This window comes from Streptomyces sp. NPDC048696, from assembly GCF_043198895.1.
Lineage (GTDB): Bacteria > Actinomycetota > Actinomycetes > Streptomycetales > Streptomycetaceae > Streptomyces.
Genome location: NZ_JBICVJ010000001.1, coordinates 169,282 through 226,952, shown reverse-complemented (window position 1 = coordinate 226,952; position 57,671 = coordinate 169,282). Strand labels below are relative to the sequence as shown.

Sequence of the window (57,671 nt, the reverse complement as noted above, 5' to 3'; positions counted from 1 at the left end):
TCGTCACGGCCGTGGTGGAACGGATGGCCGTCAAGTACCGGCACCCGCGGGCATACCGGGTGATGCTCATGAACGCGGGGCACTTCGGGCAGACCTTCGCCCTTACGGCCACGGCGCTGGGGCTCGGACCGTTCCAGACCGCCGCGTTCAACGACAGCGGCGTCGAGCAGATGCTCGGCGTCGACGGCATGGCGGAGGTCGCGCTGTACGCCCTGGCGGCAGGATGGCCGACAGGACCGGGTCCCGCCCGTTCTCCCGCAGGCCTTGAGTCCTTCGGCCGTACGGTGCTGTGCACCGAGTCGACGGTGCCCCGCGACTAGCCGATGCGTGGTGCCCTGCTGCCCGCGGCACTGGGACCGCGTGGCGCGCGGAAGCTGGTGGCCGGCACCGTCGCCGGGGACCTCGCGGGAGGGCTCATCCTGGGCACGCTGCCCCTGGCCGTCCTCGCACACGGGGGTGGTCCGCTGCTGATCGGCCTGGTCAGCGCAGCGGTGACCGGTTGGTGGATCCTGGCCATCCCCCTGGGTGCCTTCGTCGACCGCCGAGGGTGTGGCCCGGTCCTGACAGCGGCGACAGCGCTCCGATGCGCCGCGGCGGTGCTGCTCGCCGCCGGTGCTCTGCGGCCCGGTGTCGGTGCCGAACTGCTGCTCGGGGCGGGGGCGTTGGCCTACGGTCTGGCCAGTACCGGCACGGACATCGCGGCGGCCGTGGCGCCCGTGCGCCTGCTGGATCCGGCCGCGTGCGACGAGGTATACGCATTGCTGTACGTCTCAAGCCGGGTCGCCGGCTTGGCCGCGGGCCCCGCTGCCGGGGCCGCACTGTTCGCGGTCTCCCCGACACTGCCCTTCGCGGCGGGCAGTGCATGTCTGGCGCTGTCGTGCTTCACCTTCGTACGACTGCGCCGTCCGCTCGCCGATGTCGAGGGACCGCCGCGGGCCGCGGAACGCCGCAGGGTATGGGCCGGGGTCGCGGTGATCCGTAACGATGCCTTCCTGCGCCCGGTGGCCATCACGCTGATCGGCGTCGCGATGGCGGAGGAGACCGTCGCCACCGTCGTTGCCCCCTACTTTCGCGCAGGCCACGCGGCAGGCCCGTGGATCCCGCTGCTGGGCGCGCTGCGGGGCGTTTCCGGGGCGGTCTCGATCGGTGCCGCGCTGGCAGCCGGCCGCCTTGCCCGGCGATTCCGGCTGCATCGCGTACTCATCGCCGTGGCCACACTCGGCGCCTTCTGTCCCGCGCTCATGGCCATCGGCCCCGGCCTTCTCACGGTGGGCGGCGCGCTGGTCCTGTCCGCTTGCACCGAAGCGATCTGGGTGCCGCTGGTCCAGAGCGAGACGGCCCGCCGCACCCCCGCCCATCTGGTGGCACGCACGCGCGCCACCATCACCTTCATCGTCTGGGGGAGCCTGCCCCTCACCAGCACCGCCGCCGGCGCGCTGGCCCAGCTCATCGGAATCCCGGTCACGCTGACTCTCGCGTCCGTACTCGCCTTCACATCCTGCCTGTTCGGTGTGTGGTGGCCTGTGATCACCGGGACAGGCGTCGGCCAGAGGCACCACTGACACCTTCGCCATGCCCGACGCGAGCAGGCGGCAGACCGCTTCCACCACCAGCGCCCTTGCCCGGCTCGACGCGCTCCCGAACCCGGGCTGATCAGCAGCATCCCGCCCCTGCGCACGGCGCCACCCCGAGGCCGTGGAACCCGGCGCCCACCCGACGCGACAGTTGGGCAACGGCGAGACCGGTCATGCGGGCCCGGGGCGAGGCGGCGCGGCCGTCATGGCGAGGCAGACGAGGTTCACTGTCCTCGCCGGCGGAGGTCCCCTTTTTGGCGGCTCCGGCAGCTGTGCCCGAGCGAGGGAAGTCAGTGGGCGGGGACCGGCTCGGACGGCGGTTGCCACTCCCGCCTGAGCAGGCCGTAGACCCACGAGTCCGAGACGTCGCCGTTGACGACGCAGTCCTGTGGCAACGTCCCTTCACGTACGAAGCCGAGCTTCTCCAGCACGCGGGCAGAAGCGACGTTGCGCGTGTCGGTCTCGGCCTGGACGCGATTGAGGTCCAGCGTGTCGAATGCCCACCGCAGCAGAGCGCGCGCGGCCTCGGTCGCGTAGCCGTGGCCCCATGCCGCATCGCCGAAGCAGTAGCCGAGTGACGCGCTGCGGTAGTCCGGATTCCACCTGTTCAGGCTGCACCAGCCGATGAACGCCCCGTCCGAGACACGATCCACGGCCAGCCGCGCCCCGGTGCCCTCCTGTGCCATCTGTCGGCACGCCGTGATGAACTTCTCGGCGCGCACGCGGTCGCTCCACGGTGGCGCGTCCCAGTAGCGCAGCACATAGGCGTCGCTGTGCAGCGCGAAGAGGTCGTTGGCATCCGCGTCTTCGAAGGCACGCAGCCGAAGGCGAGCGGTGTGCAACGAGGGTGCGGGCAGCGACGTCCTCATGTTCCCTCCGTTGATCGGTGGCCGATCCATCACACATCCGACGAGGGTCACCCGCAACGGGTTTCTCGGCGGCCCGGCAGAGCGACATATCCGCTCATCGACGTTGACCTCGGCGTTCTCGTGGCGCGATGCCGCTTGGCGATCCGCCAGGTGTCCGCTGTCGGTGACCGCCGTGCCTGGTAAGTCCTTCACGACTGCTGCCAGTTCCGCGCGGATGACCTCCCGCTTGCCGTCGTTGTCGCCGGGGTGAAGGCCCTGGCTGTCGGCCACCACGTTGCTGGTGGAGGCGATCACCCAGTCCGCTGTGACGCCGTTCCTTGTCCGGGCCTCGGCTGCGCCGCCCACAGTGCTTTGGACGAAGATGATGGTGGACGCCATGCCCGACCAGCAGGGTGAGTGGGGTGATGACGGCGGCCGCCTCTTGGCGTTCGCGCGGGCGTTGTTGGCTGCGAGATGGCCCGTGACGCTGAACAGCCGCAGCGGAGCGCCCAGGACAGCAAGCGCTCCCTTGGCGGTGAGCGGAACGAGCAGCGCGAGCCCGATCGAGATCACGAGGACCACGAGGTAGGTCACCGGCATCGAGGCTGGTTCGGTGTGCGGTGTGGCCCGCGCCACGGCCCGACACACTGGCTGCGAATCGCTCAACAGCGGTGGCCTGCCCCGCAATCGGGTCCCTGCGATCTCGTCGTCGATCGTCACGTACAGTGCGGTCGAGAGCGTGTTCAGATCGGTCGTCACAAACTGATCGTGGATACCTTCGTCCCTTTGGCAGCGCGGAACTTCGGATTTATTCGAGATCGGTCCCGGTTGCGACCGGGGCAATACGAGGGGGAGAGCCAATCATGGGGGAACTGGACGGCAGGACCGCACTGGTCACGGGCGGCTCGCGCGGAATCGGTCGCGCGGTTGCCCTGCGGCTCGCCGCCGAGGGGGCGCTGGTCGCGGTCCACTACGGCGGCAACGACGAGGCCGCCGCGGAGACCACGGCGCTGATCGCCGAGGCCGGCGGCCGGGCGTTCGCGGTGCGGTCCAGGTTCGGCGAGAGCGGTGCGGTGGACCGGCTGTTCGAGGGGCTCGCCGCCGGGCTGGTGGACCACAGCGCGGACGGTTTGGACATCCTGGTCAACAACGCGGGCATCCACTCGGTCAGTTCGATCGGGCAGCTCACGGAGAAGGAATTCGAACAGCTTCTGGCGGTCAACGTGAGCACGCCGGTCTTCGTGGTCCAGCGGGCGCTGCCGCTGCTGCGGGACGGCGGACGGATCATCAACATGGGCTCGGCGGCCACCCGGATCGCGAACCCCATGCAGATCGGGTACACCGTCACCAAGGCGGCGCTGGCTGCCCTCAGCCCGTCGCTCGCCAACGAGCTCGGCCGGCGCGGGATCACCGTGAACACGGTCGAACCCGGGGTGGTGTTGACCGACATGACCGCCGGGTGGACCGGCGTGCCCGAGGCAATGGCCGGACTTGAGTCGATCACCGCGCTCGGACGGATTGGCGAGCCGGGGGACGTCGCAGATGTGGTGGGCTTCCTGGCGGGTCCGCAGGGCCGCTGGGTGACCGGCCAGATCATCGACGTCTCAGGCGGCACCTACCTCGGCCCGATCACGGGCAGGTGATCCGCCATCCGGAGCAGGTGCCGGTCCATGCCGTCGCGTGCGGAATCAATCGCCTCAAGCGCCATCGGGCCGTCGCCACGAGGTACCACAAGCTCGCCGTCCGCTACGAGGCGACAGTGCTGGTCGCAGTCCTCAATGAACGGCCGTGACCAGCACTTTCCCAACAGCCCCTAATCGACACGTCCGGGCGAGTGCCCCGGCCGCCGCTCCGCGCCCTGGATCAGGCACTCGATCAGGTAGTCGCCCGTGTCCTCGTCGATGGTCACGCCGTGGGTCTCGCTGCGGAAGCCGGGGAAGCGGCGGTCGAAGGACTCCAGGGCGGTGAGATAGCGCAACAGCGGGCCGTCGGGTGCGCCGGTGGACTCGCCCGGCATCAGGACCGGGATGCCGGGCGGGGTGACCGTGACCATGGCCGCCGCCACCCGGCTCGCCGCCTCCGAGATCCGGACCCGCTCGGTGTCACCCCGCACCAGCCGCTGGTAGCAGTGCTGAGGTGGCGCCACGGGCTGCGGGAGCTGCTGGAAGGCCGTGTCCAGAAGCTCCACCAGGCGTACCGAGCGCAGTTGCTCGTGCATCTCCCGGCACAGCCCGCGCAGAGTCAGGCCCGTGTACCGGCGGGGATGCGCGGCGACGGCCTCCGGCAGGACGCGCTCCAGTGGGGCGTCGGCGTCGTAGAGGGCCTTGAAATCCGTCAGGGCGTCCAGCAGGGTGCCCCACTTGCCCTTGGTGATGCCCATGGAGAACAGGATCAGTGTGGTGTAACTGTCGGTCTTCTCCACCACGATCTTCCGGGTGGCCAGATAGGCGGTGAGCACCCGGGCCGGGATGCCCTCCTCGGCCATCTCGCCGGTGGCGCTGATGCCCGGGCAGGTCAGCGTGACCTTGACGGGGTCCAACATGCAGTGGCCCTCGGTCAGCCCGGGGAAACCGTGCCAGTCGGCGCCGGGCTCCAGCAGCCAGCAGGACTGCTCGGTGCGCAGCAGCTCCGACGGGGCTTCCTCGAAGGGCAGCCGTTCGCCGGTCGGCGGGTCGGTGACCGTGTCCGGCTGCCACACCCCGAAGAACCACGGCGGCCGGTCCCCGGCACTCTCGATCCGCCGTCGCAGGTGCACCATCTCCTGACGGAAGCGGATCGCCTCGGTCACCGCCTCGTCGATCAGCCACTCGCCCTGCGGGCCGTCCATCATCGCCGTCGCCACGTCGAGCGAGGCGATCATCGGGTAGAGGGGCGAGGTGGTGCCGTGCATCATCAGCGCCTCGTTGAACCGGTCATGTTCCACCGGTGCCCGCGCTGCGGGTCGCAGGTGCACCATCGCGCTCTGGGACAGCGCCGCCAGCAGCTTGTGCGTGGACTGGGTGGCGAACACGGTCGGGCGGTCCGGGCCGGGGAAGGCCTCCTCGTCCACCGACATGCCGTAACGGCCGGCGTAGAGAGGGTGGAAGCGGGCGTACGCGAACCACGCCTCGTCGAAGTGCAACCGGGGCGTGCTGGCGGCGAACGCGCGAGCGGTGGCTACCGCGTCGTAACTGAGGCCGTCATAAGTGGAGTTGGTGAACACCGCGTACTGCGGGTGCGGGGACACCGCGCCCTCGGCGAGCGGGTTCGCGGCGATCCGGGCCGCCACCGCGTCCGCGGCGATCTCGGCCGGGGGCAGCGGCCCCGCCAGGCCGTAGCCGTTGCGGGTGGGGACCAGGTAGACCGGCCGGGCGCCCGAGACGACCAGGCCGTGCAGCACGGACTTGTGGCAGTTGCGGTCCACCAGCGCGATCTCGTCGCGGGTGACGCTGAAATGGCCGACCAGGCGGTTGCAGGTGGAGTCGCCGTGCAGCACGAAGTAGGTGAGGTCGGAGCCGAACACACGGGCCGCGTTGCGCTCCGCCTCGCCGATCGGGCCGGTGTGCTCGAACAGCGAGCCCAGTTCCTCGACCGAGATCGACAGGTCGCTGCGCAGCAGCCGCTCCCCGAAGTAGTCGTGGAAGGCGCGTCCCGCCGGCGACTTGAGGAAGGCGACACCGCCGGAGTGGGCCGGGGTGTGCCAGGAGTATTCGTGGGCGTCGTCGAAGCGGCGCAGTGCCCGGAAGAACGGCGGCAGCACGGATTCCCGGTAGGCGCGGGCAGCGGCGGTGATGCGGCCCGCGATGAAGCCCGGGGTGTCCTCCAGCGGCCAGACGTAGCCCACGACCGACTCGGACACCCACAGCGGCAGGTCCCGTACGCCCTCGTCGGCCATCACCAAGAAGATCGGCAGGTCCCGGAAACGGCGGCCGATCCGGTGCAGCACCGCGCCGCCGCCCGGGGTCCCGTCGAGGGTGCTGCCCGGCGCGGCGAGTGCGGCGCCGGCCCCGTCACCGGCGGCCCTGGGAAGGTTCCAGGCCACCAGCGCCGCCGCCAGACCGGCCTCGGTGCGCAGTACCGCGTCCGCGTCCTTTGCCGTGACCTCCCACCGGACTTCGAAGCCGCCCGCCTCGATCGCGTCCCGGATCTTCCGTAACTGCTGGGGCCCGGCGCCCTCGCCCCGAGGGTGTTCCGGTACCGCGACCAGGATCCTGCTGTCGGCCATGCGCTCTCCCGCCCTCCCGGCGGCGCCCCCGCCGCCCCGGCCAGTGTCCTGGCGGCGCACCGGGCACAACGGCGGCCGGGACGGCAAACCACCGTTATGGCGGAAGCCGCCGTCCCGACGTTGACTCTCGCAACAGGCAGGGCCTAGGGGAGAGCTCCTGGCAAACCCCTACGGGCAGGCGTCGTGCGTGCCCGTCTTCGGGCTGATGCCGGGTCAGGGGGCCAGGGCCACATTGGACGCCATGAGACGAACTCATCGCATCGCCGCGTCCGGCACTCTCGCGATCGTGCTGTCCCTTCCGCTGGTCCTGCCGGCCGCCTCGGCGCAGGCGGCCACCCCGGCCCCGGCCGTCACCACCGCCGCCAGGGACGTCCAGCTGACACTGCCCCGCCCCACCGGCCCGCACGCCGTCGGCCGCAGCACGCTGGACCTGGTGGACACCCACCGCCCGGACCCATGGGTGCCCGCCGCCGGCCCGCGCCGGCTGATGGTGTCGGTGTTCTACCCCGCACGGCCCCACACCGGCGCACCCGCCACCTACATGAGCACCGAAGAGGCCGCGCTGTTGCTGCAGCGGCGGGCGCCGGGAGCCGGTATCCCGCCCGCCACGCTCAGCGGCACCCGCTCCTGGGCCCGCACCGGCGCCCGCCCGGCCCCGGGCCGCTTCCCGCTGGTCGTGCTCTCACCCGGCTTCACCCTGCCGCGCACCACGCTCACCGGCCTCGCCGAGGACCTGGCCAGCCGCGGTTACGTGGTCGCACTCGTCAACCACACCTATGAGGACTCCGGAACCACGTTCCCCGACGGCTCAACGCTCACCTGCGCCATCTGCGGCGGCAACCTTCCCCCGGGTGGCTGGGTCGCCGTGAACGAGAGCCGGGCGACGGACGTCTCGTTCGTCATCGACCAGCTGACCAGCCGTCATTCCCCGTGGCCGTACCACCGCACGATCGACCGGAACCGTATCGGCATGGCCGGCCACTCCGTCGGCGGCAGCGCAGCTGCCTCGGCCATGGCCGTCGACCGGCGGGTGCGCGCCGGTGTGGACATGGACGGCACTTTCGACGTCGTTCCCCCGGCCGCGGGCGTGGGAGAGCGGCCCTTCCTGCTGCTGGGCACCGAGTCCGCGCACGCCCCGGGCAAGGACACCTCGTGGGACCAGGCGTGGGCGGACCTCGGCGGCTGGAAACGCTGGCTGACCGTCGCGGGAGCCGACCACTTCAACTTCAACGATCTCCCCGCTCTCGCCTCCCAGTTGGGCCTCCCCCTCCCGGGCGAGACCATCGCCCCCGAGCGCGCGGCGGCGATCACCCGCGCCTACGTCGGCGCCTTCTTCGACCTCCAGCTGAAGGGAATTCCGCAGCCCCTCCTCGACAACCCCTCGCGGGCCTACCCGGAGGTCACGTTCCAGCACCCCTAGGTGGTGACGGGCGGGCAGGGGAGGGGGAGGCCGGGTTACCTGCGCCGTGCGGTGTCGGAGGGCAGTTCGGTGAAGCGGTCGCGGTACTCGCCGGCGAAGCGGCCGAGGTGGGAGACACCCCACCGGTAGGCGATCGTGCCGACGGGATCGGTGGAGGCGAGGATGTCCTGACGAATCCGGTCGAGCCGCAGGTTGCGGACGTACGCCATGGGTGACAGGCCGAGCCGGGCGCGGAATGCGGAGCTGAGGGTCCGCGGGCTGCAGCCCGCGGCACCGGCGATGGCGCCGAGGCTGATGTGCTCCGGGAGGTTCGCTTCGATGAATGCGAGGGCTGCCCGTAAGGAGCGCGGGTAACTGGGTTGTGGACCGTCGTGCAGCTCGCCGGTGTGCGAGTGCGGCTGGGCGAGGAGCAGGGCGGTGACGAGGCAACGCAGCTGGCTGCGCTGCAGCTCCGGGCGCTGGAACAGGGGGTCTTGCGAGTCCAGCTGTTCGAGGAGGGAGCGGACCAGCAGTCGCACCGCCCGGCCTTTGGGCTTGGCCAGGTCGAGGGCGAAGTCGAAGCGCACGGTGGACACCGGGGCATGCCCGGTCAGCGTGGCGAATTCCTGGTCGACCAGGGCGGCGTCGATCCGCAGGCCCAGGAACCGCGTCCTGCGGCCGCGCAGGGGCCGCAGTTCCTGGGTGTCTCCGGGGTTGGCGACTCCCGCCGTCGCCTCGTCGAGCGTCGCCCGGCGGCCGCCGCAGGTTGCCGAGATGGCGCCGGAGACACCGATGTTGACGAAGTAGGAGCCGCGGTTACGGCCTTGGGTCGAGGCGACGCGTACATCGAGTGGCGAGACGAAGTAGCCCACCGCGAAGCCGTGTGCGGCGACGCCGCGCAGTTCGTGATCGCCGCCGCACGGCTCGTCCAGGGGCGTTGCGGCGATCGAGCCGCCGAAAAGGCGGGCGGCGGCGTGGAGCACGTCGGCGGGGTTCTGGGATCTGGTGATGAGGTGGTTGCGCAGCGGCGTCGGCACGATGGTGGGCTCACCTCCCTGAGAACCTGCGGCGAACGGGGCAGGACGAGCGTCGCTGACGAGGGCTGGCCACACGCTGGACGGCCAAGTTCCTGGCCGGGTAGGGCTGTTGGCTACCCGGGTCGGCCGTGGGCATGGCCCTTACCTGGTGGTGTGCGTGGGGTAGACCTGAACGTCGGTGTACGCCCCCTTGATCTTCCCCGCGCCCGCGGGCCAGTTCAGGGTCACGGTGTGGGTCTCGTTCGGGGGCGTCACCAGGATGTTGGTCGGGTGCGCGAGGCTGCCGCCGGTTTTGTCGATGTCGTAGGCGAGGTCGAAGACGGCGGCGTCGCCGGGCTTCAGGATGGTGATACGCGGCTGGGCGTGGCCGCGCTCGATGGGGCTTGAGGTGTGGTCGGCGTCCTTGATGTCGACGCCCGCGAAGCCCGTTGCCGAGCAGGTGGTCGAACCCCGGTTGATCATCGTGATGTTGATCCTGCCGGAGTCCTTGTCGGGTGCGGCGTCGCCGGCGTCGATGGCCAGGTCCCGCGTCTTGCAGAACTTGACCTTGCCGTCGGTGTTCGTCGTGCCGTTCGCGGCCCCGGCGCCGGCCGAGGTGTCCGCACCGGAGCCCGACTTCGCGTTCCCGGCCTCCGAGCCGCCCTTCGACTTCGAGCCACCGTCCGAGGACGAAGAAGAGGATGAAGGGGCGGAGGACGAGGAGCCCTTGGCGGACGAGTCCTTCCCGGAGTCGTCGCCGCCACAGGCGGTGAGCGAGAGGGTGGCGACGACGCCTATGGCGGCGAGAGCGGCGATGCGGGTGTGCTTCACGATGTTCCCCCGGGAGTAGCGCGGTGCATGTGGTCGGAAGTATTTGTACCTCGCACCGAGTTACAGGTGGTCCTCCGTGACGTCTTCGTTCTGTCACAGACGTATCGAGTTGCACGCCACGGCCTTGACCCGCCAACTCCCGCTGTGGGGAGAGGAGTTGGTGAAGCTTGCGCCCGGTCGGTCACCATCAGGTGGTCGCTCATCGCGTCAGATGGCTTACGCGGGCTCGGCCATGAGCCGGTGGCAGGAATCGGCCAGCGGATACGCCTCGTGGTGGCGCTGCGCCTGCTCCAGGGCGGCGATCGCCACCGAGGTCTCCACGAGCGTTCGGCACCGCTGTGAGCGTCGGCCGACGAAGGCTTGAAGCCCCGCGCCGACGGACTCGTGCCGCCTGATTTCCCTGGCCAGTACGAGCCCGTCCTCGATGGCCAGGGCGGCGCCACTGGCCATCTGAGGTGCGGGCGCATGCGCGGCGTCCCCGATGACCACGCTGTTGCCCCGGCTCCAAGTGCCCTCCAGGAGCCCTGTCAGCACTGGGCGGCGCACCACCGATTCCGACACGGATATCAGGGAGCGCATCTCCTGCACCCGACCCGGGAATGCCTCAAGGAGCTGCCGCAGACGCGGGGCGAGTTCGGCATCCGGCAGGACGCTCTGCTCCACTCCGTTCTCCGTCAGGAACACGTATGCCTGGCTGTCCGAGAGGGGCACGAGTCCGGCCGTGTCGGTCTTCCCGGCGAACTGGTGGATCCCGGTGGCCCACAGCGGGCGGGGCACCAGGGCGCGCCAGACCATCTGCCCGTGAAAGTCGAGCGAGGCCTCAAGACCCAGCAGGCCCCGAGTCGACGAGCGGATCCCGTCCGCGCCCACCAGCAGCGCGACTTGCCGGACCGTCCCGTCCGACAACCGCACGCGGACCAGTTCCCTGTCCTGATCCACCGCGGCAACGGTCACTCCGTGACGTATCACTGCGCCGCACTTCTCGGCTTCCGCGTAGAGGATGCGGTGCAGCACGGGACGCGCGATCCCGACCATCGCCGGTCGTCGCGCGCCCATCAGGCGCGGTAACCGGACCTCGTCCGCGGGCTCGCCGTTCACATCCACGTGGGTGATCGTGCTCATGCCGTAGCCCTCGGCCAGGCACGCGTCCGCAAGGCCGAGCTCGTCGAGCGCGCGCAGTGACGGACCGGTCAGGCACAACCCCCATCCAGAAGGTGCCTCCGGCGGGCCGACCTCGGCGATTTCCACCCGCCATCCGCCGCGTGCCAGGGCGGTGGCCGCTGTCAGACCAGCCACGCCCGCGCCCACGATCACGGCCGTCCGAGCACCGCGGCAGCTGTCCATGTACGCCTCCAGAGCGCTGATTTCGTCGAAACCTTCAGGGTTCCTCGAAACCGTAGGACCCGTCGGCGCTCCGCCTTGTCCGAATCGGGCAGCGGCCATCCGCTGCTGGCAAGCGGTCATCACAGAGGAGCGGCCCACGACCAACACAGGCACCCAGAACAGCGTCACTGGGCCGGGATCGGCTGGGTCAGGTTCACGGGGTTGCCGTCGGGGTCCTGGATGTGGGCGACGCGTTGTCCCCACGGCATGTCGTTGGGGCCGCCGTGGAGCGAGCCGCCCAGCGCCGTCACCCGGCCGAGCGTCTCATCGACGTCGTCGACACCGATGCTGAGCACGATCCGCGGTGCCACTTCGGGCCCCAGATCCGTCCTGGCCACCAGCCCGAGGTCGGTGTCGCCGATGCGCAAGCCGACGTAGAAGGTCGGCCCTTCCGCCGGTACCCGGAAGGTCTCCTCGGCGCCGAACAATCTCGTATAGAAGCCGAGCAGGACGTCATGGTTGGCAGTCAAGATCACTGGCTGGATGGTGGACATGGCACTCCTTCGAGGACGGTCGTGTCGCTGGGCAGACCCTTCGAGGACGGTGAACTCATCGGCAGACCGCCCTGCCGGACGAGCGCGCGGTGTCCCGCATCGCCTGCCGTGGTGCGCGCCGCGGCCAACTTGCGCAGGAGCGGCGGACTCTCGCGCCGGTCAGTGAATTCCGGAAGGCCGTGCGAAACCCCCTTGCGCAATGGTCAAGAATCGTTGACCATTGCTCTCATGCCTGCCGATGATCTTCCCGAGACGTTTCACGTCACCACTGACGAGCAGCTACGCGCCGTCTCCAATCTCACGCGTCACCGCATCATGGCCGTGCTCCGCTTCGAGCCCGCGACGATCACGCAGATCGCCGAGCGAGTGGGCCTGGCGAAGGGGAGTTCCAGCTACCACGTACGGCTGCTGGAGCGGGCCGGCCTGGTGAAGGTGGTACGGACGCGGAAGGTGCGGGGGGTCACCGAGCGGTACTACGCGATGGCCGCACGCTCGATCGTGCTGCCGGATCCGGGCGAGGGAGGGCCGGATGTGCTGATGCGACATGCGGTGGCGGACCTGGAGGCGGCGCCGGCGGACGGCGAGCGGCATGTACGGATGGCGCATCTGCGGCTCACCGACGAACAGTTCGCGGAGCTGGGGGAGCGGCTGCAGGCACTGGCGGACGAATACCGGGAGCTGTCCGACCCGTCGCTGCCGGACGCGTCACTCGTCTTCGCGCTGTTCCACCCGGCACCGCGCCGGCAGACCGAAGGGGACGCCAAGTGACCACAGATGTCCGGAAGTTGCCGACCGGGTTCGGACGGCTGTGGACCGCGCAGACGGTGTCCTCGCTCGGTGACGGGGTGTCACATGCCGCGCTGCCACTGCTCGCGTTGACGTTGACGCGGGATCCGATGGCGCTCGCCGTCGTCACGGCCTCCGGAACGCTGCCGTGGCTGCTCTTCGGGGTACTCGGCGGCGCGCTGGTGGACCGCTGGGACCGACGGCGCACGATGTGGGTCACGGACGCGGCGCGTGCGGTGCTGCTCGCGATACCGGCGGCAGCGGCCGCGCTCGACGTGCTGAGCATTGCGCTGCTCGCGGCCGTCGCCTTCCTGCTCGGCCTCGGCGGACTCTTCTTCGACACGGCCGCCACGGCGTATCTGCCGGATCTGCTCGGCCGCGACCCCACGCTACTTGAGCGCGCCAACTCCCGCCTGCGCGGCGCCCAGACCGCCGCGTCCGGTTTCGCGGGGCCGCCCGCGGGCAGTGCCCTGCTCGCGCTCGGGCGGGCGTTTCCGCTGCTCGCCGACGCGGTGTCGTTCGCGCTCTCCGCAACTCTCGTACGGTCGCTGCCTGCCGCGCCCCGGCCCGTACCGCAGGCCCGTGAGTCGCTGCTGCGGCAGGCGCGGGCGGGTGCCTCGTACGTGTTCCGGGATCGGTTGCTGCTCGGGCTCGCGCTGCGTCCCGCGGTCGGGAACATCGCCTTCATCGCCGTGGAGACCGTGCTCGCCCTCTTCGCGCACGATCGTCTCGGCATCGACACCTTCGGCTTCGGCCTGCTCCTCACGGCGGAGGCCACCGGCGGTCTGCTCGGCGCGGGCATCGCCTCCTTCCTGGGTCGACGACTCGGCACCGGTACCGCGCTGACCTGCACGGCCGCGGTCGAGGGGTTGGCCATCCTGGGGCTTGCCGCTGCCCCGAACCCGTACGTGGCCGGGCTCGCGCTCGCCGTCTGCGGGGCGGGCATGGGCGCCACGATGGTGCTCGGGCCCTCCCTCCGGCAGGCGATCGTCCCCGCCCACCTGATGGGCCGGGTCGCCTCCACCTCCCGCATGCTCGCCATGTGCGCCGCCCCGTTCGGCGCCTTCCTCGGCGGCTGGCTGGCCACCACCTACGACGTACGCACCCCGCTCTACACCGCCGCCGGCCTCCTCCTCACCATGACGGCCATCACGGCGACCATGACCAGCAACCGCCGGGTCGAGGCGGCGTTGCGTGACGCTGCCTCGGCCGGCGGTCCAGGTCACCCGGAATCCGAGGAACCCGTTCGGGAGGGTGTACGCGTATCGCAATAGCGCACCGAGGGTTTCGGAGCGCTGGCGGTTTTCACTGCGCTCGACCGCCGAATCCTCGGATGCCACTATCTCCGGTTCGGTTTCCCGTAGTTGGTGGGCGTGACGCTGCTCCGAACCGCGTCAGGGCTTCGTCAGCCGTCCTCAGCCGTCCTCGATGTCCGAGATGAGCTTGGTGCTCAGGTCGCTCTGCACCGCCAGCCGGGTGTGCCCGGCGTCCGGTCCGGTGCCCCAGGTGAGGGTGACCGTGGTGAACAGGTGTCCGGCGCCGGAGTCGTGGTAGCGGACCTCCCAGCCGGTGGGCACGTCCTGGGCGCGCAGGACGCCGTCGGCGTGGTTGGCCTCCTCCCAGGCGGCCAGCCGCTGCCGGAGATCCTCCGTGAGGTAGTGGCCGCGAAGCTCCGAGCCCAGGTCGTCGACGCCGTCGAAGACGGCGTCGACGTAGGCGCCGTAGAAGTCGGCCACCCTGTCGACCGCCGAGTCCGGGCTCCCTGAGCGCACCGGGCTGCCCGCCTGATCGTCCGGCATGAACTCCTCCTTTGGAACACTGTTGTTGAGCCCACTCCATTGATGGCAAGCTGCCCCGGTTCCTCTGGAAACAGTCACTTCAGGCGATATATAGCTGAACGTGATGGTCTGGCCGTTGCCCGATGAGCGGGTCAGTCGTTGAATGCCTTGGCCACGGCGTCTGCGAGCTGGTTCAAGACGTCACGTGAGAGCTGCACCGACCCGGTGAACGAGAAGAAGGCGTGGGTGGCGCCCTTGATCGGGAGGTGGGTGACCGGCACGTCGGCGGCGGCGAGCTTGCGCGCGTACCGGTCACCCTGGTCCCGCAGCGGATCGTGTTCGGCGGTGACGATGACGGCGGGAGGAAGCCCGGCCAGTTCGTCGGAGCGCACCGGCGAGACGCGCAGGTCGGCGCCTTCGTCGGGCGTGTTGAGGTAAAGGCCCCAGAACCATTCGAGCCAACTGCGGCTCAGTAGCGGTCCGGCCATGTTCTCGTACATGGAGGGGCTGTCGTCGAACCGGTCGACGGCCGGGTACGCCAGTACCTGGAGCGCGATGTGAGGTCCCCCGCGCCGCTGCGCTTCCTGCACGAGGGCCGCGGCGAGGTTGCCGCCGGCGCTCTCGCCGAGCACCGCAATGCTTTGTCCGTCGCCGCCGAAACTTGCGGCGTTGGCCGAGACCCATGTCAGGGCGGCGTAGGCGTCTTCGATCCCCGCCGGGAAGCGGTGTTCGGGCGCGAGCCGGTAGTCGACGGAGACCACGATCGTGCCGGAGCGGTTGGCCACGATGCGGGCTATGTGGTCCTGGCTGTCCAGGTCTCCGAGGACCCATCCGCCGCCGTGGAGGAAGACCGTCACGGGGCGCGGCCCGGAGCGCGGGACGGTGGCGGGGGTGTAGATGCGGACGGGGACTTCGATGCCTTCGGCGGTGGCCACTGCGTCGTGCACGCGGGCGACGGGCTCGATGTCACCCGCGAGGGTGGAGAGGCTGCGCGCGAGGTCGCGGTTCTCCGCGACCGTTCGGCTCTCCGGTGCCGGTTCGCCTCCTTCGGCCAACTTCTTGAGCAAGGCATCGATCTGGGGGTCGAGGGACATGGTGAGGCGACCTTCCTGGAGCTGGCGAAACGACACGGTAGGGGTGGGTCAGCGGGCGATCGAGATCGCGAAGGGTGTGAATCCGGTGGACCGGATGACGTGCGGGACGAAGAGGATCGCGGCCTCCGTGGCGCGGGCGGTCTGGATCCGGCCGAGGTCGGTGATCCATTCCTTTTGCCAGCCGAGGTCGGTGAGCAGTTCGCGGACGGTCTGCTTGGCCTGCGGGTCGTCGCCGGAGAGGAACGCGGTCGGTGACTGGGTGAGCGTTGCCGGTGCGGTCATCACCGGGAAGAGCATGGTGTTGAGTGTCTTGACGACGTGCGTTTCGGGGAGCGCTTCCTGGAGTTGTTCGGCGAGGCTTGAGCCGGGGTGGATCAGGTCCGCGGGCAGGCCGTCCGGTCCGTCGGTGGTGGCGTTGGAGACATCGACGAGGATCTTGCCGCGCAGTTCCTCGCGCAGGGCGGCGAGCCGCTCCAGCGAGCCGGCTCCCGGGGTGGCGTTGATGACGATCCGGGCGGTCCGGGCGGCGTCGGCGGCGGCGCCCGGCGCGCGGTCCGCCACGGTCACCTCATGCCCTGCCCGGGTGAGGGCCGCGGCCAGGTTTCCGCCGACGCGGCCGTTTCCGAGAACTGCGATCGTGGTCACGATGATGTGGTCCTTTTCGTGGGTGCGGGTTGTGGTGCGCGGTCAGCGTGAGAGCGTGGCGACGGCCTCGGCGTGGACGCCGGGCGCGGCGGCCAGGAAGCTTTCGCTCTGCGGGGTCCAGGGGCGGCCCTGGGCGTCGGAGATCCGGCCGCCGGCCTCGGTGACGAGCAGCGCGCCGGGGAGCAGGTCCGCGCGGGCGCCGGCGAACTGCCAGAAGGCGTCGATCCGGCCGGCGGCCACGTTGGTCAGGTGCAGGGTCGCGGGCACGGCGGTGCGCACGACGAGGGCGTCGAAGAGCATCGCGGTGATCGAGGAGCCGACGCGCCGCACGACCTTCTCGTCCTCGTCCGGCCGGGCCTGGCTGGTGGCCACGATGCTCAGGCCGAGGTCCGCAGTGGAGGAGACGTGCAGCGGTCGGCCGTCGAGGTGGGCGCCCGCGCCGGTGAGCGCGGTGTAGGTCTCGCCGGTCAACGGCAGGTGGACCGCGGTGAGTACCGGCTGGTTGTCCCGCACGAGGGTGGCGGTCACCGCCCACTCCGGCAGGGCGTGCAGGTGGTTGACGTTGCCTTCGGCCGGATCCACGACCCACCATTCGCCGGGCGGTAGCGCCCCGCCGTCCAGTTCGTCCTCGACCCAGCCGGCGTCCGGACGCAGGCTCGTGAGGCGGGGGCGCAGGATGCCGAGCGCCGTGTCGTCGTTGACGGCGAGCGCGCGCATCAGCTCTTGGCGGGTCTGGTAGCGGACCACGTCGCCGAAGCGCTCGCGCAGCAAGGAGCCGGCCGCGCGCACGGCGATCGCGGTCTGGGCGAGCAGGTCGGCGTCGGAGGCGGCGACGTCAGTGGTCTGAAGCGTTTCGGGCATGGTGAACTCCCTTGTGAGTAAGGGGTGATGAGGCCGTTCGAGCTGAACTGCGCGCTCTGTTCGGCGCTCTGGTCTCGAAGGTATCCAGCCTCTTGATTAACTTCAAATGCATGTAAAGCACGGCTAGGATTACTCGCATGCAATTGGATTTGAATCTGCTGGCCGCGTTCGACGCGCTGCTGGAGGAGGGCAGTGTGGCCGGGGCGGCCGCACGGCTGCATGTCACCGCCCCCGCGATGAGCCGGAGTCTGGGCCGAATCCGGCGCACGACCGGGGATCAGATCCTGGTACGCACGGGCCGCACGATGACCCCGACGCCCTACGCGATCGCCGTCCGGGAGCAGGTGCACGAGCTGCTGCACCAGGTCCGGGGGGTGCTGGCGCCGAGCCGTGAACTCGATCTGGCAACGTTGGAGCGCACCTTCACCCTGCGCTGGCACGACTCCCTGGTCGCCTTGAGCGGCCCCGCACTGCTCTCGGCCGTACGCGAGCAGGCGCCGGGCGTACGACTGCGCTTCGTCGCGGAATCGCACATCGACACTCCGGAGTTGCGGCGCGGCGAGGTCGACCTGGAGGTGAACGCCAACCGCCCGAGCGCACCGGACGTCCGTGCCGAGACCGTGGGCGAGACCCGCCTGGTCATCGTCGTGAGGCAGGGGCACCCCCTCACCCGCGTCGGGACCGTCACCGCCGAGCGGTACGCCGACGCTGAGCACGTCACCGTCTCCAGGCGTGGGAACCTCGGCAACGCCCTCGACGACGCCCTCGCGCGGCTCGGCCTCAGCCGCCGCGTGGTCGCGACCGCGGCCACGGCGGCGGCCGCAATGGAGTTCGCGCGCGGCTCGGATCTCCTGGTCTCCGTCCCCGAGGCCACCACGCGCTCCGCGGTCGCCGACCTGGGCCTTGTCGTACTCCCCCTCCCGCTCGAACTGCCGCCGGCACCGGTGTACCTGTCATGGCACCAGCGCTACGACACCGATCCCGCCCACACCTGGCTGCGCGACCTGGCGCGAACCGCGCTGGCCGTGTGCGGAGCGTCGTCGTAGTCGGCGCCGTCCCGCTTCACCCGGACGTGCACGCGACCCCGTCGGTTCAGGAGGCCGTCGCGGGGACGAGGTTGTCGAGTCCCTTCGCACTGCCTGTCGCGGCCTCGATCGAGCGCGGCAGCATGATGCTCTCGTAGGCGCGGACTGCGTCGCCGAGCCTGGATTCGGTGACGACGGCGTGGGCGAGGTCGCGGCCGTCGAGCATGGCGAGGTTGGCACCCAGCCCTACCGGGGGCATCAGGTGTGCGGCATCGCCGAGCAGCGTGACGCCGGGAACGTGTTCCCAGGTGTGCGGGGCGGGCAGGACGAACAGGGACCGTTGAATGAACCCGTGGTCGCTGTTGCGCAGGATGTAGCGCAGGCCCTCGTCCCAGTCGTCGAACATCCTCAACAGGTGTGTCCGCACGGCCCGTTGGTCGCCGAGGTCGATACCGGCGGCCTCATGCCAGTCCTTGGGCGCGCGGAGCGCGATGTAGGCGCGGATGTGGCCGTTGCTGTTGCGCTGGGCGACCAAGGTTCTACCGGCGCCCTTCGCCAGCATCGATCCGTTGCCGACCAGCCGTGCGAGGTCGGGATGGCGGGTGTCGCAGTGGTCGAATCCGGTCTCGACGAAGGTGACACCGGTGTAGTCGGGTACGGCGGGCGACAGAGCAGGGCGCACGCGGGACCAGGCGCCGTCGGCGCCGACCACCAGGTCGAAGTCCTCGGCGGTGCCGTCACCGAAGAGCAGGCGGCAGGTGCCGTCCGTCAGCGGAGTGACTCCGCTGACGGCGCGGTCCCACTCCACCGTGCCCTCGGTGAGCGAGTCCAGGAGCAGACCGCGCAGTTGGCCCCGGTCGATCTCCCGGCGGCCGCCGGTGGCGGAAGGCACCTGATGCGTCAGGAGGGCGCCGGTGGCGAAGTCGAGCACGCGCCACTCGTCTCCCTCGGGGCGGGCGAGGGCGTCGAATCGATCGAGGAGCCCCGCCGCACGCAGGGCGGCCTGGCCGGTGTCGGCATGCATGTCCAGGGTGCCGCCCTGCGGGCGGGCGTCGGCGGATTCCTCGCGTTCGAAGACGGTGACGGAGCGGCCGTGTTGCTGGAGGACTCGGGCGCAGGTGAGGCCGCCGAGGCCGGCGCCGACGATCGCGATGCGCGGATCACGAGCAGAGTTCATGGGAGGTGTCCCTCGGAAGGTGGGTGAACCGCCGGGAGACCCGGCATCACCAAGAAAGCACACTCGATAAATAAGCGCAATGACTACACTTTCACAGCGAATACACTTCGAGGTACGGTGTGCGAGTGACCGAACCGACCGGGCGCCGCGAGCGCAAGAAGGCCCAGACCCGCCAGTCCCTGGCCGACGCCGCACTTGAGCTCTTCCTCGAACGCGGCTACGACCAGGTCGGCGTCAAAGACGTCGCCGACGCTGCCGACGTCTCGGTGACCACCCTGTTCAAGCACTTCTCCGGCAAGGAGGCCCTGGTCTTCGACCAGGACGACGACCTGGAAGCAGCACTCGTCGCGGCCGTGCGCGAACGCGCCCCGGGCCGGTCGATCCCGCAGGCCCTGCGCGAGCACCTCCTGCTGAAGCAGACCCAGCTCGCCGTCCATGCCGCGGACCCGCGGTTCGCCGACTTCACCCGCCTGGTACAGGAGACCCCCGCGCTGCGCGACTACGCCCACCGCATGTGGACGCGCCACGAAGCGGCCCTGACGAGGGCCATCGCCGACGCCGTAGGCGCGCCCGAGGACGACGTCAGCTGCGCCGCCCTGGCTCGTTTCGCCCTTGAGGCCCACAGCCTCATCCTGCGGCACGCCGAACCGCGCCGAGCCGCCGACGAGACGTTCGCACTGCTCGAACACGGCTGGGCAGCCTCCCATCCGAGCAACTGACCGGGCTGCCAGGCGCCCCGATGCGCGCGGGTGACGCACGCGCTTGAGACTGTCCGCCCTCCGGACGGGTCTCGTTGACTGCAACCCACCCGGATGGGTCATTAGATCGGCGGGCTCGGGAGGGACAGTGGGGGTGTACCGCTCTACGCAGAGGAGAGTGATGTGAGCCCCAGCTATCCCCGCTTCGACGAAGCCCTGGCGCACATTCGTCATGCCGCCTCCAAGGCCGAACTGAACCTTGAGGGGATCATCACCTCGAAAAGCCCAGGGGTCGAGGAGGCAACCAAGGCCCTGACTGTCGAGGCGCCTCGCGGATTTCGGAAGTGGCAACTGCCGGTCTACCTCGACGGCCCCGCAATCGAATACCTCACGGTCGCCGATCCCGGCGCCAGCGTGGGTCGTCATTCCCATCAGGGAGATGGCATCCGATACATCATGAGCGGATCAATCATCTTCAATGGCACCGAGCTGACCACCGGCGACTGGATGTACATCCCGGCCAACGTCGAGTACGCCTTCGAGACCGGGCGCTTCGGCGCCGTCATGTCATCGAAGTACCAATGCTGCTGCGAGACCACGGATGAGCTGTAAGCGCTCCTGACGCAGTCGCCGCGTATTCGGCGACGGGCGGGCAACGCCGCAGGAGTGAGCGACTGCGGGCGGTGAACGCGGCCGGAGCCGGGTCACGAGCTGGACGCGGGCCCGTCCGCTCCGTACCGCAGGCCGTCGAGGAGCAGGTCGAGGAGGCGGCCGGCCCGTTCGCGTTGGTCGGGAGCGCTGGTGATCAGCGCGACGCCGGCCAGGCTGAAGCCGACGTCGAACGGGTCGATGTCCGGACGCAGGAGACCGGCGTGGGCGCCGGCCCGCAGCAGCGTGGTGAGCGCGGTGCCGAGTTTGTCGAGGGTCTCGGCGAACGGGTCCGCACCGGATGCGACCGCGGCCCGCAGGGCGTCCGCCATGCCCTGCTTGGCGGCCAGGTAGTCGATGAAGTCGTCCATCCACAGACGGATCGCCCGGTCGGGCGGGTTGTCGGCGAGGAGCTTCACGGCGCTGTCGCAGACGCGGGCCAGCTCGTTGCGGTACGCCGCCTCGACCAGCGCCTCGCGCGTGGGGAAATGACGGTAGAGCGTGGCCGAGCCGACGCCCGCGGTCTTGGCGATCGTGTCGATCGCGACGTCCGGGCCCTTCTCGGAGAAGGCACGCACGGCCGCTTCGAGGATGCGCTCCCGGTTGCGGCGGGCATCGGCGCGCAACGCGCTCGGCTTGGTGGTCAAAGCTGCTCCGTTCGTCGGGGACCAGTCTAACTGGACAACCGGGGAGCTCCCCGTTTACCGTTGCAGATAACTGGGGAACTCCCCGGTTACGGGTGTCGGCCCGTTGTGTTCCCCAGGCAAGGAAGCCCCTCATGACCTCCCCGAAGACGGTTCTGATCACTGGTACCTCCTCCGGCATCGGCCTGGCCGCCGCCATCGGCGCCGCCCGGGCAGGCTGGGCGACCATCGCCACCATGCGCGACCCCGGCAAGGCCGAGGCCCTGCTCAAGGCCGCCGCCGAGGCGGGTGTCGCGGACCGGATCCAGGTCAAGCGCCTGGATGTGACCGACTCCGCGGGCATCACCGCCTGCCTGGACGAGGTCGTCGCCGAGCGCGGCCGTCTGGACGCGCTGGTCAACAACGCCGGCGCCGCCCAGGTCGGCACCATCGAGCAGAGCAGCGTCGACGACGTCCGGGCGGCCATGGAGGTCAACTTCTTCGGCGTGGTGGCCGTGACCCGGGCCGCCCTGCCGCACCTGCGGGCGTCGAAGGGCCGGGTGATCACCGTGAGCAGCGTCGGCGGCGCCGTCGGCCAGCCCTTCAACGAGGCGTATTGCGCGGCCAAGTTCGCCGTCGAGGGCTTCATGCAGTCCCTCGCGCCGGTGGCCGCCACCGTCGGCGTCGATGTCAGTGTGGTCGAGCCGGGCGCGGTGGCGAGCGAGTTCGTCGCCAACCTCGGCCTGGACGTCCCCGCGCTGCTCGCCGCCGCCGGGCCCTACGCCCCGGCGCTGGAGGCCTACATCACGCGCACCCGGCAGTCCTTCGGCAACGCCCAGACCCCCGCCGAGGCAGCCGCCCCGATCGTCGACGCCCTGACCGCCGCCCGCCCGCCCTTCCGCGTCCAGACCTCGCAGTGGGCCCGGGACTTCGTCGCCACGACACTCGCCGACCTCGACGGCTCCGCCGTCCAGACCCTCACCGGTACCTGGGTGCGCTGACCGCGGTGCACTGCCGACGCCGCGTTCGCGAGCCCGGCGGTCAGATGACCAGTCCGCCGGAGATCTCGATGACCTGGCCGGTGATGTAGCGCGCCCGGTCCGAGGCGAGGAAGCAGACCAGTGCGGCGACATCGTCGGCGGATCCGAACTCCCCGGTGGGGATGAGCGTTTTGAGATGGCACGCCTGTGGTGGAGGGATCAGGTCGGTCATGTCCGTGTGGATGAACCCGGGGGCGACGGCGTTGACCGTGACAGCGCGGCCGGCGACCTCCTTCGCCAGCGCCTTGGTGAAACCGATGATCCCGGACTTCGAGGCCGAGTAGGCCGTCTGGCCCGGGGCGCCGTGCAGGCCGGAGGCGGAGGCGATGTTGATGATGGTGCCCTTTCCCCCCTTCGTCAGCGGCATCACCAGCGGCCGGGTGACGTTGAACATGCTGCCGAGGTTGGTGTCGACCACCTCGTCCCACTGCTCCCGACGCATGCGGGCGAAGACGACGTCCTGGTTCACCCCCGCGTTGTTGACGAGTACGTCCAGGCCCCCGCTCAGGCAATCCAGCGCCGCGGCGGCGAACTTCTCCGCACCGGTGCTGTCGGAGACCCGCCCGGGCAGGGCCGTGCAGCGCCGGTCGGGGTAGGCGGCGTGCAGTTCGTCGCACAGCGCGTCCGCCTGGTCGGCGCTGCGGTGGTAGCCGAAAGCCACGTCGGCGCCCTGCGCCAGCGCGAGCCGCACCACTGCGGCGCCGATGCCGCGCGCGCCGCCGGTGACGACGAACCTCCTGCCGCGCAAGGGGAGTTCGTCAGTCGTCATCCGGTCCTCCGGCTCCGTCGCCGATCTGCACGAGCTCGGTCCGCTTGCTTTCGACTTCGTGCGAGCGCAGTGTGCGATAGCGCTCCTCGGCCAGCAGAGTGGAGATCATCGGCGTGTAGAACGGGCCGTCGCCGACGAGAGTGATCTGTTCGGGGGTGATGTCCGCCAGCCCGCGCTCGGCCAGTGCGTCCCAGATGGTGGCGAACTCGTCGTAGACGTCCACGCCCAGCGCCGATCGCAGCCTCACGCGGTCGAGTCGCATGCCCAGCAGGTGGCGGAAGAGGGTGGTGAGGACCCAGTCCTCGGGTTCGTGCCGGAAGGCCCGCTCGATGGGGAACCGGCCCTCGTCGATCGCGGCCTTGTAGTGCTGCAGGCTGCGGTGGTTGATGAAGGACCAGGAGCGTCCGGGCCCCAGGCGGGCCGCGCCGAAGAAGGAGATCGCGGCGTACCCGAGGCCGACGGCGTCCGAGACGTCGTTGAGCTGGGGGCGGTATCCCTCGCGGAAGTCGCGGCCGGCGGGGTCCCCGGGCTTGCGGAAGCTGTAGGCGCCGTGCTGCTCGTAGCCCTGGTCGAGCAGGAAGTCCCGCCCCTCGCGGTACATCTCCAAGTTGCTCAGGGCGCTGGGAAGTTCGTGGTAGCGGTTGAGTGCGAAGTCGGTCGGGCCGCCGACGTTGAGCTCGTAGTGGGTGATGTCGTGGACCCCCCAGGAGACCACCGTCCGTAAGTCCTCCAGCATGGTGGCGACGGTCTGCTGTGGCCAGCCGAAGATCAGGTCCACGTTGGCGCCCAGGCCGAACTCCCGTGCCCACTCCAGGCTCTGGGTGACATGCCTGGTGGTCTGCCTGCGTCCGCTCAGGCTGTTGAGCCGTTCGTTGATCTGCTGGACGCCCATGCTGATCCGGTTCATCCCGGAGTCACGGATCGCCTGCATCTTGTCGCGGGTGAACACCTGGGGGATGCCCTCCAGGGTCAGGTCGGCCGAGGGGGCGATGTTCGGGTAGAGGCGGCGGACCAGGTCCATCAGCTTGTGATAGTGCGATGGCCGGTACAGGTTCGAGGTGCCTCCGCCGAAGTACGCCGAGCCGAGGGCGGATCCCTCCAGTCGCCCCTGGTAGAGGTCGGCCTCCCGCTCGACATAACCGAAGTAGTCCTCCAGCGCCTCGTTCCCCTGGAACTCCTCGACGGGGAAGAGGCAGTATCCGCACTTCCCGGGGTTCGTCTTGATGCAGTACGGCACGCCGACGTACAGGAAGGCCGCGTGCTCCGGCTCGGCCTCCAGCAGGCGACCGCGGTCCTCGGTGATCTCGTCGACGGGCACGGTCGTCGCGTTCCAGAATCGCGGCGAGGGAAATCCGTGCTGGATCTTGTTGACCTGTCGTTCTTCGAGATGGCTGTCGATGTAGTCCTTGACGAATACGGAATCGAGCATCATCCGCTCCACTGGCTCGTCTTCGGTGGCCGCTCAGGCGGCTGTGTCGGCGGACTTGCGTCCGGCGGATTCCCGGTCCGCGGGGGCGAGGTCGAGCACCCGGTCGAGGAGGAAGTCGGCCAGCCCTTCGAGGGTCTGGTAGTCGATGGTCTCCATCGCCTTGAAGCGGAACTCAAGCTTTTCCTGGATGCGTCGCTGAAGGTCGGTCACCTTGAGAGAATCCAGGCCGATTTCCAGCAGCGCGATGGACGGGTCGATGTGTTCCGCCTCGAATTCCAGCTCCGCCGACGCCTTGCCCAGGGTCGCCCCGACCTCGTCGGCGAGCCACCGGACGACCGCCTGCCGGCGCTCCTGACGGCCGAGCGGTCCGAGCAGGTCGAGCAGTTCCCGCCGGGACTTGCCGCCGTGCTGCCCGATGCCCTCCTCCGCGTCCGCCGGGCCACCGGACAGCAGACCGGCGTGCCGGTACTCGACGCCCTCGTACTCCGCCACGACGCGCCCGCTGTCGTCCGTGACCCGCAGATCGACGACGAACGCGGTACGGGCGTCGTGCGGCCGGCGCCGCACATGGGCCCAGATCTGGTCCGGCAGGGGGCCGTCCAGCACCATCCGCCGGATCCCGACCGGGACGTACCCGCCCGGCAGCAGGTCCTGCCCGGGGGCGAGGAACAGGGCTGCGGCGATCTGGAGGCAGCCGTCGAGCATGGTGGCGGTCCGGTGCGCATGACTCTCGGCGGGCGCGCCGTCGGGTACGGCGGTGATCCGGGCCAGGGCCTCCCCGCGGTCGGCGGCGGCCAGCCACAGTTCCCGGACGGTGGAGAAGTGGAACCCGTGCTCCAGCCCGCCGTCCCGCAGCATTCCGTACAGCTGCGCGGGGGCGACGGAGGTGGTCATCCGCGCGCGCAGCGCCTCGGGTGCGGCCTCGCCTCCGCCGGTGTGCTCGGCCCGCCCGATCGTGCCGTGGCAGTGGTCGGCCCATGGGGCGCCGTCGGCGCCGGCGCTGATCGTGAACTCCCGCCCGCCGGCCGTCCCTTGCCCGAGGTCGGTCAGGGCGATCCGGGCCACGGTGGTCCCGCCGCGCGCGATGACGAGCGGGCGGGTGAAGCCGACGCCGGTCAGCACCACCGGGCCGGGGCGCCCGCCGTCCGCCTCCGCGTGCGCGCGGACCACCAGGTCCAGATATCCGGTGGCGGGGAAGACGGTCGTCCCGTGCAGCCGGTGGTCGGACCAGGGCGCGGCGGCGGTGAGCCGGTGTTCGCGCACCGACGGCTCGGGCCGGGGAGCCCGGACGGCGGGGGCGGGGGCCGCTGCCTTGCGGTCGGCCTGGTCGTCCCACCAGTAGCGGTCCTTGCGGAACGGGTACTGCGGGGCGGCCGCGGTGCGACGGTAGCGCGGACCCGGGTAGAGCCGCGGCAGGTCGATGTCGGCCCCGCAGGTGAACAGGGCGCCCACCGCGGTGAGCAGGTTGCGTACGTCCCGGCCGTCCGTGGCCAGGGTGGGGATCGCGGTGACGCCCGAGTTGCCGAAGGCCTCCCGGATGTGCCGCGTCAGGGCGGCCTGCGGGCCGATCTCGACGATCGCGGTGCAGCCCGACTCGACGACGGTGCGCATCGCGTCGTGGAAACGGACGGCCTGGCGCGCCTGATCGGCCCAGTGGTCCGGGCCCTCGTCGCCGGTGAGGGGCCGTCCGGTGAGGCCGGAGACCACGGGGACGGCCGGGCTGGCGGTACGGAACGCGGCGGCGTGTTCGCGCAGTGCGGGCAGCGCCGGGTCCATCAGGGGCGAGTGGAAGGCGTGCGAGGTCCGCAGCCACGCGGTCTCGGTCCGCGACTTCTCGGCCAGGGCCGCGATCTCGTCCACCGCCTCGGCCGCACCGGAGACGACGACGTCATGCGGTCCGTTCACCGCGGCGAGAGCGACCTGGTCGTCGCGGCCGGCCAGCCACCCGCGTACCGTCTCCTGGTCGGTACGGACCGCCAGCATCCGCCCTCCGCAGGGCAGTTCGCCCATGGCGCGGCCGCGCGACACGCTGAACCGGGCCGCGTCCTCGAAGGTCAGCAGACCGCCCACGCAGGCGGCGACGATCTCACCGATGCTGTGCCCGGTGACGGCCGCCGGCTCGACGCCCCACGAGCGCAGGAGTTCGGCGAGGGCGTACTCGACCGCGAACAGCGCGGGCTGGGCGAGACGGGTCTCGTGGAAGGCTTCCGGGGTGTCCGGGTGGAAGAGCAGTTGCCTGAGCGGGATGTCCAGGTGGGGGTCCATCACCGCCGCGCAGCGGTCGATCGCCGCCGTGAACACGGGTTCCCGGTCGTCGAGTTCGCGGGCCATCCCGGGGTACTGCGTACCTTGTCCGGAGAAGACGAAGGCCGTCCTCGCGGCCCCGGCCCCCCGGGCGCGGCCGGTGCGGACCGAGTCGCAGGCGCGGCCGGTCTCCCACTGGCGGAGGCTGTTGGCCAGTTCGGTGCCGTTGCGGCCGGTCACCGCCAGCCGGTGGCGCAGCGGGGCGCGGCCGGCGGCGGCGGTGAACACCGCGGCCGGCAGGTCGGGCATCCGTGTCCGGGACAGGAAGGCGGCCCAGCGGACGGCGAGTTCCCGCAGGGTTTCCGGGGCCTTCGCGGACAGGACCAGGAGTTCCTCGGAGCGATGCGCGGCGGCCCGGGTGTCCTGGGCGGTGGGTGTGGCGGGCCGGGGGACAGGCGCCTCCCGCAGAATCGCGTGGGCGTTGGTGCCGCTGTATCCGAAGGAGTTGACGGCCGCCAGCCGGGGCGTGTCGCCCCGGGGCCAGTCCACCGGTTCGGTGGGGACCTCCACGGACGCGCCGGTCAGGTCGATCTGCGGATTGAGCCGGTCCAGGTGGAGGCTGGGGTAGACGGTCTCCCGGTCCAGGGAGAGGGCCGCCCTCACCACGCCCAGCAGTCCGGCGCCCGCCTCGATGTGGCCGACGTTGCTCTTCCCGGAACTCACGTACAGCGGTTTCCCGGTGGAGCGGGCGGCGCCGTACGTCTGCATGATGGCGTCCATCTCGATCGGATCGCCGACCGGTGTGCCGGTGCCGTGCGCCTCGACGTACCCGACCCGGGCCGGGTCGACGCCCGCGGCCGCCAGCGCGGAACGGATCACCCGCTGCTGGCTGCGGCCGTCGGGGGCGGTCAGGGTCCTGGTCCGGCCGGTGTGGTTGACCGCGGTGCTCAGCACGCTCGCCAGGACCGGGTCGCCGTCTTCCTCGGCCAGCGACTGCCGCTTGACCAGTGCGGCCACGCAGCCCTCGCTGCGCACATATCCGTCCGCGCCCGCGTCGAAGGACCGGCACTGTCCGCTGCGCGAGAAGAGGCCCATCTTGGAGAAGGAGATGTGCACGTGGGGGGTCAGGATCGCGTTGGCGCCCGCCACGATGGCGGCGTCGCACTCGCCGGCGAGGATGGACTGCCTGGCCAGGTGGAGCGCGACCAGCGATCCGGAGCAGGCCGTGTCCACGGCGATGCACGGCCCCTGCAGGCCCAGGAAGTGAGAGATGCGGCCTGCGGTGATGCTGTCGGTGTCCATCGCCTCGTACGCGGTGACGCTGTCGTAACCGCCGTCCCGTTTGAGGGTGTTGTAGTCGTACGACATCAGCGAGAGGAACACACCGGTGTTGCTCCCCATGAGCTTCTCGGGATTCTGCCCGGCGTGCTCCAGGGCGTGCCACACGGTCTGGAGCAGCATGCGCTGCTGTGGGTCCATCCGGGAGGCTTCCTGGTCGGAGATGCCGAAGAAGGCCGCGTCGAACCGGTCGATGTCGTCCACGAAGCCGCCGTGACGGACGTAGGTCCGGCCGGGTAAGAGGGGATCGGCGGCGTAGAAACGGTCCACGTCCCACCGGTCCGGCGGGATCTCGCGGACACAGTCGCGGCCCTCCTCGAAGGCCGCGCGGGCCTCCTCCAGATTGTGCACGCTGCCGGGGAGTGTGCAGCCGACCCCGACGACAGCGATGGGTTCTGTAGGCAAGAAGTCCTCCTCGGTACTGAAATCGGTGAGCCTCGCGGAATTCCGTGATCTCGCGGACGGCGGCGGCGCAGGCGAATATCCCGGCCGACGGGCCGATTCGGAGAAAGGTGAAAGAATGTGTGCGTGCGTGAATTCATTGCTTACGGGGCGGTGCTGGCGTGGTGTTTCGCGGAGGCGCCACTCTTCATGACCGGCATGGTCGGTCGGATTGCCAAAGCACTGTTCGGCCAGCTTTGAGTAGAGCAGAGCAACTCCGGCCTGCGCAATTGCTCTCGTGTTCGACGGGAGCGCGTTCGGCCGGTGTCCGGATGGCGCGAATTGGACGGTTGCGGCATGCGTCCGGCGGCGAATAGAGTGATTGCGTCCGGCATATTGCCCCGTCATTCCTGGGTTCTGCCATTCTGCCCCGAGTCGCTGTGGGGGACTTGTGAGGGACCAGTCTGATCTGCTTTCGGAAGTGGCCCGGTACGCGCATTTATTTCTTGGCCGGGAGCGTCCGATATGCGCGCACGAACCCGGTCGGCTCGCGGAGTTATTGGGCGGTGAATTGCCGGCCGCGGGAAATCCCGCACCGGCGACCGTGGAACGGCTGATGCGCGCCGGGGAGGCGGGTGCGCTGGCCTCCGGCGCGGCGCGGAGCTTCGGCTACGCCGTGGGCGGCGCCCTCCCGGTCGGTATCGCCGCCGACTGGCTCACCAGCCTGTGGGACCAGTGTTCCGTCTTCCACGACCTCAGCCCGCTGGCAGCCGTGGCGGAAGAGGTGTGCGAACGCTGGCTCACCGAGCTGCTCACCCTGCCCGGGTCCACGGTGATGGGGCTGACCTCGGGCTGCACGACGGCGAACCTCGTCTGCCTGGCGGCGGCCCGCGAACACCAACTGGTCCGTGCGGGCTGGGCCGTCAACGAACAGGGCATGCCGGGGGCGCCGCCGCTGACCGTTCTGCTGGGCAAGGAGACCCATATCTCGGTCCTGCGCTGCCTGCGTCTGCTGGGCCTGGGCGGCGCGGTCCGCTATGCCGAGGCCGACGACGAAGGCCGGATGGACGTCCAGCATCTGCGGGAACTGGCCTCCCGGGCCGCCGGCGGCCTGATCGTGTGCGGCCAGGCCGGATCCATCAACTCCGGCTCCGTCGACCCGCTGCGGCAGATCGCCGAGGTCACCCACGAGTACGGGGGATGGCTCCACCTGGACGGGGCCTTCGGCCTCTGGGCGGCCGCCTCCCCCCGGTTGCGGGGCCTGCTGGACGGCGTGGCGTGTGCCGACTCGTGGTCCTGCGACGGTCACAAGTGGCTCAACACCCCTTACGACTGCGGTCTGGCGTTCTGCGCGCACCCCTCCCCGTTCCGCCAGGCCGTGAGCATCCACGCCGACTACATCCACACCAGTGCCCGGACCGGACGCGATCCGGTGGACTACCGGATGGAAATGTCCCAGCGGGCCCGCGCGTTGACCCTGTGGGCCGTTCTGCACCACCTCGGCCGCGAAGGTGTCGCCGATCTCGTCGAGCGCAACTGCGACGCGGCACGCCACCTCGCCCTTCGCCTGGCCGGCGAACCCGGCGTCGAACTCCTCGTCCCGGTCCGGCTCAACCAGGTGCTGCTGCGGATCGGGGACGACGACCACACCCGGCGGGTGATCGCCCGGCTGAACGCCGAGGGGACCTGCTGGGTGACCCCCACCCAGTGGAAGGGCCGGCACGCGGTGCGCCTTTCGGTGTGCAGCTGGCGCGCGGGCCGGGAGGCCGTCGAACCGGCCGTGTCCGCTTTCCTCACCGCCCACCGGGACGAACAGCGGCTCGGCGACCTGCAACGGGAGGCACAGTGACGTACCAGGCGGAAAAGTCCGAGGACTTCGAGGAGATCGCCGGCATCCTCGCCGCCGCGTTCGCCGAGGACCCGGTGATCGGCTGGGCGCTCCCGCCCGGACTTCCCGGGCGGGAGCGGTGCATCGCCGGATTCATGTGCGCCTGGGTCCGCTTCATGGTCGAGCATGAAGGAACCGCGCTCGTCTCGCCCTCCCGCGACGCGGTCCTCGTCTGGGAGCCCTCCGAGCGCGCCCCCGTTCCGGCCGAGGACCACGAAGCCTTCCGCGCGGACATCTCCGCCTCGACCGGCCCGGCCGCCGAACGCTGCCTCGCGCTCATCGACATCCTGGACGCGCGCTATCCACCCGGCCTCCCGCCCCACTTGCACGGGGCCCTGGCCGCCGCCCGCCCCGGAGCCCGGAGCCGGGGGGCCTTCCTGCTCCTCGCGGCCGAGATGCTGGTCCAGCTGTACCACGGCGAGCTGGGCCTCTACGTCGAGGCGTCGTCGGATTCGAGCTCCGCGCTGTGGCAGAGGCTGGGCACGTCACCGATCGGCCCGACGATCCCGCTGCCGGACAGCGACGCCGTCGTCACCCCGCTGTTCCTGTCCCCGGACGGTGTCGCCCGGCACCCGGCGCTGCCCGTCGCGCTGTCCCTTCCCTCCGCCAGGACGGCCTGACCGCGCATGGCACGCGCTCGGCCCGCGGCGCAGGCCACGCGGCGACGCGCCTGGTGGGTGATCGGATACGCCGTGCTGGCGGCGGTGTGCGCCGTCGCCCTCGCACCCCTCGCGCTGGCGGCGCTGGGGACGGGCGGCTCGGCCGCGACCGGCACCGAGGCGAGGCGGGCCCGGAGCCGGGCCGAACGGCTGGGCGTCCAGGCCCCCGACCTGATCCTCGTGCTCTCCCTCCCGTCCGGGCGGCGTCCGGACCAGCCGGGGAAACGCCCGGACCCGCAGCTGCTCCGGGACGGCGCCGGGGCGGTGGTGACGGCCCTGGCCCGGGAACCCGGCGTACGCGGGGCGTGGTCGGCCGACAGCGCGGGCGATCCGTGGATGCGCTCGCGCGACGGGCGGAGCGTGCTGGTCGACGCGCGGCTGACGGGGGAGAAGAAGGAGCAGGCGCGAGCGGCGGGCCCGCTGGTCGACACGGCCCGGGGCGCCGCCCCCGGTCTGCGGGTGGCCGCCGCGGGAGAGGCCTGGACCGACCGGGAGGTCAACGAGACCCTCGACCGGGATCTGCGCCGGGCCGAACTCCTCGCCGCACCCGTCCTCTTCGCCCTGCTGGTCCTCGCCTACGGGTCCGTGGTCTGTGCCCTGCTGCCCGTCCTGACCGCCGCGCTGGCCGTCGGCTGCGCGCTGCCGGTGATGGGCCTGCTGGCCCACGTCGTCGACGTGCCGCGGGTGGCGCTGAGTGCCGCCGCGGCGATCGGTCTCGGCCTGGCGGTGGACTACAGTCTCTTCCTGCTGACCCGGGTGAGCGAACACACCGCGCGCGGCGAGGACTTGGAGGATGCCCTGGGCGCCGCGCTGCGCTCCACGGGGCGTTCCGTCGTCTTCTCGGCCGCGGCCGTCACCGCGTGCCTGGCGTGCGCGTGCGTGGTGCCGGTGCCGTTGCTGCGCGCGCTGGCCCTCTCGGCCATGGTCGTCACCGTCCTGTCCGCGTTGGCCGCCCTGCTCGTGCTGCCGGCCTGCCTGCGCCTGCTCGGCCCGCGCGCGCGGGCGTGGGACCCACTTGCGCGGTGGCGGCGTACGAAGCCGGGGGAGAGCAGCCGGTTCTGGCGGCGGACCGCCCGCGTGGCGACCGCACGCCCGCTCCTCGTCGGCGGGCTCGCGGCGCTCCTGCTGGTTCTGCTCGGTCTGCCGTTCGCGCACGTGCGGCTCGGCCTGGTGGACGACCGGACCCTGCCGCCGCAGGCGCGCGCGGCCGCCACCGCCGAGCAGTTGAGGACCCACTTCACCGCGGCACCGGAGCGCCTGCTGACGGCGGTGGTCACGGGCGCGCACGGCGGCGAGGACGTCACCGCCTACCGTGACCGGCTCGCCGCCCTCCCCGGCGTGACCGGCGTACGGGTCATCACCCCGGCCGCCGGCGGGCAGGGCAGGAGCGCCGTCGGTGCCGTCCCGGGGGCGGCGGTCCTCGAAGTGGCCGGTGAGGCAGCCCCCGACACCCGGCGGGCGAGCTCCGTGGTACGAGCCGTACGGGCCGCGCCCGCCCCCGGAACCGTCGCCGTGGGAGGACAGGCCGCCGAGATCGCCGACACCTCCGCCGCCGTCCGGCACGCGTTGCCCGGGTGCCTGCTGTTACTGGCGGCGGCCCTGCTGGTCCTGCTCGGCATCTTCACCCGTACCGTCGTCGCACCGCTCAAGGCGCTGGTCGTGGCTGTCATCAGCCTCGGCGCGACCCTGGGGGCGACCGTCCTGCTCTTCCAGGAAGGCCACGGCAGCCCCCTGCTCGGCGACTTCACCATGACGGGCTCCCTGGACGCCGCCGTCCTGCTCTTCACCCTCCTGATCACCCTCGCCCTGTCGGTGGACTACGAGGTGTTCCTCCTGGGCCGGATCCGCGAGGAGTACCTGCGCGGCGGCGACAACCGCACCGCCATCGTCGACGGCATCGCCCGGACTGGGCGACTGCTCACCTCGGCGGCGGCCGCGATCGTCATCTCCACGGCGGCCATGGGCACGTCGCACGTCACCATCATGAAGATCGTCGGTATCGGCGTGGCCCTCGGCGCCCTGGTGGACGCCGTGCTCGTACGAGGTGTCCTGGTACCCGCCGTGATGACGGCCCTGGGCCCGGCCAACTGGTGGAGCCCCTTCAGCGGTCGCTCCTGACCCGACTCCGGCACCGCGGCCCACCGGCTGTCTCCGGGGCGCAGGACCGGATCACCGGCCGAGCTGCCGCAGCACCGCGGTGATGTTGGCCCGGTACGTGCGCAGCGCCGTCAGGCGGGAAGTCCGGGTGGCCGAGACCGGCCATGCACTGGCGGACCAGCAGCGCCGACGCCCGCTGGGATCGTTGGTAGTCCTGGGGCGTGGCGGTGTAGCGGTCGGCCGGGAGGGGGCCGGGGTCCGTCGCCGTGCGGGTATCGTCGGGGCGTTCCGGGCCCGAGGCGCAGACCGCCGCCAGTACCGCCACCGCCACGGCACCCGGCCGCCACCCCCGCATCGCCATGCGAGGGGATGCTAGCGGGCGGCGTATACGCGGTCGGTCACGGCCCCGGCGATCGAGCCGGGCGAATGGCCGCTTCCGCAGGCGGCTCCTGACGTCCGCCGTGCGTTTCCCGGCCGTATGGCACCGCGTATATGAAACGTAGATGCCCGGTTGCCATAGTCGGGGCAGCACACCGTACGCAGGCCGGGGCCAGCCGATGGCCTCCCACACGAAATGAGCCAGGTTCTCTCGTGCAGCGCAACCAGACGTCCATGAACCGCCGTATGACCGTTCTCGTTCCGGTCCTCCTCGCCCTTCTCGTGGGTGCCTTCGGATCCGTCGTTGCCGAGTCCTCCTCCGGTGCCACCGCTTGGAGCACTTCCGCCAACGGCCCCGGCGACCACGGCAAGGGGACCGACGAGTACAACACCCGGGCGTAACGGCCCTCGCCGCATACGAAGTCCCCGGCCGATCAGGACTTCAACTGCGCCGCGGCCTGCGCGGCCTCCGGCAGACCTGCCCCGGTGAAGACCTCCAGCGCCTCGGCGGCGTGCGCCCGAGCCTCCGTCAGGTGTCCGGCGTCGAACGAGGTACGCGCGTGGATCAGCAGCGCGTAGCCCCGGTCCCGGGCGCGGTCCGGCACGGTCCGGAAGTACGACACCGCCCGCCCCGCCGCATCGAGCGCGGGCTCGATGCGGCCCAGGACGCGCAGGGTCTCGGCGGACCGGTAGTGGGCCTGCGCCCGCTGGCCGGGAATCCGCTCGGTCTCGCACACCTGAAGGCACTCGGCGTAGCTGGCCAGCGCCTCGTGCGGACGGTCCAGCTCGTGCAGGGCTTGCCCGCGTACGCACAGTGCGTGGGCCACCCCGTGCGGGTCCGCCATGGCGCGCAGGGCGCCCAGCGCCTCCTCGCAGGAGGGCAGCGCCTCGGCGGCGCGGCCGCCGCGGATCCGGGCCAGGGCCGCGTTGAGCGTGGTGAACAGCTCGGCCGTGCGCTGGCCCTGCTCCCGCGCCAGGGCGAGCGCCTGGTCGAAGTGGGCCGCCGCGTCGTCGTACCGCTGCTCGAACTGGGCGATGACGCCGAGGTCGTTGTAGGCCTGCTGGAGGATGGCCCGGTCGCCGGCCCGGCGGCAGGACTCGGCGGCCAGCTCGGAGTGGGTGCGCGCCTGGCCGAGCCGGGTAGCCTGGAGCGCCGCGTTGCCGCAGATGAAGTGGGCGCGGCCGGCCGCGCGATGGACACCGGCACGGGTCGCGGTGTCGGCGAGCGCCGTGGAGGTCACGGCCATCTTGGCGTACGGGATGTCCTGACCGAAGGAGCTGAGTGCCACCAGGAGGTCGGCGGCCGTCGTCAGCAGGACCGGATCGGGACTGCCCGGTCTTCTGAGCAGCAGCCCGACGGTGTGGACGGCGCAGTCCGACTCGGCCACGACCCACTCACGGGCTTCGGCGAGCCCGGCGAATCCGTCGCCGGGCTCGGCGGCGGTGGCGGCGATGGTGCTGTGCACCGGGTCGCCGGGCACCATCCGCTGGAACGCCGCGGCCGCCCGGTGCAGCAGATGGTGCAGGAGGCGGCGTGCCACGGCGAAGTCGTCGTCCGCCGACGCGCCATCGGGCCGGGGCAGGTGGAGGGCGAAGTCCCGGCCGAGGTCGTGGTAGCGGTAGCGGCCCGGCTCCGGGGACTCCATCAGCGCCGCGTCCACCAGCGCCTCCAGTAGCTCCTCGGCGTCGTGTTCGCTGAGGGCCAGCGCCGCCGCGGCGGCCTCCAGGGAGATGCTGGGCCAGGTCACCGGGGCGAGCGAGCGGAACGCCCGGGCCTGCTCCTCGGGGAGCTGGCGGTAGCCGAGTTCGAAGACGGCGGCCACCGCCAGGTCGTCGGCCCGCAGCTCGGTCAGCCGCCGGCGCTCGTCGGCCAGCCGGGCCACCAGATGCGCCACCGTCCACCCCGGCCGCGCGGCCAGCCGGGCCGCCACGATGCGTACCGCGAGCGGCAGATGGGCGCAGGCGCCGACGAGTGCCACCGCGGCCGGTTCTTCCTGGTCGATGCGCTCCGCGCCCGCGATGTGCCGCAGTAGCGAGAGGGCCTCGGCGCGGGTGAACTCGGCGAGCTGGACATGGCTGCCGGACGGCACACCGGCCAGGCGGGCCCGGCTGGTGACGAGCACCCCGCAGCGCACGGCGCCCGGCAGCAGCGGTTTGACCTGGGCGGCGTCCCGGGCGTCGTCGAGCAGCAGCAGGACCCGTCGGCCGTCGAGGACCGTACGGAACAGCCGGGCCCGGTCCTCGACCGAGCCGGGTATCTCCTGGCGGGGCACGCCCAGCGCGGACAGGAAGCTGGCCAGGACCGTGGCGGGAGTGGCCGCGTCCGCGCTGGTGCCGCGCAGATCGGCGTAGAGCTGGCCGTCGGGGTAGGCGTCCTTGACCCGGTGCGCGACCCGCAGCGCCAGGGCGCTCTTGCCGATGCCGCCCATCCCGCTGACGGTGGCGACCGCCAGCGCGCCGCGCTCCTCATCGGCGAGGGCCTTGTGCAGGGAGGCGAGGGCGTGCGCGCGGCCGCTGAAGTCGGCGATGTCCGCGGGGAGTTGTGCCGGGCGCACGAAGGCGGCGGTGGCGCCGCGCCCGGCGCCGTCGGGATCTTCGGGGATGGCCGCGCCGACGGCGGGGGCCTGGGTCCGTACCGTTGTCAGCAGCGCGGGGTCGCCCTCAAGGACGCGCTGGTGCAGCGCCCGAAGCTCCGGGCCCGGGTCGAGGCCGAGCTCCGCGGCCAGCACATCGCGGGCGCCGGCGAACACGCTCAGGGCATCGGCCTGGCGTCCGGCGGCGAACAGGGCGCGCATCAGGAACCCGTACGGCCGCTCACGCAGCGGCCGCTCCTTGATGAACCCGGTGAGCGCCGGGATCACCTGGGCGGGGCGGCCCAACAGGATGTCGAGGTCGAACCGCTCCTCCAGCAGATGCAGCCGCAGTTCGGCCAGCCGGGAGCGCTGGTGGTCGGCGAACGGCCCCGGCACCCCGGCGAGCGGCTCACCCCGCCACAGCGCCACGGCCTCTGCCAGCAGCTCGGCGCACTCGTCGTAGCGCTCGGCCTTGCGGGCGTGCGCCGCATCGGTGGCCAGGTGCTCGGCGCGGAGCGCGTCGACGCACAGCGGCTCGGCGATGAGCCGGTAGCCGTCGCTGGCGGAGGCCAGTATCTGGGGGTCGCGGCCGCCGTTCTCCAGGAGCTTGCGCAGCTTCCAGACGTAGGTCCGCAGGATCATCACCGCGGAGCCCGGTGCCGCCTCGCCCCACACATCGCTCATCAGCTCGTGCAGGGGCACGACATGTCCGGCGCGCAGCGCCAGCGCGGCCAGCGTCGCCTGCTGCTGGGGGGAGCCTCCTGGCACGACGGTGTCGTCGAACCGGATGCCCACCGATCCGAGCACGAAGAATTCCACGGTCCCCCCGGGGTGTTCCGCATGGCTCTCACCGGCCGCGTTCCCCCTGGTCAAGGCGGTGGCCGGTAAATGGAGCGTCATCCTACGGGCCGAAGGTGTCTGGTGGTGAATCATCCGGACGGGAGTGCTCCGTGTCGGGCCCGGACCGGTGGGTGCCGGTCGTCCTCGCCCGTGGGGCAGCTGCGTTTTCGCCTGCGGGTCCGGTGCGTGCGTGGTCGGCCCGCCGGTCAGACCCAGCCCAGCCGCGCCGCGCGCAGCCCCGCCTCGAACCGGCTGCGGGCGCCCAGCCGTTCGTTGAGCGATGCCATGATCCGCCGGGCGGTGCGCGCCGAGATGTGCAGCTGGACCGCGGCGGATTCGTCGGTGTGTCCCTGGGCGAGCAGGGTGAGCAGGGCCCGCTCCTGCTCGCTCGGCAGATGACCGGTCCCGGCCGCGTCGCCGCCCAGCGGGGCGGCCCCGCCCCAGACCCGCTCGAAGAGGGCGAGCAGCGGGGCGATCATGCCGGGGGCGGAGAGAAGGAGCGCGCCCTTGGCGTTGTCGGCCGGGTCCATCGGTACCAGCGCGTGCGAGCGGTCGACGACGACCAGCGAGGTCGGCAGCGCGGCCACGGTGCGGAATTCGCCGCCCTGTGCGGCCAGTGCGCGGGTGTGGGCCAGGGTCGCCGCGTCGTCGCGGACGGCGTCCGGGCCGACGGTGCGGATCGCCACCCCGCGCTGAAGGGCGAGCGTGTCGCTCTCGCGCGTGGCCTGAAGCGCGGCCGGTGTCCGGGCGTCCGCCATGAAGGTGAGGATCTCGTGCCGGGCCTCCAGGGTCAGCCGATCCAGCCGCCGCCGCACCGCGTCCGGCCCGGTCAGCCGCTCGACCCCGTCCGCCTGCTGCGCGGGACCGCTCGAACCGGCGAGGATGCGGACCAGCGCCTGATGGCTGCTGGCCATCTGGTGCTGGCGGCGCAGCAGTTCGTCGTGCTGCTGGTCGAGCAGCCGCTTCACCCCGAGCACCGGATCGACCACGGTGAACCGACTGGGCGCCTCGCACGACATCTGCACCAGTTGCAGCGCGAACAGCCGGTCGAGGCAGGCGCGGATCGCGTCCGGTGCGACGGACAGCTCGGCGGCGAGCTCCGCCACGCCCAGGGCCGGCCGGTCGAGCATCTTCTGGTACACCGTCCGGTCCAGCGCCTCCAGGCCGAGCGTCGCGGTCAATTCCCCACCCCTGTCGTGTGCCGATTCCCCAGCGGATCCGCGCTTCCGGCGGATGCGAGCCCCAGTGTGGAACGCGGCCATCTACACCCCATAGATCTCGCGTCTACGCATATACGCGAGGGACGCGGCGCGGTGTCACAAAGCGGCCTGTCCGCTTCTGACCAGCCAAAACCTGTTCCCTGCGGGGGTGGACGCCGGTCAGGATGAGGCCACCGCCACGGCGCAGCGCCGGGCGGTTCCCACCTCTTCTTCCTCCCATTCCTGCCGAGGGCACCTCCATGACTTCTTGCATCCCCTGCGCCGTCCGTACGACCTCCGCGGTGGCCGGTCACGGCCCGGCCGGGCACTGACGTACTCCCGAGTGGAGCTGACCGTCATCACCCTCGACGCGGTCGACCCCGAGGCGGTCCGCACGGCGGACGGCGCCCGCATGGTCGACCTGCTCTGGACGGCGGCGGCCCGCGGCGAACGCCTGGAACACATCAGCGTCCAGGCCGGCCGTCCGGGCCGCCTCCACCTCGGGATGTTCCTCGCGGCGACCGGAGAACGGACCACCCGGTCCACGGCGCTGGCCATCTGCCGCCGTGCGCTCGCGATGTCCCCCCTGCCCGGCGGCTGGCGCATCGCCGCCGCCCCGTCCCTGACCCAACCCCTCTGCCATGACCTTCCTTCGATGACACAAGAGGAGCAGCACCCGTGACCAACCCCTTCGAGGACGAAGAGGCCGTCTACCTCGTCCTGGTGAACGAGGAGAACCAGCACTCGCTGTGGCCCGCCTCGCTCGACATCCCCGCCGGCTGGCGCACCGCCCACGGCCCGGCCGCCCGCCAGGCGTGCCTGGACCACATCGAGACGACCTGGACCGATCTGCGCCCGGCCAGCCTGATCGCCGCGACGAAGGAGGCCTGAGCCATGACGACCCAGCGCACCGCCCGGCCCCGGCACTATCTGATGTGCCGCCCCAGCCACTTCACCGTCACCTACCAGATCAACCCCTGGATGGACCCGGCCAAGCCGACCGACACCGCGCTCGCGGTACTCCAGTGGGAGCGGCTGTACGCGCTCTACCAGGAGCTCGGCCACACCGTCGAGCTGATCGACCCGGTGCCGGGCCTGCCCGACATGGTCTACTCGGCCAACGGGGCCACGGTCCTCGACGACCGCGTCCTCGTCGCCAACTTCCGCCACGCCGAGCGCACCGACGAAGCCCCCGCCTACCAGGCGTGGTTCGAGCAGCGCGGCTACCAGGTGGTGCACGCCGCCCGCCACACCAACGAGGGCGAAGGCGACTACCTGGTCGCCGGCGAGCGCATCCTCGCCGGTACGGGCTTCCGCACCGACCTGGCCGCGCACGCCGAGGCCCAGCAGGTGCTCGGCGCTCCCGTGGTCAGCCTCACCCTGGTCGACCCGCGCTTCTACCACCTGGACACCGCGCTCGCCGTACTCGACGACGACGAAGTCATGTACTACCCGGGCGCGTTCTCCCCGGAGAGCCGCGAGGTGCTGCGCCAGCTGTACCCGGACGCGCTGCTCGCCGAGGAGGCCGACGCCGAGGTGTTCGGGCTCAACGCCGTCTCGGACGGGCGCAATGTGCTGCTCCCGGAGGCCGCGGGCAACCTCGCGGACCGGCTCGCCGACCGCGGCTTCACCCCGATCGGCGTGGACCTGTCGGAGCTGTTCAAGGGCGGCGGCAGCGTCAAGTGCTGCACCCTGGAGCTCCGCCACACCGCGGCGGCCCCCGGCGGTGCGCGATGACCACCGTGCTCCACTGGCACACCGAGCCGGGCGCCCCCGCCACCGTCGACGCGCCCGAGCTCGCCGACGCGGCGGCCGCCCGCGACTGGCTCGCCGCCCACCGCGAGGAACTGCGCGCCGGGCTGCACCGGTTCGGCGCGGTCTACCTGCGCGGCCTGCCGATCCGCAGTGTGGACGACTTCGCGCTGGTCCGCGACGAGCTGATCCCGACCGCGACCCCGTACCGCGAGAAGGCCACCCCCCGCAGCGACTACGGCGGCGGGGTCTTCTCCTCCACCGACCTGCCGGCCGCCCAGGCGATCCGGCCGCACAACGAGAACAGCTACACCCTGACCTTCCCCGGGCTGCTGCTCTTCGGCTGCCTGACCGCGCCCGAGGAGGGCGGCGCCACCCCGGTCGCCGACTGCCGCGAGGTGCTGCGGCTGCTCCCGTCCGAGCTGGTCGAGCGGATGCGCGCGCACGGCTGGGTGCTGACGCGGAACTACTCGCAGACCCTGTCGGTCGCCTGGCAGGCCGCGTTCGCCGCCGAGGGCGCCGAGGACGTCGAGCGGTACTGCGCCGAGAACCTGATCTCCTGTCAGTGGAGCGAGGAAGGCGATCTGCGCACCGCCCAGCTGCGCCCGGGCATCATCCGCCACCCGCACACCGGCGACGAGGTGTGGTTCAACCACCTCGCGTTCTGGAGCCAGTTCTCGCTGGACGAGGACATCCGCGAGGTCCTGCTGGAGGAGCTCGGTGCGGACGGCCTGCCGTTCTCCACCGCCATCGGCGACGGCATCGCCCTCACCGCCGAGGACCTGGCGGCCGTCAACTCCGCCTACGAGCGGGCCACGGTGCGCCGCACCTGGCAGCCGGGCGACCTGATGCTCGTCGACAACGTCCTGGCCGCGCACGCCCGCGACCCCTACCGCGGTGACCGCCGCATCCTGGTCGCCATGGGCGACCCGGTCGCGGTGGCCGACTGCGCCCCGACCGTCGCCCCCGCCCCGGCGGTGTCCCATGGCTGAGCCGCAGGACCTGGTGGCGCGTTTCCTCGCCACCGCGGCGGCGGTCCCGGACCGGATCGCGATCCACGCCCCGGACGCCTCCCTCACCTTCGCCGAGCTGGGCGAGCGCACGGCCCGCCTCGCCGGGCGGCTGCGCGCGCTGGGCGTCGGCCGCGGCGACCGGGTGGGCGTCAGCGCCCGCCGGGGTGTGCACTGGGCGGTGGCACCGCTGGCCGTGTGGCGGGCGGGCGCCGCGTATGTGCCGCTCGACCCGGCCTACCCCGACGACCGGCTCGCCTTCGTCGCCGCCGACGCGCGGCTGCGCGCCGTGGTCTCGGACACCGGCGCCCTGCCGTGGGCCGACGGCCTGCCGGTGCTGGGGCCGGACGAGACGGGCGAGGACCGGTTCGACGACGTGGCCCCGGGCGCGCTCGACCCGGCTTACGTCATCCACACCTCGGGCTCCACCGGCCGCCCCAAGGGCGTCGAGGTCACCCGGGGCGCCGTGAGCGCGCTGGTGGACGGTCTGGAGGAGCGCGGCGTATACCCGGCCGGGCACCGCGTGGTCGGCTGGAACGCCAGCCTGTCCTTCGACGCCTCGGTGCAGCAGTGGGCCCGGGTGTGCCGCGGCGACACCCTGGTGCTCCTCTCAGACGACGACCGCACCGACCCGGCGCGACTGGTGGCGCTGTTCGACGAACACCGCGTCACCGAAGTGGACTTCACCCCTTCGCACTGGCAGCTGGTCGGCTCCCGGCTGCGCGGCCGTGGGCTGCGCCTGCTCCTTGGCGGTGAGCCCATACCGCAGCGGATGTGGCAGTCGCTCGCCGAAGGGGAGGAGGCCTGGAACCTGTACGGGCCCACCGAGTGCACCGTGGATGCCACCGCTACCCCGGTCGCCGGCCCCGCCCCGCACCTCGGCCACCCGCTGGCCCATGTGCGCGCCCATGTACTCGACGAGACGTTGGCGCCGGCCGATGCCGGTGAGCTGTATCTGGCGGGCCCGGCCGTGGCCGTCGGCTACGCCGGACGGCCGGGGCTGACCGCCGAGCGGTTCGTCGCGGATCCCTTCGCGGCCGACGGCAGCCGGATGTACCGCACCGGCGACGAGGTGCGCCGCCGGGCGGACGGCACGCTGGAGTTCCTGGGCCGCAGCGATCGGCAGATCAAGGTCCGCGGCTTCCGGGTGGAGCCGGGCGAGGTGGAGGACCGGCTGCGCGAGCACCCGGCGGTCACCGCCGCCGTCGCCGCGCTGCGCACCGGCCCGGACGGGGACACCCTGCTTGCGGCGTACTGCGTCACCGTGGCGGACGCGGCGGTGAGCGACGACGAGCTGCGCGCGCACTGCGCGGCCACGCTGCCCGGCCATGTCGTGCCGTCGGCGTTCGTCCGGCTCCAGGCCCTGCCACTGACCCCCGGCGGCAAGGTCGACACCGCCGCACTGCCCGAGGTCACAGCGGTCGCCACCGGCGAAGGGCGGGCGCCCGAGGGCGAGTTGGAACAGCTCATCGCCGAGGTGTGGGCCGAGGTCCTGGGCCGCGACAGCGTCCACGCGGACGAGAACTTCTTCGCGCTCGGCGGCCACTCGCTGGTGGCGCTGAGGGTGGTGTCCCGGCTCAAGCGGACCACCGGGATCGTCCTGCCGACCAAGGACGTCTACCGCTTCCCGAAGCTGAGCGATCTGGCCCGGCACGCGGAGTCGGTCCGGGCGGGCGGTGCCTCATGAGCGCCCCCGACACCACCGTGGTCCGTCTCACCCAGCGCCCGAACCCCGCCCGCACCCTGGTCTGCCTGGGCTTCTGCGGCGGCGGCACGGCCTCCTTCCACCCCTGGATCCCGGCGTTGCCCGAGGACACCGACCTGGTGGCCATCTGCTACCCGGGGCGCGAGGGTCGCTTCCTGGAGGAGTGCGCGACCAGCTGGGACGAGCTCGCGGCGGACGCCGCGCACGCCGTCGCCTCCGTCGCGGCCCAGGGCCCGTACATCCTGTTCGGGCACAGCATGGGCGGCTGGATGGCCTTCGAGGTCACCGCCCGGCTGGCGGCGGCCGGCGCCCCGGTGCCGCGGTCGCTGGTGGTCTCCGCCTGCAACGCGCCCGACCAGGGCCTGACCGAGCGGGACCGGTTCCCCGCCCAGGGCCAGCACGACGGTGAACTCCTGGACTGGATGCGCACCCACGGGCTGCTGCCCGCGCATGTCCTGGACGAGCCCGAACTCACCGAGATGGCCGTGGAGTTGATGCGCGCCGACATCCGGGCCCGTGACACGTTCACCTTCGCCCCCGGCACCCGCATCGACGTGCCCCTGCAGATCCTCTCGGGCGCGGACGACCCGGTGATCGGGGACGACCTCGGCCCGCGCTGGGCGGGCCTGACCACCGGCGGATCCCGCCATGACGTCCTGCCCGGCGGGCACTTCTACACCCCCGCCGTGTGGAACGCCCTGCCCACCCGGATCGCCGCGCTCGGCGCTCCCGCCCCCGCCACCCACTGACGAACGGCACAACCATGACCTACGCACCCGCGTTCGGCATCAGCCATGTCGAGCACTACGTCGCCGATCTGACGACGGCCGCCGCCGAACTGACCGGGGCCTACGGCTTCCGCCCGGTGGCCCGCGCGGCTTCCGGGGAGGCCGAGTCCCTGGCGCTGCGCCAGGGCCGTATCACCCTCGTACTGACCCAGGCCCGCTCGCCGCGCCACCGCGGCGCCGACTACGTCCTGGCCCATGGCGACGGAGTCGCCGACATCGCGCTCACCGTCGCCGACGTGACGGCCGCCTTCGACGAGGCGGTCTCCAGAGGAGCGGTGCCGCTCGCCGTGCCGCGCAGCCATGAGGACGGCCGCACCACCGCGGTCATCAAGGGCTTCGGCGATGTGGTGCACACCCTCGTCGAGCCCGGCCCCGACGGGCTGCCCCCGGGCTTCACCGCCCTGCCGGACGCCGCCCCCGCCCCGGCCGACGAACTCCTCGAAGAGCTCGACCACTTCGCGGTCTGTCTGCGCGCCGGGGAACTGGAGCGCACGGTCGACTTCTACACCCAGGTGCTCGGCTTCCGGATGATCTTCAGCGAGCTGATCAGGGTGGGCGCGCAGGCGATGGAGTCCATGGTGGTGCAGAGCGCCACCGGCGAGGTCACCTTCACCCTGATCCAGCCCGACACCAGCGCCGAGCCCGGGCAGATCGACCGCTTCCTGGAGGAGCACGGCGGCTCGGGCGTGCAGCACGTGGCGTTCGCCGCCCGCGACGTGGTCCGCGCGGTGGGCACCCTGCGCGAGCGCGGCGTGGAGTTCCTCTCCGTGCCCGACGCCTACTACGCGATGCTCGCCGACCGCCTGGAGCTGACCCGGCACAGCACCGGCGAACTCCACGGCCTGCACATCCTGGTCGACGAGGACCACGACGGCCAGCTCTTCCAGATCTTCACCCGCTCCACCCACCCCCGGCGCACCCTCTTCCACGAGGTGATCGAGCGGTTCGGCGCCCGCACCTTCGGCAACGGCAACATCAAGGCCCTGTACGAGGCCGTGGAGGCCGAGCGCCTGAGCACCGGGGACGTGCTGCGGTGAGCACCCACGCACCGGTGTCCACGCAGGACTTCGCCGCCCTCGCCGAGCGGAGCCTGCCCGCGCCCGTCTGGGACTTCCTCACGGGCGGCAGCGGCGAGGAGCTGACGCTGGCCGCCAACCGCGCCGCCCTGGACCGGATCACCCTGGTGCCCCGGGTACTGACCGGCGGCGCGGGCCGCACCACGGGGACCGACCTGCTCGGCTCGGCGGCGGCCCTGCCGCTGGCCGTCGCCCCCATGGCGTACCAGCGGCTGCTCCACCCCGAGGGCGAGGCGGCCACGGCCCGCGCGGCCAAGGCGGCCGGGGTGCCGTTCGTGCTCAGCACCCTCAGCAGCGTGCCCGTCGAGGAGATCACCGCTCTCGGCGCGGACACCTGGTTCCAGCTCTACTGCCTGCAGGACCGGGCGGCCACCACCGAGCTGGTCCGGCGGGCCGAACGGGCCGGCTGTTCGGCGCTGATGGTGACCGTGGACGTCCCCGTGATGGGGCGCCGGCTGCGGGATCTGCGCCATGGCTTCGCCCTGCCGCCCGAGGTGGCGCCCGCCCATCTCGACCCGGCCGCGACCGGCCGTACCCACCAGGCACGCGCCGGCAGCTCCGCCGTGGCCGAGCACACCGCCGAGGCGTTCGCGCCCGACCTGGACTGGGACGACCTGGCCCGGCTGCGCGCGGACACCCGGCTGCCGCTGATCGTCAAGGGCGTCCTGGACCCGCGCGACGCCGCCCGCGCCGCCGCCCTGGGCGCCGACGCCGTGGTCGTCTCCAACCACGGCGGGCGCCAACTGGACGGCGCGGCGGCCGGTGTCGACCTGCTGGCCGCCGTCCGCGAAGCCGTCCCCGACGGCTGCCGCGTGCTGCTCGACAGCGGCATCCGCAGCGGCACCGACGTCCTCAAGGCACTGGCGCTCGGCGCGGACGGAGTGCTGCTGGGCCGTCCGGTGCTGTGGGGCCTGGCCGCCGACGGCGAGCAGGGCGTACGCGAGGTGCTGCGGCTGGTGGAGAGTGAACTGCGGACCGCGCTGGCGCTCTCCGGCTGCGCGGGACCGGCCGATGCCCGTCGGCTGGGTGTGCGGGGAGCGGCCCGATGACCGCACCCGTACTGCTCGACCGCACGGATCTGCACGCCTCGCTCGCCGACCCCGCGCTGGTGTCGATGACCTTCCTCAACGAGGTGGCGGGCCGCTATCCCGACGCGATCTCCTTCGCGCCGGGCCGGCCCACCGAGGAGACCTTCGACGTCGCCGACCTGCACCGCTATCTGGACGCCTACGCCCGCCACCTCGCCGAGGACAAGGGCTACGACGACGTGCGGGTGCGGCGGGAGCTGTTCCAGTACGGGCGGACCAAGGGCGTCGTCCACGAGCTGATCGCCCGTCAGCTCGAACTGGACGAGGGCATCACCGTCGACCCCGAGGCCGTCGTGGTCACCGTCGGCGCCCAGGAGGCGCTGTGGCTGGTGCTGCGCGCCCTGAAGGCCACCGACCGCGACGTGGTGCTCGCGGTGACGCCCGCCTACGTCGGACTGACCGGCGCGGCCCGGCTGCTCGACCTGCCGGTGTGGTCCGTCCCGGAAGGCCCCCACGGCGTACGCCCCGAGGACCTGATCGAGCGGATCCGAGCCGTGCGCGCCGCGGGGGAGCGGCCCCGGGCCCTGTATCTGGTGCCCGACTTCTCCAACCCCAGCGGCCACTCCCTCGACCTGGCGACCCGTCACCGCCTGCTGGAGATCGCCGCCGAGGAGGACATCCTGCTCCTGGAGGACAACCCCTACGGCTACTTCCGGGCCGCCGACGGCGAGCGGCCGCCGACGCTCAAGGCGCTCGACACCGGGCAGCGGGTGGTCCACATCGGGTCGCTGGCGAAGACCTGCTTCCCCGGCGCCCGGGTCGGTTTCGCCGTGGCCGACCAGAAGATCGCGGGGCCGGACGGGGGCCTGCTCGCCGACGAACTCTCCCGGGCCAAGAGCATGGTCACCGTCAACACCTCACCGGTGAGCCAGGCCCTGGTCGGCGGCATGCTCCTGGAGCACGGCGGCAGCCTGCTGCGCGCCAACGAGCGGTCGATCGCCGTCTACCGCCGCAACCTCGACTGCCTCCTCAAGGGCCTGGAGCGCCGTCTTTCGGCCCTGCCCGGCGTCTCCTGGAACACCCCGGCGGGCGGGTTCTTCGTGGTGGTGAGCGTGCCGTTCCCCGTCACCGACGCGCTCCTGGAAGACGCGGCCGTACGGCACGGCGTGCTCTTCACCCCGATGCGGCACTTCGGCGACGACGCCCGATCGGCCCGCCAACTCCGCCTCTCCTGCAGCTATCTGACGACTGATCAGATCGAGTCGGGGCTCGACCGGCTGTCCGACCTGATCACCGAGCACACCCGGGGAGCGGCGGATGCCTGACCGCCCCTACCGGGACCGACACGAAGGGATCCCCATGCCCACCGACGCGAGCGGCCCGACCCCGTCGCTCAGTCACCTTTTGGTGGCCGCCGTACGGCGCCACCACGCCTCGGTCGCCGTCGTCGACCAGGACGTCCACCACACCTACGCCGAACTCGACCGGCTCTCGGCCGAGATCGCGGGCGGACTCGCCGCCCGCGGTCTGGGGCCCGGCACGGTGGTCGCCGTCCACGCCCACCGCTCGTGGGCGCGCTGCGCCGCGGTGCTCGGCGCCTGGCGGGCCGGGGCAGGCGTGGTCAGCGTCGACCCCGCCATGCCGGCCCCCCGCGCCGCGAAGATCGCCCGCTTCAGCGATCTGGTGGTACGCGCCGACGGCACCGCGCCGACCGGTCTGGGCCCGGCCGAGTGCACCGTCGACGAGGTGCGCGCCACCCCGCTGGAGGAGCCGCTGGAGGGACCGGTCGGCTATGTCATCCCCACCTCCGGCTCGACCGGCGAACCCAAGTCGGTGGCCGTGCCGCCCGGCATCCTGGCCGCGCTCGGCGAGTGGCACCGCGCCCGCTGGTCCCACGACCGCCCGCCGCACACCCTGCAGGCGTCCTCCATCGGCTTCGACGTCGGTTACGAGGAGTTGGTGGCGACCTGGCTCGCCGGAGCGTGCCTGGTGGTCGTGGACGACGAGCAGCGCCAGGACCCCTTCACGCTGATGGAGGTGGTCCGCGAACACCGGGTGGCCCGGCTGTTCCTGCCGGTGGTGGGGCTGCACGCACTGGCGACGGCCGCGGTCTTCGAGGACGGTCCGATGCCGGACCTGCGGGAGATCGCGGTGGCCGGCGAGCGGCTGGTCGTCAACGCCGAGGTGCGGGAGTTCTGCGCGGCCGGCGGCGTCACGCTGGTCAACGAGTACGGGCCCAGCGAGACCCATGTCGTCACCGAGTACCGGATGGCGCCCGAGGACGCGGACAACTGGCCCGACCACCCGCCGATCGGCCGGGCGGTCGCCGGGGCGGAGCTGCTGCGCCACGCCGACGGCGTGCTGCGGCCGTTCACCCCGGGCGAGGAGGGTGAACTGTTCGTCGCGGGGGAGTCGGTGGGTCTGGGATACCTGGGCGACCAGGAGCTCACCGACGCCAAGTTCCGCACCCTGGCGCACCAGGACGGTACCCCGCGCCGCTGCTACGCCACCGGCGACCTGGTCCGCTTCGACGGCAGTGACCTCCACTTCGTGGCCCGCGCCGACGACCAGCTGAAGGTGAGCGGCTACCGGGTCGAGCCCGGCGAGGTCGAAGCGGTCCTCGACGCCGTGGCGGGCGTGCGCCGGGCCGTGGTGGTGGCGGTGACGGTCGCGGGCTCCACCCGGCTGGCCGCCGCCTACACGCGGACCGGGAGCGCCGACGCCGACGCCGAGGCGCTCGCCGCGGCCTGTGCGGCCCACCTGCCCGCGTACATGGTGCCCAAGCACTTCCAGGCGCTCGATGAGCTGCCGGTGACCGCCAACGGAAAGGTCGACCGGGCCCGGCTGCGCACGCTGTTCGGCGCCGGCCGCACCGCCTGAGACCCCACGACATCACCACCCGAGGAAGGGACAATCGAGTGACACCGCAGGAGCAGATCCTGTGCGGCGTGCTGGCCGACCTGTTCGCCAGGCCCGGCATCACCCCCGCGGACAGCTTCGTGAGGCTGGGCGGCGACAGCATCATCGCCGTCCAGGTGGTCGGCGCCGCCCGCCGCGCGGGCTGGGCCGTCACCGTCCGCGACGTGCTCTCCCAGCCGGACCTGGCGCACCTCGCCGCGACCGCCCGGCCCGTGACCCGGCCCGCCCGTCCCCGCCAGGAGGACGGTGTCGGCGCCGTCGTGCCCACCCCGATCATGCACTGGCTGCGCGAGCGCGGCGGCCCGGCCGACCGCTACTACCAGTTCATGGTGGTGCGCACCCCGGCCGACCTCACCCTCGACGGCGCCCACGCCGTGCTCCAGGCGCTCCTGGACCGCCACGACACGCTGCGGCTGCGCCTGACCGACGACGGGCCGCACACGCTCCCCGTCGGCGCGATACGGGCCGAGGAGTGCCTGACCCGGACGGTCGCGGCCACGGCCGCCGACATCGAGCGCGAGGTGCACGCCGCCCGCGACCGGCTCCGGCTGGCCGACGCCCAGGTCGTGCAGGCGGTCTGGTGCGACGCCGGGCCCACCGCGCCTGGACGCCTCGCCCTGGTCGTCAACCACACGGTGATCGACGGCATCTCCTGGCGGATCATCACGGACGACCTCACCCGGGCGTGGCAGGCCGTCGCCGACGGGCGCACACCCGGCCTCGACCCCGTGCCCACCTCCTTCCGCCGGTGGTCCCAGCTGCTGACCGCCGAGGCGGACCGGCGCCTGGACGAACTCCCGTACTGGAACGAGGTGGTGCGCCCGGGCACAGCCGCGATCGGCCGCCGCGAGCTCGACCCCGCCCACGACCACGAGGACCGCGCCGCACACCTCACCCTCACCCTGCCGGCCACCACCACCGGGCCCCTGCTCACGAAGTCGGCCGAGCGGCTGGGCGCCGACGCCAACGAGGTCCTGCTGACCGGCCTGGCGCTGGCTCTTGCCCACTGGCTGGAGCAGCCGGGCGACGTCCTGGTGAACCTGGAGGGCCACGGGCGCGAGGAGATCGCCGAAGAGGCCGATCTCTCCCGTACCGTCGGCTGGTTCACCACCCTCTTCCCCACCCGCTTCGACCTCGCCGGACTCGCCGGCCCCGACGCCGAGGCGGGCGGTCCCACCGCCGGTCTCGCGCTGCGGCGGGTCAAGGAGCAGCTGCGCCGGATTCCCGGCAAGGGCCTGGGATACGGGCTGCTGCGCCATCTGCATCCGGCGGGCGCCCCGCTGGCGGGCGCCGACCGCCCGCGGCTCGGCTTCAACTACCTGGGCCGCTTCCCGGGGACCAGTGACGCCGACTGGCAGATGCTGCCCGAGTACGGCGCCCGCCTGGACGCCCCCGGCCCCGGCATGCCCATGGCACACCCCGTCGAGGTCAACGCCATCGTCCTGGAGACGGCGGACGGACCGGTGCTGCACGCCGACTGGGCCTGGGCGCCCGGGGTGCTGGACGAGCCGGAGGTGCGCGCGCTCGCCGAGATGTGGTTCCGGATGCTCGCCGCACTCGTCGCCCACGCCGAACGGCCCGACGCCGGCGCCACCGTGGCCGCCGACCTCACCCTCGCCGCGATCGACCAGGACGAACTGGACGACCTCGCGGCCTCCCTCGAAGCCCTCTGACGACCTACCGGAAGTGAACCAGCCATGAACACCAGCCAGTCGGCGGTCGAGGACATCCTGCCCCTGTCCCCGCTCCAGGAAGGCATGCTCTTCCACTCCGGGTACGACCAGGACTCCCGGCACCTCTACATCGCCCAGTTCTCGGTCGACGTGCGGGGCGCGCTCGACGCCGCCCGGCTGCGGGAGGCGGCGGACACCCTGCTGCGACGCCACGCCAACCTGCGGGTCTCCCTCACCCACCGCAAGAACGGCGACCCGGTCCAGGTGGTCCGCCGCGACATGCCGCTGGCCTGGCAGGAGAGCGACCTCGGCCACCTCGGCGAGGAGGAGGCCCAGGCCCGGGCCGCCGAACTGACCGAGCAGGACTGGGAGCTGGGCGTCGACAGCCGTCGGCCCCCGCTGGTGCGCTTCACCCTGCTGCGGCTCGGCGCCGAGCGCCACCGACTGCTGGTGACGGCCCATCACATCCTGCTGGACGGCTGGTCGTTCGCCCTGCTCTTCAAGGAGCTGTTCACGCTGTACGGGACCGGGGAGCTGCCCCCGGTCCGGCCCTACCGCGACTATCTGACCCACCTCGCCGGACGCGACCGGGCGGCCGCCGAGAGCGCCTGGCGCACCGCGCTCGCCGGTCTCGGCGAGCCCACCCGGCTCGCCCCGGGCGGCTCGGTCTCGCCCGGCACCACCCCCGAGGACGTCACCTTCCGGCTGACCGAGGAGCAGACGGCGGCCCTGACCGCGCGGGCCCGCGAGGAGGGCCTGCTGCTCACCTCCGTCGTCCAGGGCGCCTGGGCGGTGCTGCTGGCCCGCACCTCCGGCCAGGACGACGTCGTCTTCGGATGCACCGTCAGCGGCCGCCCCGCCGAACTGCCCGGCGCCGACGACATGATCGGCATGCTCATCAACACCGTGCCGGTCCGGGCCCGCATCGAGGCGAGCTCTTCCCTCGCCGACCTGTGCGGCCTCCTGCAGCGCCAGCGCACCGACCTGCTCGACCACGACCACCTCGCGCTCACCGAGATCCAGCGCCTGGCGGGCTCCTCGGCCGCGCTCTTCGACACCAACGTGGTCTTCGAGAACTTCCCGCTCAGCGACTACCGGCTGGATGTGCCCGGCCTCGACCTGGACACCCGGATCTCCTTCCGCGACACCACCCACTTCCCCCTGACCCTGGTGGTGGAGCCGGGCGCCGCGCTCGGCCTGCGGCTCAGCCACCACCCCGAACTCCTCGACCGCGACCGCGCCGCCGACCTCGGCTCCCGGCTCGTCCGCCTCCTCGACCGCTGGAGCGCCGACCCCGCCACCCCGCTGGCCGACCTCGACACCCTCACCGACGACGAGCGCCACCGCGTCCTCGCCGAGTGGAACGACACCGCCGCCGCCCTGCCCGCCACCACCCTGCCCGAACTCTTCGAGGCCCAGGCGGCCCGCACCCCCGACGCCACCGCCGTGGTCTTCGAGGGCGAGAGCCTGAGCTACCGCGAACTCGACGAGCGGGCCGGCCGGCTGGCGGGTGTCCTGGCCGCCCGGGGGATCGGCCCCGAGAGCCTGGTCGCGATCGCGCTGCCCCGCTCCCTCGACCTCGTCGTCGCCCTCTACGGCGTCCTCAAGGCAGGCGCCGCCTACCTCCCCGTGGACCTCGGCCAGCCGGACGCCCGCAACCACGGCATCCTCGCCGACGCACAGCCCGCGCTGCTGATCGGCACGGACTTCCGGGCGCCCGGAGTGGCGACCCTGCGCCTGGACGCCCCGCTGCCCGAGGCGCCCCCCGCGACCCGGCCCGCCCTCGACGCGGACCACCCCGCCTACGCCATCTTCACCTCCGGCTCCACCGGCCGCCCCAAGGGCGCCCTGATCTCCCACCGCGCCATCGTCAACCGGCTCGCCTGGATGCAGCGCGCCTACGGCTTGGCTTCCGATGACCGGGTGCTGCAGAAGACCCCGTTCGGATTCGACGTGTCGGTCTGGGAGTTCTTCTGGCCGCTGCTGAACGGCGCCACCCTGGTGGTCGCCCGGCCGGAAGGACACCAGGACCCGGCCTACCTCGCCGACCTCATCGCCCGCGAGTCGGTCACCACCGCCCACTTCGTGCCGTCGATGCTGGACGTGTTCCTGCGTGAGCCGGACGCGGCAGGGGCCCGCTCGCTGCGCCGTGTCATCAGCAGCGGCGAGGCGCTCTCCCCGGCCACCCAGGACGCGTTCTTCCACACCCTGCCCACCGCCGAGCTGCACAACCTGTACGGCCCCACCGAAGCAGCCGTCGACGTCACGCTGTGGGCCTGCCGCCCCGGCGCCGCCACCGTGCCCATCGGCCGACCCGCCGCCAACACCCGCACCTATGTCCTGGACAGCCGCCTTGAGCCCACCGCGCCCGGCGTGGCCGGTGAGCTCTACCTCGCCGGTGTGCAGCTCGCCCGCGGCTACCTCGGCCGCCCCGCCCTGACCGCCGAACGGTTCGTGGCCTGCCCCTTCGCACCGGGCGAGCGCATGTACCGCACCGGCGACCTGGTCCGCTGGACGGCCGACGGCGTCCTGGAATACCTCGGCCGCACGGACGACCAGGTCAAGATCCGCGGCTTCCGTATCGAACTCGGCGAGGTGCAGAGCGCCGTGGCCGCCTGCCCCGGCATCGCCCAGGCCGCCGCCGTGGTCCGCGAGGACCGGCCCGGCGACCCGCGCCTCGTCGCCTACGCCGTGCCCGCCCCCGGAGCCGAGCCGTCCGCGGCCGCCCTGCGCGCCGCCCTCGCCGAGAAGCTGCCCGGACACATGGTCCCGGCGGTCGTCCTGCTCGACGCCCTGCCGGTGACGCCCAACGGCAAGCTCGACCGGCGCGCCCTGCCCGCCCCCGGCCACCGCGCGGGCGGCCGCGCCCGGCGCACGGCCCACGAGGAGATCCTGGCGGGCCTGTTCGCCGCCGTACTCGGCCTGCCCGAGGTCGGCGTCGACGACGACTTCTTCGAGCTGGGCGGCCACTCGCTGCTCGCCATGCGCCTGGTCGCGCAGATCCGCGGCGCGCTCGGCGTGGAGCTGGGCATCCGCGAGATCTTCGGCGCGCCCACGGTCGCGGCACTGGCCGCTCGCCTCGACGGCGCCGGGCGCGCCCGCCCCGCACTGCGCCCCGCCGAGCGTCCCGCCACGCTGCCGCTGTCCGCCGCCCAGCGGCGCCTGTGGTTCCTCAACCGCCTGGACGGGCCGAACCCGGCCTACCACAGCGTGGTCGCCGCCGAGTTGACCGGCACGCTCGACACCGACGCGCTGCGCGCCGCGCTGGCCGACCTGGCCGAGCGTCACGAGAGCCTGCGCACGGTCTACCCGGAGAGCGACGGCGAGCCGCGCCAGCTGATCCTTCAGGGCGCGGCGCCGGAGCTGGAGCTCGTCGACGCGGACCGGGCCGACCTCGCCGAGATCGCCGCCCGCCCCTTCGACCTCGGCGCCGAGGCTCCGCTGCGGGCCGCTCTGCTCACCGCCGGACCCGACCGCAACACCCTGGTCCTGGCCCTGCACCACATCGCCACCGACGGCGAGTCCTGGGGCCCGCTCCTGGGCGACCTCGCCCGCGCCTATCGCGCCCGAACCCGGGGCGAGCGGCCCGACTGGACGCCGCTGGCGGTCCAGTACGCCGACTACACCCTCTGGCACCGGGAACTGCTGCGGGAGCAGGGCGAGGAACAACTCGCCCACTGGCGCGAGGCGCTGGCCGGGCTCCCCGAGGAGCTGGCCCTGCCCCTCGACCGCCCCCGGCCCGCCGTGGCGAGCCCGGACGGCGCCGCTCACGCCTTCGACCTGGACCCGGCCCTCACCCGCGAGCTGGACGCCCTGGCCCGCGCCCACGGCTGCACCGTGTTCATGGTGGTGCAGGCCGGTCTCGCGGTGCTGCTGTCGCGGCTGGGGGCGGGGACGGACATCCCGCTGGGCACGGTGGTGGCGGGGCGTTCGGACGAGGCGCTGGACGACTTGGTCGGGTTCTTCGTCAACACCCTGGTCCTGCGCACCGATGTGTCGGGCGATCCGACCTTCGCCCAGCTCCTGGGCCGCGTCCGCGAGGCGGACCTCGCCGCCTTCGCCCACCAGGACATCCCGTTCGAGCAGGTCGTGGAGGCGGTCAACCCGCGCCGCTCGCTCGCCCGCCACCCGCTCTTCCAGGTCGCGCTGAGCATGCGGGGGGCCGGCACGGCCGCCGCCCTGGAACTGGCCGGACTGGAGACGCAGACCACCGAAGTCGACGTCACGCAGGCCGAGTTCGACCTCGCCTTCCAGATCACCGAGCAGGCCGCCGGACTGCGCACCGTGGTCAAGTACCGCACCGAGCTGTTCGACGCCCGCACCGTCGAGAGCCTTGGCGAGCGGCTGCGCGCGATCCTCCAAGCCGTGGCCCGCGCACCCCGGGGCCGGATCTCCCAGTTGGAGACCGTGCTGCCGGACGAGCGCGCCCGCCTGCTCGGCGAGTGGCTGCCGAGTGTGCCGCGGCCGCAGGACGCCCCCGACACCGTGCACCGGGCGTTCGAGGCCCAGGCGGCCCGCACCCCGCACGCCACCGCCCTGAAGTGGGGTGCCACCCACCTGAGCTACCGCGAGCTCGACGCCCGCGCCGACGCGCTCGCCCAGCGCCTGACCGCGCTCGGCGTCGGCGCCGAGACCCCCGTCGGCATCCTGATGCGGCGCTCCCCGGACGTCGTCGTGGCGATGCTGGCCGTCTTGAAGGCGGGCGGCGCGTATGTGCCGCTGCACACCAGCTACCCCGCCGCGCGCATGCAGCGGATCCTCGACGACACCGGCTGCCCGGTGCTGCTGGTGGACGAGGAGTTCCAGGCGTTCGGGCCCAGCCGCGCCCGTACCCTCCTGGTCACCGCCGCCGACGAACCGGCCGGCCCGGACACCGCCCCCGCGCCCCGGGTCCTGCCGGGACAGCTCGCCTACCTCATGCACACCTCGGGCTCCACCGGCGAGCCCAAGGGCGTCGCCGTCACCCACCAGGACCTGCTCGACCTCGTCGCCGACCGGGGCTGGCACACCGCCGAAGGCCACCGCGTCCTCTTCCACGCGCCGCACGCCTTCGACATCGCCGACTACGAACTGTGGGTGGCCCTGCTGTCGGGCTGGGAGGTGGTCGTCGCCCCTGAACGCGAACTCACCGTCGCCGCGCTGGGCGCACTCATCCACGACGAGCACATCACCGCCGTCCACCTCACCGCCGGACTCTTCCGCGTGGTCGCCGAGGAGCGCCCGCAGATCCTCGCGACCGTACGCGAGGTGCTGACCGGCGGCGACGTCGTCACAGCCGCCGCCGTACGGGCGGTGCGCGCCGCCTGCCCCACCATCGCCGTGCGCCATCTGTACGGACCGACCGAGGTGACCCTGTGCGCCACCTCCCATCTGATCACCGACGACGTCCACGGCCCGGTGCCGATCGGCCGCCCCCTCGACAACACCCGCACCTACGTCCTGGACGAGCGGCTGCGCCTGGTGCCGCCGGGCACGCCCGGCGAGCTCTACCTGGCCGGCGCGGGAGTCGCCCGCGGCTACCGGGGCCGCTCCGCGCTCACCGCCGAGCGGTTCGTCGCCGACCCGCACGGCGCACCGGGGACCCGGATGTACCGGACCGGCGACCTGGCGCGCTGGAGGGCCGACGGTCTGCTGGAGTTCCTCGGCCGCGCGGACGAACAGGTCAAGATCCGGGGCTTCCGGGTCGAGCCGGGCGAGGTGGAGACGGCGCTCGCCGCCTGCCCCGGCGTGCGCCAGGCGGTGGTCACCGTGCGCACCGCCGACGACGGCGACAAGCGCCTGGTGGCCCATGTGGTCGGCGAGGCCACCGAGGCCGAGCTGCGCACCCGACTGGCGGGCCTGCTGCCCGACTTCATGGTCCCCACCCACGTCGTCGTCCTGGACGAACTTCCACTCACCCCCAACGGGAAGGTCGACTACAAGGCGCTCCCGGCGCCCGCGCTCACGGCCGCCGCGGGGCGCGCCCCGCGCACCCCCCAGGAGGAGATCCTGGCGGGCCTGTTCGGTGAACTGCTGGGCCTGGCCACCGTTCCCGCCGACGCCGGCTTCTTCGACCTGGGCGGGCACTCGCTGCTCGCCACCCGCCTGGTCAGCCGTATCCGCACCGCGCTGGGCGTCGAACTGTCGCTGCGCGACGTCTTCCAGGCCCAGACGGTCGCCGCCCTCGCGGAGCTCGCCGCCCGCGCCGAGGACGCCCGCCCGACACTGCGCCGCCACGAGCTTCCCGCCCGGCCGCCGCTCTCCTTCGCCCAGCAGCGGCTCTGGTTCGTCCACCAGGCGGAGGAGCGCTCCGCGAGCTACAACGTCCCCTTCGCCTACCGGCTGCGCGGCCCCCTGGACACGGCGGCCCTGACCGCGGCACTCGGCGATCTGACCGCCCGGCACGAGGTGCTGCGCACCGTCTTCCCCGAGACCGACGGCGAGCCGCAGCCCCTGCTGCTCACCGGCGCCGACGCGGTGGTGCCGCTGGAGAGGGCACGGGTCACCGAGGCCGCGCTGCCGGACGCCGTACGCCGGGCGGCGGGCCACGAGTTCGACCTCGCCGAGGAACTGCCCCTGCGCGCCCACCTCTTCGAGCTCGGCGCCGAGGACTTCGTCCTCACCCTGGTGATGCACCACATCGCCACCGACGGCTGGTCATGGGGCCCGCTCCTGGACGACCTGGCCACGGCGTACGAGGCGCGCCGCGACGGGCGCGCGCCGGAGTTCACGCCGCTGCCGGTGCGCTACGTGGACTACACGCTCTGGCAGCGCGAGACGCTGGGCGCGCAGGGCGACCCGGAGAGCCTGATCTCCCGTCAGCTCGGTTTCTGGGGCAAGGAGCTCACCGCTCTGCCGACGGAGCTGGCGCTGCCGTACGACCGGCCGCGCCCGGAGGTGGCGAGCTTCGCGGGCGGTTCGGTGCCCGTGCGGGTGGACGCCGACCTGCACGCGCGGCTGTCGGCGGTGGCCCGTGAACACGGCTGCACCGTGTTCATGGTCGTCCAGGCGGCACTGGGCGCACTGCTGTCGCGGCTGGGCGCCGGGACGGACATCCCGATCGGCACGGTGGTGGCGGGGCGCGCCGACGAGGCGCTCGACGACGTCGTCGGCTTCTTCGTCAACACCCTGGTCCTGCGCACCGACCTGGCGGGCGATCCCACCTTCGCCGAGCTGCTGCACCGCATCCGGGAAACCGACCTCGCGGCCTTCGCCCACCAGGACGTGCCCTTCGAGCGGGTCGTGGAGGCGCTCAACCCCGAGCGCTCCCTCGCCCGCCACCCCCTGTTCCAGGTGCTGCTCCAGGTGCAGAGCGAGGCCCCGGCCGTGCCCCGGCTGCCGGGCGTCGCGGCGGAGGGCTTCCCCGTCGAGTCAGCGGTGTCCAAGTTCGACCTCGGCGTCGATGTCGTCGAGAGCCGCACCGAGGACGGCAGCCCGCTCGGCATGAGTGGTGAACTGACCTACGCCACCGAGCTGTTCGACCCGGCGGGCGCCGAGAGTCTGGCGGCCGACCTGGTCGCCGCGCTCACGCAGTTCGCCCACCACCCCGAGCGGAAGGTGAGCGCGCTCGACGGGCTCTCCCGCCGCGCCTCGGACGAGGGACCCGCGATCGCGACCGGCCCGGCCGAGGAGGTCGGCGCGGCGGACGGCGTCGAGCGGCGCGTGCGCGAGCTGTACGCCGAGGTGCTCGACCGCGAGGAGGTCGGCGCGGACGACAACTTCTTCGCCCTCGGCGGCCACTCGCTGCTGATGACCCGGCTGATCAGCCGCATCCGGGCGGAGCTCGGTCTGGAGCTGAAGATCCGCGACCTGTTCCAGCACC

Annotated in this window: 43 protein-coding genes (2 of these 43 only partly in view); 26 read left to right on the top strand and 17 right to left on the bottom strand. The window is 72.3% G+C overall.

Translation table 11 applies throughout. The features are described 5' to 3' along the window. Together ACGFRG_RS01055 and ACGFRG_RS01050 are read left to right on the top strand one after the other, a co-directional pair. A protein-coding gene (locus ACGFRG_RS01055) for a SagB/ThcOx family dehydrogenase (protein WP_393260057.1) crosses the window boundary here: on the top strand, nt 1-320 show its final stretch. Its footprint begins 805 nt before the window's first position; 320 of the gene's 1,125 nt are visible here — the last part of the coding sequence; its start codon lies beyond the left edge, outside the window; its stop codon occupies nt 318-320. Between the two features lie 57 nt (nt 321-377). After that, nucleotides 378-1,562, top strand: a complete 1,185-nt coding sequence (locus ACGFRG_RS01050; RefSeq protein WP_393260054.1) for an MFS transporter — start codon at nt 378-380, stop codon at nt 1,560-1,562. A 302-nt stretch (nt 1,563-1,864) separates the two neighbouring features. Here the strand turns inward: ACGFRG_RS01050 and ACGFRG_RS01045 are convergent, their stop codons facing one another. Next, nucleotides 1,865-2,443: a GNAT family N-acetyltransferase gene (locus ACGFRG_RS01045; RefSeq protein ID WP_393260787.1), complete on the bottom strand. Its 579-nt coding sequence runs from the start codon at nt 2,441-2,443 to the stop codon at nt 1,865-1,867. Between the two features lie 842 nt (nt 2,444-3,285). Between ACGFRG_RS01045 and ACGFRG_RS01040 the strand changes: the two genes are divergently transcribed. Beyond that, nucleotides 3,286-4,065 (top strand): SDR family NAD(P)-dependent oxidoreductase, encoded by a 780-nt coding sequence (locus ACGFRG_RS01040; protein WP_393260051.1) that lies wholly within the window; start codon nt 3,286-3,288, stop codon nt 4,063-4,065. 170 nt (nt 4,066-4,235) lie between these two features. On the opposite strand, the gene ACGFRG_RS01035 is transcribed toward ACGFRG_RS01040, so the two are convergent. Next, the gene (locus tag ACGFRG_RS01035) at nt 4,236-6,626 is read right to left on the bottom strand and encodes an Orn/Lys/Arg decarboxylase N-terminal domain-containing protein (protein WP_393260049.1); all 2,391 of its coding nucleotides are present in this window, start codon (nt 6,624-6,626) and stop codon (nt 4,236-4,238) included. Nucleotides 6,627-6,867: 241 nt separating this feature from the next. On the opposite strand from ACGFRG_RS01035, the gene ACGFRG_RS01030 reads away from it, so the two are divergent. Beyond that, nucleotides 6,868-8,046: an alpha/beta hydrolase family protein gene (locus tag ACGFRG_RS01030; protein ID WP_393260046.1), complete on the top strand. Its 1,179-nt coding sequence runs from the start codon at nt 6,868-6,870 to the stop codon at nt 8,044-8,046. A gap of 35 nt (nt 8,047-8,081) precedes the next feature. Here the strand turns inward: ACGFRG_RS01030 and ACGFRG_RS01025 are convergent, their stop codons facing one another. The 4 genes from ACGFRG_RS01025 to ACGFRG_RS01010 all read right to left on the bottom strand — a co-directional run bounded on the left by ACGFRG_RS01025 (nt 8,082) and on the right by ACGFRG_RS01010 (nt 11,749). Then, nucleotides 8,082-9,062, bottom strand: a complete 981-nt coding sequence (locus ACGFRG_RS01025; protein WP_393260043.1) for an AraC family transcriptional regulator — start codon at nt 9,060-9,062, stop codon at nt 8,082-8,084. 141 nt (nt 9,063-9,203) lie between these two features. Next, a complete protein-coding gene (locus ACGFRG_RS01020) occupies nt 9,204-9,872 on the bottom strand; it encodes a DUF4232 domain-containing protein (RefSeq protein ID WP_393260040.1) in 669 nt (222 codons plus the stop codon). A gap of 216 nt (nt 9,873-10,088) precedes the next feature. Next, nucleotides 10,089-11,216, bottom strand: coding sequence for an FAD-dependent monooxygenase (locus ACGFRG_RS01015; protein ID WP_393260038.1), 1,128 nt, complete (start codon nt 11,214-11,216; stop codon nt 10,089-10,091). 164 nt (nt 11,217-11,380) lie between these two features. Further along, a complete protein-coding gene (locus ACGFRG_RS01010; RefSeq protein ID WP_393260035.1) occupies nt 11,381-11,749 on the bottom strand; it encodes a VOC family protein in 369 nt (122 codons plus the stop codon). Nucleotides 11,750-11,977: 228 nt separating this feature from the next. On the opposite strand from ACGFRG_RS01010, the gene ACGFRG_RS01005 reads away from it, so the two are divergent. Together ACGFRG_RS01005 and ACGFRG_RS01000 are read left to right on the top strand one after the other, a co-directional pair. Beyond that, nucleotides 11,978-12,517 carry an ArsR/SmtB family transcription factor gene (locus tag ACGFRG_RS01005; protein WP_393260033.1) on the top strand — a complete coding sequence of 180 codons (540 nt, stop codon included), beginning with the start codon at nt 11,978-11,980 and terminating at the stop codon, nt 12,515-12,517. Beyond that, nucleotides 12,514-13,809 (top strand): MFS transporter, encoded by a 1,296-nt coding sequence (locus ACGFRG_RS01000; protein WP_393260030.1) that lies wholly within the window; start codon nt 12,514-12,516, stop codon nt 13,807-13,809. The genes ACGFRG_RS01005 and ACGFRG_RS01000 overlap by 4 nt, the downstream gene beginning before the upstream one ends. Nucleotides 13,810-13,950: 141 nt before the next feature. Here the strand turns inward: ACGFRG_RS01000 and ACGFRG_RS00995 are convergent, their stop codons facing one another. From ACGFRG_RS00995 to ACGFRG_RS00980, 4 genes are all read right to left on the bottom strand, one after another. Next, nucleotides 13,951-14,334 carry a hypothetical protein gene (locus ACGFRG_RS00995; RefSeq protein WP_361416509.1) on the bottom strand — a complete coding sequence of 128 codons (384 nt, stop codon included), beginning with the start codon at nt 14,332-14,334 and terminating at the stop codon, nt 13,951-13,953. Between the two features lie 131 nt (nt 14,335-14,465). Continuing rightward, nucleotides 14,466-15,407 carry an alpha/beta hydrolase gene (locus ACGFRG_RS00990; protein WP_393260027.1) on the bottom strand — a complete coding sequence of 314 codons (942 nt, stop codon included), beginning with the start codon at nt 15,405-15,407 and terminating at the stop codon, nt 14,466-14,468. Between the two features lie 48 nt (nt 15,408-15,455). Continuing rightward, complete coding sequence (locus tag ACGFRG_RS00985; protein ID WP_393260024.1) at nt 15,456-16,052, bottom strand: NADPH-dependent F420 reductase; 597 nt, start codon at nt 16,050-16,052, stop codon at nt 15,456-15,458. 42 nt (nt 16,053-16,094) lie between these two features. Beyond that, the gene (locus ACGFRG_RS00980) at nt 16,095-16,913 is read right to left on the bottom strand and encodes a 3'(2'),5'-bisphosphate nucleotidase CysQ (RefSeq protein WP_393260021.1); all 819 of its coding nucleotides are present in this window, start codon (nt 16,911-16,913) and stop codon (nt 16,095-16,097) included. 137 nt (nt 16,914-17,050) lie between these two features. Between ACGFRG_RS00980 and ACGFRG_RS00975 the strand changes: the two genes are divergently transcribed. Beyond that, complete coding sequence (locus ACGFRG_RS00975; protein WP_361416497.1) at nt 17,051-17,959, top strand: LysR family transcriptional regulator; 909 nt, start codon at nt 17,051-17,053, stop codon at nt 17,957-17,959. 46 nt (nt 17,960-18,005) lie between these two features. Here ACGFRG_RS00975 and ACGFRG_RS00970 read toward each other — a convergent pair whose 3' ends face one another. Next, nucleotides 18,006-19,115 (bottom strand): FAD-dependent oxidoreductase, encoded by a 1,110-nt coding sequence (locus tag ACGFRG_RS00970; protein ID WP_393260019.1) that lies wholly within the window; start codon nt 19,113-19,115, stop codon nt 18,006-18,008. A gap of 125 nt (nt 19,116-19,240) precedes the next feature. Between ACGFRG_RS00970 and ACGFRG_RS00965 the strand changes: the two genes are divergently transcribed. Together ACGFRG_RS00965 and ACGFRG_RS00960 are read left to right on the top strand one after the other, a co-directional pair. Further along, nucleotides 19,241-19,834, top strand: a complete 594-nt coding sequence (locus tag ACGFRG_RS00965; protein ID WP_393260016.1) for a TetR/AcrR family transcriptional regulator — start codon at nt 19,241-19,243, stop codon at nt 19,832-19,834. A gap of 162 nt (nt 19,835-19,996) precedes the next feature. Beyond that, nucleotides 19,997-20,425, top strand: a complete 429-nt coding sequence (locus ACGFRG_RS00960) for a cupin domain-containing protein (protein ID WP_393260014.1) — start codon at nt 19,997-19,999, stop codon at nt 20,423-20,425. A gap of 92 nt (nt 20,426-20,517) precedes the next feature. Here the strand turns inward: ACGFRG_RS00960 and ACGFRG_RS00955 are convergent, their stop codons facing one another. Further along, nucleotides 20,518-21,108 (bottom strand): TetR/AcrR family transcriptional regulator, encoded by a 591-nt coding sequence (locus ACGFRG_RS00955; protein WP_393260011.1) that lies wholly within the window; start codon nt 21,106-21,108, stop codon nt 20,518-20,520. Between the two features lie 92 nt (nt 21,109-21,200). On the opposite strand from ACGFRG_RS00955, the gene ACGFRG_RS00950 reads away from it, so the two are divergent. Continuing rightward, entirely contained in the window at nt 21,201-22,085 is an 885-nt protein-coding gene (locus ACGFRG_RS00950) for an SDR family NAD(P)-dependent oxidoreductase (RefSeq protein ID WP_393260008.1), read from the top strand. Between the two features lie 40 nt (nt 22,086-22,125). On the opposite strand, the gene ACGFRG_RS00945 is transcribed toward ACGFRG_RS00950, so the two are convergent. From ACGFRG_RS00945 to ACGFRG_RS00935, 3 genes are read right to left on the bottom strand one after another with little or no spacing between them, the layout of a single operon-like run. After that, a complete protein-coding gene (locus ACGFRG_RS00945) occupies nt 22,126-22,893 on the bottom strand; it encodes an SDR family oxidoreductase (RefSeq protein WP_393260006.1) in 768 nt (255 codons plus the stop codon). Further along, nucleotides 22,883-24,322, bottom strand: coding sequence for a radical SAM protein (locus ACGFRG_RS00940; RefSeq protein ID WP_361416476.1), 1,440 nt, complete (start codon nt 24,320-24,322; stop codon nt 22,883-22,885). The genes ACGFRG_RS00945 and ACGFRG_RS00940 overlap by 11 nt, the downstream gene beginning before the upstream one ends. 33 nt (nt 24,323-24,355) lie before the next feature. Next, the gene (locus tag ACGFRG_RS00935; RefSeq protein WP_393260002.1) at nt 24,356-28,309 is read right to left on the bottom strand and encodes a type I polyketide synthase; all 3,954 of its coding nucleotides are present in this window, start codon (nt 28,307-28,309) and stop codon (nt 24,356-24,358) included. 592 nt (nt 28,310-28,901) lie between these two features. Here ACGFRG_RS00935 and ACGFRG_RS00930 point away from each other — a divergent pair. From ACGFRG_RS00930 to ACGFRG_RS00915, 4 genes are all read left to right on the top strand, one after another. After that, complete coding sequence (locus ACGFRG_RS00930; RefSeq protein ID WP_361416470.1) at nt 28,902-30,134, top strand: pyridoxal-dependent decarboxylase; 1,233 nt, start codon at nt 28,902-28,904, stop codon at nt 30,132-30,134. Next, the gene (locus ACGFRG_RS00925) at nt 30,131-30,793 is read left to right on the top strand and encodes a hypothetical protein (RefSeq protein WP_393259999.1); all 663 of its coding nucleotides are present in this window, start codon (nt 30,131-30,133) and stop codon (nt 30,791-30,793) included. The genes ACGFRG_RS00930 and ACGFRG_RS00925 overlap by 4 nt, the downstream gene beginning before the upstream one ends. Before the next feature lie 6 nt (nt 30,794-30,799). After that, on the top strand, nt 30,800-32,950 hold the full coding sequence (locus ACGFRG_RS00920) for an MMPL family transporter (RefSeq protein WP_393259996.1): 2,151 nt from the start codon (nt 30,800-30,802) through the stop codon (nt 32,948-32,950). Nucleotides 32,951-33,553: 603 nt separating this feature from the next. Continuing rightward, nucleotides 33,554-33,709, top strand: coding sequence for a hypothetical protein (locus ACGFRG_RS00915; RefSeq protein WP_361416461.1), 156 nt, complete (start codon nt 33,554-33,556; stop codon nt 33,707-33,709). A 32-nt stretch (nt 33,710-33,741) separates the two neighbouring features. On the opposite strand, the gene ACGFRG_RS00910 is transcribed toward ACGFRG_RS00915, so the two are convergent. Both ACGFRG_RS00910 and ACGFRG_RS00905 read right to left on the bottom strand, forming a co-directional pair. Further along, nucleotides 33,742-36,687: a BTAD domain-containing putative transcriptional regulator gene (locus tag ACGFRG_RS00910; protein ID WP_393259993.1), complete on the bottom strand. Its 2,946-nt coding sequence runs from the start codon at nt 36,685-36,687 to the stop codon at nt 33,742-33,744. A 239-nt stretch (nt 36,688-36,926) separates the two neighbouring features. Next, nucleotides 36,927-37,901, bottom strand: coding sequence for a LuxR C-terminal-related transcriptional regulator (locus ACGFRG_RS00905; protein WP_393259990.1), 975 nt, complete (start codon nt 37,899-37,901; stop codon nt 36,927-36,929). A 361-nt stretch (nt 37,902-38,262) separates the two neighbouring features. Here ACGFRG_RS00905 and ACGFRG_RS00900 point away from each other — a divergent pair, with 361 nt between their 5' ends. The 12 genes in view from ACGFRG_RS00900 to ACGFRG_RS00845 are tightly spaced (at most 38 nt apart) and all read left to right on the top strand, a layout consistent with a single transcriptional unit that may run on beyond the window. Then, nucleotides 38,263-38,601 carry a hypothetical protein gene (locus tag ACGFRG_RS00900; protein ID WP_361416452.1) on the top strand — a complete coding sequence of 113 codons (339 nt, stop codon included), beginning with the start codon at nt 38,263-38,265 and terminating at the stop codon, nt 38,599-38,601. Continuing rightward, nucleotides 38,598-38,810 carry an MbtH family protein gene (locus tag ACGFRG_RS00895; protein WP_393259988.1) on the top strand — a complete coding sequence of 71 codons (213 nt, stop codon included), beginning with the start codon at nt 38,598-38,600 and terminating at the stop codon, nt 38,808-38,810. The genes ACGFRG_RS00900 and ACGFRG_RS00895 overlap by 4 nt, the downstream gene beginning before the upstream one ends. A 3-nt stretch (nt 38,811-38,813) precedes the next feature. Continuing rightward, entirely contained in the window at nt 38,814-39,656 is an 843-nt protein-coding gene (ddaH, locus tag ACGFRG_RS00890; protein ID WP_361416446.1) for a dimethylargininase, read from the top strand. Then, the gene (locus ACGFRG_RS00885) at nt 39,653-40,663 is read left to right on the top strand and encodes a TauD/TfdA family dioxygenase (RefSeq protein WP_393259985.1); all 1,011 of its coding nucleotides are present in this window, start codon (nt 39,653-39,655) and stop codon (nt 40,661-40,663) included. Before ddaH ends, ACGFRG_RS00885 begins: the two co-directional genes overlap by 4 nt. Then, a complete protein-coding gene (locus ACGFRG_RS00880) occupies nt 40,656-42,368 on the top strand; it encodes an amino acid adenylation domain-containing protein (RefSeq protein ID WP_393259982.1) in 1,713 nt (570 codons plus the stop codon). The genes ACGFRG_RS00885 and ACGFRG_RS00880 overlap by 8 nt, the downstream gene beginning before the upstream one ends. Beyond that, nucleotides 42,365-43,135, top strand: a complete 771-nt coding sequence (locus ACGFRG_RS00875; RefSeq protein ID WP_361416437.1) for an alpha/beta fold hydrolase — start codon at nt 42,365-42,367, stop codon at nt 43,133-43,135. The genes ACGFRG_RS00880 and ACGFRG_RS00875 overlap by 4 nt, the downstream gene beginning before the upstream one ends. A 14-nt stretch (nt 43,136-43,149) precedes the next feature. Then, complete coding sequence (gene hppD, locus ACGFRG_RS00870) at nt 43,150-44,211, top strand: 4-hydroxyphenylpyruvate dioxygenase (protein WP_361416434.1); 1,062 nt, start codon at nt 43,150-43,152, stop codon at nt 44,209-44,211. Beyond that, on the top strand, nt 44,208-45,299 hold the full coding sequence (locus ACGFRG_RS00865; protein WP_393259978.1) for an alpha-hydroxy acid oxidase: 1,092 nt from the start codon (nt 44,208-44,210) through the stop codon (nt 45,297-45,299). The genes hppD and ACGFRG_RS00865 overlap by 4 nt, the downstream gene beginning before the upstream one ends. After that, nucleotides 45,296-46,603, top strand: a complete 1,308-nt coding sequence (locus ACGFRG_RS00860; protein WP_393259975.1) for a PLP-dependent aminotransferase family protein — start codon at nt 45,296-45,298, stop codon at nt 46,601-46,603. The genes ACGFRG_RS00865 and ACGFRG_RS00860 overlap by 4 nt, the downstream gene beginning before the upstream one ends. Nucleotides 46,604-46,637: 34 nt before the next feature. Further along, nucleotides 46,638-48,158: an AMP-binding protein gene (locus ACGFRG_RS00855; RefSeq protein WP_393259973.1), complete on the top strand. Its 1,521-nt coding sequence runs from the start codon at nt 46,638-46,640 to the stop codon at nt 48,156-48,158. 38 nt (nt 48,159-48,196) lie between these two features. Next, nucleotides 48,197-49,870, top strand: coding sequence for a condensation domain-containing protein (locus ACGFRG_RS00850; protein WP_393259970.1), 1,674 nt, complete (start codon nt 48,197-48,199; stop codon nt 49,868-49,870). 24 nt (nt 49,871-49,894) lie between these two features. Next, nucleotides 49,895-57,671, top strand: partial view of an amino acid adenylation domain-containing protein gene (locus tag ACGFRG_RS00845; protein ID WP_393259968.1) — the 5' portion only. 77 nt of this gene lie beyond the right edge of the window; the window shows 7,777 of its 7,854 coding nt (coding positions 1-7,777); it begins with the start codon at nt 49,895-49,897; the stop codon falls past the right edge of the window.

What these genes read in the sequence shown, in the direction of transcription:
- ACGFRG_RS01045 (WP_393260787.1), bottom strand. Translation starts at nt 2,443, where the DNA reads ATGAGGACGTCGCTGCCCGCACCCTCGTTGCACACCGCTCGCCTTCGG.
- ACGFRG_RS01040 (WP_393260051.1), top strand. Translation starts at nt 3,286, where the DNA reads ATGGGGGAACTGGACGGCAGGACCGCACTGGTCACGGGCGGCTCGCGC.
- ACGFRG_RS01035 (WP_393260049.1), bottom strand. Translation starts at nt 6,626, where the DNA reads ATGGCCGACAGCAGGATCCTGGTCGCGGTACCGGAACACCCTCGGGGC.
- ACGFRG_RS01030 (WP_393260046.1), top strand. Translation starts at nt 6,868, where the DNA reads ATGAGACGAACTCATCGCATCGCCGCGTCCGGCACTCTCGCGATCGTG.
- ACGFRG_RS01015 (WP_393260038.1), bottom strand. Translation starts at nt 11,216, where the DNA reads ATGGACAGCTGCCGCGGTGCTCGGACGGCCGTGATCGTGGGCGCGGGC.
- ACGFRG_RS01010 (WP_393260035.1), bottom strand. Translation starts at nt 11,749, where the DNA reads ATGTCCACCATCCAGCCAGTGATCTTGACTGCCAACCATGACGTCCTG.
- ACGFRG_RS01005 (WP_393260033.1), top strand. Translation starts at nt 11,978, where the DNA reads ATGCCTGCCGATGATCTTCCCGAGACGTTTCACGTCACCACTGACGAG.
- ACGFRG_RS00995 (WP_361416509.1), bottom strand. Translation starts at nt 14,334, where the DNA reads ATGCCGGACGATCAGGCGGGCAGCCCGGTGCGCTCAGGGAGCCCGGAC.
- ACGFRG_RS00990 (WP_393260027.1), bottom strand. Translation starts at nt 15,407, where the DNA reads ATGTCCCTCGACCCCCAGATCGATGCCTTGCTCAAGAAGTTGGCCGAA.
- ACGFRG_RS00980 (WP_393260021.1), bottom strand. Translation starts at nt 16,913, where the DNA reads ATGCCCGAAACGCTTCAGACCACTGACGTCGCCGCCTCCGACGCCGAC.
- ACGFRG_RS00975 (WP_361416497.1), top strand. Translation starts at nt 17,051, where the DNA reads ATGCAATTGGATTTGAATCTGCTGGCCGCGTTCGACGCGCTGCTGGAG.
- ACGFRG_RS00970 (WP_393260019.1), bottom strand. Translation starts at nt 19,115, where the DNA reads ATGAACTCTGCTCGTGATCCGCGCATCGCGATCGTCGGCGCCGGCCTC.
- ACGFRG_RS00945 (WP_393260006.1), bottom strand. Translation starts at nt 22,893, where the DNA reads ATGACGACTGACGAACTCCCCTTGCGCGGCAGGAGGTTCGTCGTCACC.
- ACGFRG_RS00940 (WP_361416476.1), bottom strand. Translation starts at nt 24,322, where the DNA reads ATGCTCGATTCCGTATTCGTCAAGGACTACATCGACAGCCATCTCGAA.
- ACGFRG_RS00930 (WP_361416470.1), top strand. Translation starts at nt 28,902, where the DNA reads ATGCGCGCCGGGGAGGCGGGTGCGCTGGCCTCCGGCGCGGCGCGGAGC.
- ACGFRG_RS00920 (WP_393259996.1), top strand. Translation starts at nt 30,800, where the DNA reads ATGGCACGCGCTCGGCCCGCGGCGCAGGCCACGCGGCGACGCGCCTGG.
- ACGFRG_RS00915 (WP_361416461.1), top strand. Translation starts at nt 33,554, where the DNA reads ATGACCGTTCTCGTTCCGGTCCTCCTCGCCCTTCTCGTGGGTGCCTTC.
- ddaH (WP_361416446.1), top strand. Translation starts at nt 38,814, where the DNA reads ATGACGACCCAGCGCACCGCCCGGCCCCGGCACTATCTGATGTGCCGC.
- ACGFRG_RS00885 (WP_393259985.1), top strand. Translation starts at nt 39,653, where the DNA reads ATGACCACCGTGCTCCACTGGCACACCGAGCCGGGCGCCCCCGCCACC.
- ACGFRG_RS00880 (WP_393259982.1), top strand. Translation starts at nt 40,656, where the DNA reads ATGGCTGAGCCGCAGGACCTGGTGGCGCGTTTCCTCGCCACCGCGGCG.
- ACGFRG_RS00875 (WP_361416437.1), top strand. Translation starts at nt 42,365, where the DNA reads ATGAGCGCCCCCGACACCACCGTGGTCCGTCTCACCCAGCGCCCGAAC.
- hppD (WP_361416434.1), top strand. Translation starts at nt 43,150, where the DNA reads ATGACCTACGCACCCGCGTTCGGCATCAGCCATGTCGAGCACTACGTC.
- ACGFRG_RS00860 (WP_393259975.1), top strand. Translation starts at nt 45,296, where the DNA reads ATGACCGCACCCGTACTGCTCGACCGCACGGATCTGCACGCCTCGCTC.
- ACGFRG_RS00855 (WP_393259973.1), top strand. Translation starts at nt 46,638, where the DNA reads ATGCCCACCGACGCGAGCGGCCCGACCCCGTCGCTCAGTCACCTTTTG.